Here is a 57,671-nt window from a genome sequence, read left to right on the forward strand (position 1 = left end):
GGTCCTTACCAATAAACGCCTCACCGATAATGAACGCTTGCGCCAAGCCATCTGGGCTGGCCTGAACGGCATAGCTCAGCGAAATACCGAATTGAGAACCGTCGCCAAGCAAGCGCTTGAACCCGTCAACATCCTCAGGCGTAGTAATAATCAATATTTCTCTAATTCCAGCCAGCATCAACACCGAAAGCGGGTAAAAAACCATCGGCTTATCGTAAATAGGCAGCAGTTGCTTTGAAACACCCTTTGTAATCGGGTACAAACGGGTACCAGAACCGCCTGCCAAGATTATACCTTTCATGCTGCTCCTTTGATCGTGCCCCGAAGAATGGGCATATGTACGGCGCATAAACAGCACCCGTTTTCCTACGCTCTCGGGCTAGCGGAGATCTATATTTGGCCCGAATATTGCTAAAACATCACACCTGCGACCAAGGTCGCTCGCCAATTTCAAACACTTGTCAAGTAAAAATTACAAATCTCATCGACTGTCTTGGCCGAAATCTTCTCTTCCATACCTTCGACAGCACACGCTCGCCACCTGAAACCCTGTGCACCCGCCAAATCTTGGCCATGTAATGTCGAATTCTACCAAATCCTGCTGATCCGTGCGGGCTGAGTAATCACTCATTGCGATTACATGAACGAGAATTGAATAATGCTCAGAATCCAGTTCTGACCGGCCCACCTAGCAAATCGCGGCACTGAAAAGCATTAAGACGGCCGTTGGATTCGGCACTCCAAAACCCGTCCAGCTCCCTACAGGTTTTAGATTCGATTATCCGGGAGCGATTTCAAGATGACGGATAACTGAAGCCAACCAATTGTCGATAAGCGGTCGCGATCGATCTTCAATATTTTGCTTCCGATCGTCGCTCGCCTGGGCCGCTCTGCACCGTCTCGCGATGGAGCGTATCTTGGATTTCGGAAAGCCATTCATGGGTTTTGACCAAGGCTGAGTGTCGGAACGTTCCGTTGCTCGCCCCTGTACTGTTAATTACTGCTTGGCGTTTCAATTGGCGCATGCTGCGATCGTCATGCAAATCGCCATGGAAATTTGCCAACACCAGTGCATTTACCCGCTTTGGAGATTTTTGGCTCACCTGGAACGGCGTATCCAAAGATTCCAGATCAACCGAGAGAGTCATGCGCAGGGTAATGCCCTACTCCTGGTAGCCCATGCCACCGTCCATCAACAAGCTGCGTCGCTCACCCAACTGCAACAAGCGCCAAGGCCCCATGGCATCAGCAGTCGCGCCGTCGTTTGCTGGAGAACACCAGTTGGCGGTTGAAGTTCTGGCGGTGATCAATGGCTATCCGGGGATCGCGGTCTGTTGTTGCGCCAGGGCACTATCGTAGATTCCACGCTGATTAACGCGCCGAGTTCGACCAAGAACAAGGATGGCAAGCGCGACCCGGAAATGCACCAGACCAAGAATGGAAACTAGCATTACTTCGGCGCGAAAGCCCACACTGGTGTCGACGATGAGTCGGGACTGGTGCACAGCGTAGTGGCCACGGCGGCCAATGTTACGAACGTTACACAGGTCGACAAACTGCTGCACGACGAGGAGAACGTGGTGTGTGCCAATGCTGGTTACACCGGGATCGAGAAGCGTCCTGAGCATGACGGTCGCCAGATCATCTGGCAGATCGCGACCCGGCGCAGTACCTACAAGAAACATGGAAAACGCAGTGTCTTGTACAAAGCTATCCGCATGATCGAGAAAGCCAAGGCACAGGTACGGGCGAAGGTCGAGCCCCCCGTTCAGAGTGATCAAGCGTCAGCTTGGTTATGTGAAAGTGCGCTTCCGTGACCTGGCCAAGAATACGACGCAGATGATAACTCTGTTCTCTCTGTCGAATCCGTGGATGGCCCGCCGACATTTACTGACGAATGCGGGAGAGGTTCGCCTGTAATGTGGGAAGTGGCTGCCGCGCCGTGCTCGCGGCGGCCAAAAACATAGAAATGAGCGAGTGAATTGATAGTTTTTGATCGATTTGCCGCTTTCAAAATCGGCGGGGCCTGAAGTCAGCCAGAAATACATGACTACTTCAGACCATCTCTAAGCGAGTATAGGCAATATTGCTACGCCTTGACGGCTTTCGCCCTTACGAAATAGCGAGCAAAGGCAATCAATGAACCCAGCAGCACGCCTAAAACAAAACCCAAACCGATGATAATTCCCCTTTTGGGTTTGATAGGACGGTCCGGTTGCTCGACTGCCCCATCGAGGCGGTAAACCGACACGCTATCTGGACTAACCTGCAAATCCTTATAAAAGCTCTGTTTGATTTGCAAGGTCCGTAGAGAATCTATGAAGGGATCATCCGATTTACGCTCCTCAAGGTTTTTGATTTCAGCTTCAAGCGCCTTAGTTCCGCGCATATACGTTAACTGACCGTTCATTGCCGCGGAGAATTCGGCAGACACGTTGCCTGAAATGATTGGGGGATCAACGAGATCGATTGCCCGCGCAACCTTCAGCGCCTCGCGCAACTGGGTGATAGAGTCTTCGCGAATCTTGCCTTCTACTTCCTGTAATGTCGAGATCTGCTGCCCCAGGTTACGGGCTCTTACTTCTGCTTCCCGCGTGACGTTTTTTATCATCTCATCTTCGGCTGCGGCACCCGCCCTAGCTGCAAATGCTTTAACCCAAGCTGTGGCCTGCGCGGGGCTTTCACTATCTACACTAACTGAATAGCGATCCGGTTGATCTTTGCTAGGAACTCCGATCGTCAACTTCTTCAAATACTCGGCATATAGGGCATCTTGCGATCCCGCTCGCTCGGACTCTGACAACGAAGGAAGGTAAATCTCAGCAAAGAAAGCTCGGCGCAGCGATTCGCTTTGAAGGTTGCGGGCAAAAACGTCGTAGACGTCTTTAATCGTATAAGGTGTTAGCTCGGCACCTTTAGTACGGCCATAGTTGAAGTCAGCGATGCCGTTGAGCGTAGGAGGCTGCAGGAAAATCCGCGCTTCATATTCCGGCTTTGTGACAAATGCATAGACCGCTGCCAAGAGGGTGAAAACTAAAGTAACGCTGACTATTAATAGTTTTTGCGACCACAAAATACCAACTAATTCAAATAGATCAATTTCATCCGCTTCCTGCGTATTTTTGGAACTTTCCGCCATATTCAGTACAACCTTTGTTATTTTATAGTGAATGTTCGATAAATAATATTTTCGGCACCCAAGTCAAATACAGCCTATCTGTTGAAACTTCGCTGTCTATTAAATCGCATGTAAAACATACCTTCTCTACTAAGCTTACCACCAAAATAAAATCGATGCCGCTTAAATATCGGCCAAATATCAGAAAACCAAACGCAGCTTTTCTGTTTTTTTCGCAATCGTAAACCAAGCCCGCGGGCCAGCTCAATCAGCGCCACTATCACAGGCATTGCCACAACACGCCGGGGACCGCTGCCCCTTGGAAATAGCATCACCGATGGACGATGGGTTGTTGGCTTTTCATCTCGCCGAAGCACACGCCTGAAATAGCTGGCCATTGGAGTAACCGGTACCAGTAGTCACCGTTAATTGTTCTTGCTGCAGCTGTTCTTTAGCCGCCTTGGCCATCGGTTCCAACTGACGTCGGTCGTCGTCATCCTGAGTGACCTCATGATGCAAGATCAGGCAGTGCTCAGCGTCCACCGCCGTACAAACGCTGTGAGCTGGCTGTAGCCGCCGTCGTAACCCTCGACCTTGATCTACTCAAAGAGTGCTTTGGCGCTTCTGCGACTGTACTTTGCCCGAAAATCGGCCTTGAGCGCCTGCTTCAGCGCGTCGTGAAATGGACTGAGTTTGTTGAAGGCTGCGCACCGTTGGTACGCCGGCTGAGTTGCTTCGGTCGCTCTGACCCATTTTCGGATGGTGTTTCTCGACAGCCCGGTACGCTTGGCTATTTGATGCAGCGACAGCTTGTCGGGGAAATATATGTGCAGAATTGCGCCCATCATTTCCATGCTGATCACCCCGTGTTCTCCTGCTCAAAGATTGAGAAGAAGCAGTTGAACACCTGGGTCCGTTTTCAGTCGGCTGAACAGCCTTTGCTGAGTCAGTTTTCGGTCAGCGGCAATAATCAGATAATTCTGCCAGCCACTCTACAGGTAGTACCAGGATTTCAATTGCAAGCCGTCAAAACAACCTCAAGACCAAATATTGATCAAATCTCAGCGTTCAGGCGTATTCAGAAGTTTTTTCAAGTATTGCCCATAGCCAGTCTTTCCAAGACGATCTGCCTGCGCCGCCAGCTCAGCTGCAGATATCCACCCACTGTTGTAAGCAATCTCTTCCAGACAAGCAACTTTCAACCCCTGACGCTTCTCGATTGTGTGCACGAAGTGGCTAGCCTCAAGCAGCGAATCATGAGTTCCAGTGTCCAGCCATGCGAAACCGCGGCCGAGGATTTCGACGTTCAACTCATCCCTCTCAAGATAGGCACGGTTTACATCGGTGATTTCCAACTCCCCGCGTGCAGACGGCCTGATGCTCTTGGCGATCTCGACGACCTTGTTGTCGTAGAAGTATAGGCCAGTCACCACGTAGTTGGATTTGGGCTTCTCCGGCTTCTCTTCGATGCTAAGCGCCCGACCGGTAGCGTCGAATTCCACCACACCGAAACGCTCAGGATCAGATACGTGATAGCCGAATACAGTCGCGCCATGCTCTTGGTTGTTCGCGGAGCGCAAGTTGTCCGAGAAACACTGGCCATAGAAGATGTTGTCGCCCAGGATCAGACAGCAAGGGTCCTTGCCGATAAACTCTTCACCAATGATGAAGGCTTGCGCCAAACCATCCGGACTAGGTTGTTCGGCATAGGTAAGCTCGATGCCATACAGACTTCCATCCCCCAGCAATTTCCGGAAACAAGGCAAATCCTCCGGGGTGGAGATGATCAGGATTTCTCGCATTCCCGCAAGCATCAGTACCGACAGCGGATAAAAGATCATCGGCTTATCGTAGATCGGCAGCATCTGCTTGGACACACCGAGGGTCAACGGATGCAGGCGCGTACCCGAACCACCAGCGAGGATGATGCCTTTGCGATTGGTTGTGGTCATTTATTCAAAACTTCCCTAAGCATTCGGATTACACCACTTTGCCAATCCGGCAAGTGTAGAGAAAAGGTGTCACGCAGCTTCTGAGTATTCAACCGCGAATTCAGAGGGCGGCGTGCAGGTGCTGGATAAGCGGTCGTATCGATTGGGTTGAGCGTCGAGACGGCTAGTTCTTCGCCAGCAGTCCTGGCGAAACCAATCACATCACGGGCATAGTCGTGCCAGGACACTTCACCGCCGGCTGCCAAGTGATACAGGCCTGACAACTCTGGCTGATCAATGATCCGATGAAGCGCCAAAGCCGTTACATCAGCGATCAGGTCGGCCCCTGTCGGAGCACCGATCTGGTCAGCTATGACGTTCAGGGTTTCACGCTCTTTGGCCAGGCGCAGCATTGTCCTGGCAAAATTTTGACCGCGAACGCTATAGACCCAGCTAGTACGAAAGATCAAGTACTTGCAGCCTGACGCCTGAATCGCCCGCTCGCCGGCCAGTTTACTCACGCCATAGCTATTTAACGGAGCCGGAGCATCAGTTTCCCGCCATGGGGATTGCCCCTGTCCACTAAAGACGTAGTCTGTTGAATAATGAATCAGCCAAGCTCCGAGACCCCGCGCCTCTTCGGCCATTACCTGAATAGCCTCACTATTTAAGAGATGGGCCAACTCGGGTTCGGACTCTGCTTTATCAACGGCGTTGTAAGCAGCAGCATTAACAATGACGTCTGGCTTTATCTGCCGAATCGTTGCGCGCAACGCCTCAAGATCGGAGAGGTCACCGGACAGCCCATTTACCGTATTGCGGTCAAGAGCGATTAACTCGCCAAGTGGCGCAAGAGAGCGTTGCAGCTCCCAGCCTACCTGGCCGTTTTTTCCCAGCAGAAGGATTTTCATACCTTACTCGAGCGATCTGCGTAGTTCTGGTCGATCCACTGCTGATAGCTACCGCTCTTCACATGGGCAACCCATTCAGTGTTGTTGAGGTACCACTCGACAGTCTTGCGGATACCGGTTTCAAAGGTTTCTGCCGGAGTCCAACCCAGTTCCCGCTGGATTTTGCTGGCATCGATTGCGTAACGCTGGTCGTGACCTGGGCGATCCTGAACGTAAGTGATCAGGCTGGCATGTGGACGATGAGCGGAGTCTGGACGCAGTTCGTCGAGCAGCGCGCAAAGGGTATGCACCACTTCAATGTTTTGCTTTTCGTTATGACCACCGATGTTGTACGTCTCGCCGATAACGCCTTCGGTCACGACTTTGTACAGCGCGCGAGCGTGGTCTTCGACGTACAACCAGTCACGCACCTGATTACCCCTGCCATAGACCGGCAGCGGTTTGCCTTCCAGTGCATTGAGAATGATCAGCGGGATCAACTTCTCTGGGAAGTGGCAAGGGCCATAGTTGTTCGAGCAGTTAGTGACGAGCGTCGGCAAACCATAAGTACGAGCCCAGGCGCGAACCAGGTGATCGGAGCTGGCCTTGCTGGCCGAGTATGGCGAACTTGGCTGATATGGCGTGGTTTCGGTGAACAGGTCTTCCGGACCTTCGAGGTCTCCGTAAACTTCGTCAGTCGAAATATGGTGAAAACGGAAGTTGGCTTTGCGCGCATCATCCAGTGCCGCCCAATAGTGGCGGGCGGCTTCCAGCAGGGTGTAAGTGCCAATGATGTTGGTCTGGATGAATTCAGACGGACCGGAGATTGAGCGGTCAACGTGAGACTCTGCAGCCAGGTGCATAATGGCATCCGGTTGGTGTTCACGCAGGACACGATCAACCTGGTCACGGTCGCAGATATCAACACGTTCGAACACATAACGCGAATTCTGGCTAACTTCCGCTAATGATTCAAGGTTACCGGCGTAAGTTAGCTTGTCGACGTTAACGATAGAGTCGGTAGTGAAGGAGATGATATGACGAATGACTGCCGAGCCGATAAATCCTGCGCCGCCGGTTACTAGAATTTTCACGCGAAACCTTACCCCTGAGCTGCTGACAGGGCCGTCAACCGAGCGCTGTCTAATCCATGAATGCAAAAGCCATCGAGTCAATTGAGGCTTCTGACAGAGTCAGTTTATAACTAATGTGGGAATATGCCCCATCGTACAAGCGCAGCATTTTACAGCTTAATGACCGTTTTACTAACGGATATAGACAAACAGTGGCCAAAGCTTAGCCGTCCTTCGCCATCTTTGTCGGCATCAGACAAGGCGCTTGCGCGAAGCTCTGGACGAACGCCCCAGAAACCAGCCGAGAATCGGTCCGATCACCATGCCAATCAACAGCGCGATCACAGTGACCAGTGATACCGGTAGCTGCGGCCCTGCCCAACCCAGGAACAGCAAGGACACCGATTGCTGATTCTCGAGGACAAATGCCAGGATCACCAAAACCAGCAGCAGTACGAACACCGCTAGCAGTATGCGCTTGAAGTTACGCATAAGCGGCTCCTTGAATGGCGACGATCGTCAAAACCCTTCCTCCTCGTCCTCGTTCACACGATCACGCAGTTCTTTGCCTGGCTTGAAATGCGGTACGAACTTGCCGTCGAGGCTGACAGACTGACCGGTTTTTGGATTGCGACCTACGCGCGGCGCGCGGTAGTGCAGTGAGAAGCTGCCGAAACCACGGATTTCGATGCGATCACCGGTGGCCAGACATTGGGACATTTGTTCGAGCATGGTCTTGATGGCCAGCTCCACATCCTTTGATGAGAGCAGCCCTTGATGGGTGACAATTCGTTCGATCAACTCCGACTTCGTCATATTTTTCCCTTCTTTTTCAAGCAGCTAGATCAGCGCTTCAAAGGTTTTAGCACGCCCGGATGAATTTGAACAGCCTGACTTCCGACATATCTTTATCAACCATGAGACGTTCGATATCAGACCAGTGGAACACCGATTCTGCCTTGTGCACTCATCTACAGATAACCAGCATGGTGCGTGTCAGATAGCCCGCCGGATTGAAACCAAAGGGGAATTCATCCTCATCTTTGGCATCATCGGACCTTGCCACGACCTTGTAACCTGCGCCCTTGCACTCCTTGGCGGCCCTCTTTTGACACTTCTCCCATCCGGACCCCAACCCTGAACAATCAATCTCGATGCCGCTGACCCCACGCACCGCGTGAGTCTTGGCGCTGGTGGCACACCCCGCCAATGTCAGTACTGCTATCGCGACAATGAGTTTGTTCATTCACTTCCCTATACCAGGCACCCCGCCCGACTGTCGTTCGCTTCAGGCTAAAGACTAGCTGCAAATAAGCGATTGATCCGATTAAAGAAAGAGACATCGTGTGAGGCCCGTTGGTTTCATAGCCAAACGCCATAGCGGCTGCGTGGCCGTCAGGCTCGCCAAATTCCAGGCACAAAAAAGGGCGACCGAAGTCGCCCTTTTTCATGGTCTGACAGAACTTAGTTCTGTTTTTCCATCTGTGCACGCAACAGGTCGCCCAGAGTGGTAGGACCAGCAGCAGGTTCCGAAGTCGCTGGCTTGTCGCGCAGGCTCTGGATTGCTTCTTTCTCGTCTTCAACGTCTTTCGACTTGATCGAGAGCTGGATTACGCGGCTCTTACGGTCAACGCTGATGATCTTGGCTTCTACTTCTTCGCCTTCTTTCAGCACGTTGCGCGCGTCTTCAACGCGGTCACGGCTGATTTCGGAGGCTTTCAGAGTCGCTTCGATATCGTCGGCCAGAGTGATGATGGCGCCTTTAGCGTCAACTTCTTTCACGATGCCTTTAACGATTGCGCCTTTGTCGTTCTCTTGAACGTACTCGGAGAACGGATCGCTTTCCAGTTGCTTGATACCCAGGGAGATACGCTCGCGCTCTGGGTCAACCGACAGGATAACGGTGTCCAGCTCGTCGCCCTTCTTGAAGCGGCGAACGGCTTCTTCGCCCACTTCGTTCCAGGAGATGTCGGACAGGTGAACCAGACCGTCGATGCCGCCGTCCAGACCAATGAAGATACCGAAATCGGTGATCGACTTGATGGTGCCGGAGATTTTATCGCCCTTGTTGAACTGGCCAGAGAAATCTTCCCATGGGTTAGATTTGCACTGCTTGATGCCGAGGGAGATACGACGACGCTCTTCGTCGATGTCCAGAACCATAACTTCCACTTCGTCGCCGACTTGTACGACTTTCGAAGGGTGGATGTTCTTGTTGGTCCAGTCCATTTCGGAAACGTGTACCAGGCCTTCAACGCCCTCTTCCAGCTCAGCGAAGCAGCCGTAGTCGGTCAGGTTGGTTACACGAGCGGTAACGCGAGTGCTTTCTGGGTAACGGGCTTTGATAGCAACCCATGGATCTTCGCCCAGTTGCTTGAGGCCCAGGGAAACACGATTGCGTTCGCGATCGTACTTCAGAACCTTGACATCGATCTCGTCGCCAACGTTGACGATTTCGGAAGGATGCTTGATACGCTTCCAAGCCATGTCGGTAATGTGCAGCAGGCCATCGACGCCACCCAGATCGACGAATGCGCCGTAATCGGTGAGGTTTTTGACGATACCTTTGACTTGTTGACCTTCCTGCAGGGATTCCAGCAGAGCTTCACGCTCGGCGGAGTTCTCGGCTTCGAGGACACTGCGACGGGAAACGACAACGTTGTTGCGTTTCTGGTCGAGCTTGATGACCTTGAATTCCAGCTCTTTGCCTTCCAGGTGCGTAGTATCGCGCACAGGACGGACGTCAACCAGAGAACCTGGCAGGAACGCACGGATGCCGTTAACGTCGACAGTGAAGCCGCCTTTAACCTTACCGTTGATAACGCCCTTGACCACTTCTTCGGCTGCGAAGGCTGCTTCCAGAACAATCCAGCATTCAGCGCGCTTGGCTTTTTCACGGGACAGCTTGGTTTCACCAAAGCCGTCTTCAACCGAGTCCAGAGCAACGTGAACTTCGTCACCGACGTTGATAGTCAGGTCGCCAGCGTCGTTGTAGAACTGCTCAAGCGGGATGAGTGCTTCAGACTTCAGGCCAGCGTGAACGGTTACCCAGCGAGCTTGGTAATCGATATCAACGATAACACCGGTGATGATGGAGCCTGCCTGAAGGTTCAGGGTTTTTAGGCTTTCTTCAAAGAGTTCCGCAAAGCTTTCGCTCATTTTAATTCCTGTTGATGAGGGCGAAGAATACGCCCATCTCCACACCCCAGACGGTGTGGGTTAGTTTCATTTAAAAGAAGCGCTGCGGGACTATGACTGGTCCCCCGCGGCCTTCTTGGTCACCCGGCGATATCGCGAATGGCGATCTCGCTCATGATGCGTTCCAGCACCTGATCGATGGATAATTCCGTGGAATCCAGCTGTATGGCGTCAGCCGCCGGCTTGAGCGGGGCTACCGCTCGCTGGGTGTCACGCTCATCGCGGACACGTATCTCATCTAGCAGACTCGACAGACTAACACCATCGACTTTGCCCTTCAACTGCAAGTATCGACGGCGCGCACGCTCCTCGGCACTGGCAGTGAGGAATATCTTCAGCGGGGCATCCGGGAAAACCACGGTCCCCATGTCGCGACCATCGGCCACCAGGCCCGGCGCCTCCTGAAATGCCCGCTGGCGCTGTAGCAGTGCATCGCGCACCGCCGGCAAAGCGGCCACTTGCGAGGCCCAGGCACCCACCTGTTCGTTACGCAAATCGTCGGTGACATCGTCACCTTCGAGGATGATTCGCTGCGGATGACCTTCGGTCGCTCCGACGAACTGCACATCCAGATGAGCGGCCAGCAACTTCAACGACTCTTCATTGGTCAGATCGACGCCATGATTGCGCGCGGCGAACGCCAGCAGACGGTACAGCGCACCGGAATCCAGCAGGCACCAGCCCAGGCGCTTGGCCAGAATCCCGGCAATAGTGCCTTTACCCGACCCGCTTGGGCCGTCGATGGTGATAACCGGTGGCTTGCTGATCACGACTGTGCCTCTTGAGCAACGCGAATACCGACCTGCGCGCACAGCGCGAGGAAGTTGGGGAACGACGTCGCGACGTTGGCGCAATCATGGATGCGGATCGGTGCAGTGGCGCGCAGCGAAGCAACGCTGAATGCCATGGCAATCCGGTGGTCGCCGTGACCATGCACTTCGCCGCCGCCGATCAGGCCGCCATCGATAATGATGCCGTCCGGGGTTGGTTCACATTTGACGCCCAGCGCGAGCAAGCCATCGGCCATGACCTGGATGCGGTCCGACTCCTTGACTCGCAACTCTTCGGCACCACGCAGAATGGTGCGCCCTTCGGCACACGCCGCTGCCACGAACAGCACCGGGAATTCGTCGATAGCCAGCGGAACCAACTCTTCCGGAATCTCGATACCTTTGAGTTTAGCTGCGCGTACGCGCAAATCAGCAACCGGCTCGCCGCCGACTTCACGCTGGTTTTCCAGGGTGATATCAGCGCCCATCAGACGCAGAATATCGATCACGCCGGTACGGGTCGGGTTGATGCCGACGTGCTCGAGCACCAGCTCCGAACCTTCGGCAATCGACGCGGCCACCAGGAAAAATGCCGACGACGAGATGTCACCCGGCACTTCAATGTGGGTGGCGGTCAGCTTGTGGCCGGACTCGACCGAAGCCGTAGCACCGTTGACGGTCACCGGGTAGCCGAAGCCACGCAGCATGCGCTCGGTGTGATCGCGAGTCGGCGCGGGCTCGGTGACGGTCGTCTTGCCTTCAGCGTACAGACCCGCCAGCAGCAGGCAGGATTTAACCTGGGCGCTGGCCATCGGCATGGTGTAGGTCAGGCCTTTGAGTTTGTTGCCGCCACGAATGGTCATCGGTGGACGACCTTCCGCCGCAGTCTCGATCACCGCACCCATTTCACGCAGCGGATTGGCCACGCGATTCATCGGACGCTTGGACAGCGAAGCGTCGCCGGTCAGGGTGCTGTCGAAGTCCTGCGCAGCCAACAGGCCAGACAGCAGACGCATCGACGTGCCGGAGTTGCCCAGATAGATCGGGCCCGGCGCAGGTTTCAGGCCATGCAGGCCGACACCGTAAATGGTCACGCGACCGTGGTGCGGACCTTCGATCACCACCCCCATGTCGCGGAAAGCTTGCAGGGTCGCCAGGGCATCTTCGCCCTCAAGGAAACCTTCCACCTCGGTGACACCCTCGGCCAGGGAGCCGAGCATGATCGAACGGTGGGAAATCGATTTATCGCCCGGTACACGAATCCGCCCAGTCAGGCGGCCACCAGGTTGTGCCAGGAAAATCAGGTCGTTGGAGTTCATAGCGTCCACATAGGCCCGGCGGGCCAGGATTTTACTGAAATGCTCGCGGGCAACCCGGGCGCGAGTGAATACGCCCAACAATTGGTGCCCATCCCCTGCATCGACCGCGTCGCGCAAGGCGTCGAGGTCGCTGCGAAATGTATCGAGTGTGCGCAGGACAGCTTCGCGGTTGGCGAGGAAGATGTCGTGCCACATGACCGGGTCGCTCCCGGCGATTCTTGTGAAATCGCGGAAACCGCCCGCAGCGTAACGGAAGATCTCAAGATTTTCATTGCGCTTGGCCAACGAATCGACCAAACCGAACGCCAGCAAATGCGGCAAATGGCTGGTCGCCGCCAGCACTTCGTCGTGACGCTCCACCTGCATGTGCTCGACATCGGCGCCCAATTCGCGCCACAAGCGGTCGACCACTGCCAAGGCGGCCGGATCGGTTTGATCCAGCGGCGTCAGGATCACTTTATGACGACGGAACAGCTCGGCGTTGGAGGCTTCCACCCCGCTCTGCTCGGAACCGGCAATCGGGTGTCCGGGCACGAAACGCGACGGCATGCCGCCAAACGCTTCGGTTGCCGCACGCACCACATTGCCTTTGGCGCTGCCGACGTCAGTAAGAATGGCCTGCCCCAGGTCCATGCTGGACAAGCGGCCGAGCATTTTTTCCATGGCAAGGATCGGTACGGCGAGCTGAATCACATCAGCCCCTTGGCAAGCAACGGCCAGGTCTTCTTCGCAGCGATCCACCACACCCAACTCAACCGCGAGCTTGCGCGACTGTGGATCGAGGTCAACCCCGACCACTTCGCGGCACAGGCCACTTTCACGCAAGCCTTTGGCAAACGAACCGCCGATCAACCCAAGACCGACCACCACGAGGCGCCCGACCATAGGTTCCGCAGAAGGTGCAGTAACATCAACCACGAGCCAGAACCTTGGTCAGCGCCTCAAGGAAGCGGCTGTTTTCAGCCGGCAAACCGATGGTGACGCGCAGGTGGTTCGGCATGCCGTAGTTGGCCACCGGACGCACGATCACGCCTTCGCGCAGCAAGCCCTGGAAGATCGGAGCCGCAACGCGCCCCACATCCACACAGATGAAGTTGCCCTTGGACGGAATCCAGCTCAACCCCAGTTCGCGAAAACCCGCTTCCAGTTGCTGCATGCCGGATTCGTTCAGGCGACGGCTTTCAGCCAGGTACTCGGCGTCTTGCAATGCCGCGCACGCGGCCGCCAGGGCCAGGCTGTTAACGTTGAACGGCTGACGCACACGGTTCAGCACATCCGCGACCACGGCAGTGGACAAGCCATAACCGACCCGCAACGCCGCCAGCCCGTAAGCCTTGGAGAAGGTTCGCGAGACGAGCAGGTTCGGGTACGCCGCCAGGAAATCCAGACCATCGGGCAGGTCACTGCCTTCGGCGTACTCGATGTACGCTTCGTCCAGCACCACCAGCACGTGCTCTGGTACGTCCTGCAGGAACTCATCCAGCGCCTCGGCGCCGAACCAGGTTCCGGTCGGGTTGTTCGGGTTGGCGATGAACACCACACGCGTATCGGCATCGATCGCGGCCAACATGGCCGGCAGGTCATGGCCCCAGTCTTTGGCCGGGATCACTTTGGCCTGGGCGCCAACGGCCTGGGTCGCGATCGGGTAGACCGCGAACGCGTGCTCGCTGAACACGGCGTTCAGACCTGGCGCCAGATAGGCGCGCGCGACCAGCTCCAGAATGTCGTTGGAACCGTTGCCCAACGTCACCTGATTCAGTTCGACACGGCACTGTTCGGCCAGCAAGGTTTTCAGCGCGAAACCGTTGCCGTCTGGATAACGGGTCAATTCGGCCAACGCTTCATGAATGGCCGCCAACGCCTTGGGGCTCGCGCCCAACGGGTTTTCGTTGCTCGCCAGTTTGACGATGCTGGCCGGATCAATGTTCAGCTCGCGAGCCAGTTCGTCCACGGGTTTGCCCGGAACGTAAGGCGAAAGTTGTTGCACGCCCGGCTGTGCCAGAGCGAGGAAGTTGCCACTCATTTGCTACCGCCCTTAGAGAACTGCTTTCGGGTAGGAGCCCAGCACTTTGAGTGCTACCGCTTCCTGACTGATCTTTTCCAACACACCTTTGACCAATGGGTCGCGGTGATGACCGACGAAATCGATGAAGAACACGTAGGTCCATTTGCCGCTGCGTGAAGGACGCGTCTCGATTCGCGTCAGATCGATACCGTTGTCGTGGAACGGCACCAGCAACTCATGCAGCGCGCCGGGCTTGTTGCTCATCGATACGATGATCGACGTCTTATCATCGCCGGTCGGCGGCACTTCCTGGCTGCCGATCATCAGGAATCGCGTGGAGTTATCCGGGCGATCCTCGATTTTCTCGGCCAGACGGGTCAGCCCGTACAAACCTGCCGCCATGTCGCCGGCAATCGCCGCCGAGTTCCACTCACCCTTGACCCGTTTCGCCGCTTCGGCGTTACTGGAAACCGCCACGCGCTCGACATTCGGGTAATGGGCGTCCAGCCACTTGCGGCACTGAGCCAGGGACTGGGCGTGGGAATAGATGCGACTGATGCTGTCGGTCTTGGTGTTTTCGCCCACCAACAAGTGGTGGTGAATCCGCAACTCGACTTCACCACAGATGACCATGTCGTGTTCGAGGAAGCTGTCGAGGGTGTGGTTGACCGCGCCTTCGGTAGAGTTTTCCACCGGGACCACGCCAAAGTTCACCGCACCGGCGGCCACTTCACGGAACACTTCATCGATCGCCGCCATTGGCTTGCTGATCACGGCGTGGCCGAAGTGTTTCATGGCCGCCGCTTGGGTGAAGGTGCCTTCAGGGCCGAGGTAAGCCACTTTCAGCGGTTGCTCGAGGGCCAGGCACGACGACATGATTTCGCGGAACAACCGCGCCATTTCCTCGTTGCCCAGCGGCCCCTGGTTTCGCTCCATCACGCGCTTGAGCACCTGAGCTTCACGCTCAGGACGATAGAACACCGGCACTTCGCCTTCGGCCAGCGAGGCCATCTTTACTCGCGCAACTTCCTGGGCGCAGCGTGCGCGCTCACTGATCAGCTCCAGGACTTTTTCGTCCAGGGCATCAATGCGCAGGCGCAGTGCCTTGAGTTCTTGCTCAGACATTAGCCGTGTTCCTTCTCGAACTCTGCCATGTACGAAATCAGTGCGTTGACCGCAACGATGTCGACGGCGTTATAGATGGAGGCGCGCATGCCGCCCACGGAACGGTGACCCTTGAGATTCAACAGGCCACGCTCGTCGGCACCGGCCAGGAATGGCTTGTCCAGACGATCGTCCGCCAGGCGGAACGGCACGTTCATCCACGAGCGATCCGACTTGTTGATCGGGTTGCTGTAGAGGCCACTGGCGTCGATGAAGTCATACAGCGTGCGCTGTTTCACGTCATTGAGTTTGCCGATGGCTGCAACACCACCCTGCTCTTTCAGCCACTCGAATACCAGACCCGACAGGTACCAGGCCAGGGTTGGCGGTGTGTTGTACATCGAGCCGTTATCGGCCGCGACCTTGTAGTTGAGCATGGTCGGGCACAGCGAACGGGCCTTGCCCAACAAATCTTCGCGAACGATGTTCACAACGATGCCGCTCGGGCCGATGTTTTTCTGGGCACCGGCGTAGATCATGCCGAAACGCGAAACATCGATAGGGCGCGACAGGATGTCCGAAGACATGTCGGCGACCAGCGGAACGTCACCGGTTTCCGGAATCCACTGGAATTCCAGGCCGCCAATGGTTTCGTTCGGCGCGTAGTGGACGTAGGCCGCGTCTTTTGACAGCTTCCATTCGTTCTGGCCGGGAATAGCGAAATAATCATAAGGCTTGGCGGTACCGGCCACATTGACGTGACCGTAGCGCGAAGCTTCTTCGATGGCTTTCTGCGACCAGATACCGGTGTCGATATAGTCGGCAGTGCCGCTTTCCGGCAACAGGTTCAGAGGAATCTGAGCAAATTGCTGGCTGGCGCCACCTTGCAGAAACAGCACTTTATAGTTCGAAGGGATATTCAGCAGATCACGCAGATCCTGCTCGGCCTTGGTGGCAATGGACACGAACTCATCACTGCGATGGCTCATTTCCATGACCGAGAGGCCCTTGCCGTGCCAATCAAGGAGTTCACCCTGGGCGCGCTGCAGGACAGCTTCGGGAAGTGCCGCAGGACCGGCACAGAAGTTATAGGCTCTCTTGCTCACATCCAATCTCGCTCTGATTTGGTGGTATCTGCATTCAATCAATCACTGTAGGAGCGAGCTCGCTCGCGATGTACTTGAGGGCGCCGCGTTTAATCAGAAAACCCGCGTCATCGTTAACATCCTTCGCGAGCAAGCTCGCTCCTACAGGGGTGTCGATATTTTCAACAGGGACAAACAACAAGGGGGCGAATTTTCATCCGCCCCCTGCTTGCCCGCTTATTCCTGTGGTTCTTCGTCTGCGGCGGCGTCGAGTTGCTGATCTTCGGCAGCGTCGTCGATCACGACTTCGCTGTCGAACACTGCACCCTCTTCACCTTCCAGCTCTTCGCCTTCGCCTTCGACTTCCGACGGCTCCTGAACCCGCTCCAGGCCTACCAGCGTTTCGTCACTGGCCAGCTTGATCAGGGTCACGCCTTGGGTGTTACGACCCAGGCTGGAGACTTCGTCGACACGAGTACGAACCAACGTGCCCTGGTCGGAAATCAGCATGATTTCCTCGCCGTCGAGCACCTGGACCGCGCCGACCAGGCGGCCGTTACGGTCGTTGCTGACCATGGCGATAACGCCCTGACCGCCACGCTTGTACTCAGGGAACTCGGTGATCGCCGTGCGCTTGCCGAAACCACGCGCCGAAGCGGTGAGGATCTGGCTGCCTTCTTCCGGGATCAGCATGGAAATCAGCTTCTGGCCTTCCGGCAGACGCATGCCGCGGACACCGCGAGCGGTACGGCCCATAGCGCGAACGTCGGTTTCCTTGAAGCGAGTGACCTTGCCACCGTCGGAGAACAGCATGACTTCACGCTCGCCATCGGTAATGGCGGCAGAAATCAATACGTCGCCTTCATCCAGCTCCAGCGCGATCAGGCCGACGCTGCGTTGACGGCTGAAGGATTCCAGCGGGGTCTTCTTCACGGTGCCTTTGGCAGTGGCCATGAAGATGAAGTGACCTTCGGTGTACTCGTCGACCGGCAGCATGGTGGTGATGTATTCATCACTGTCCAGCGGCAGCAGGTTGACCAGCGGACGACCACGGGCTGCGCGGGACGCCTCCGGGATTTCGTAAGTTTTCAGCCAGTACACTTTGCCTTTGCTGGAGAACAGCAGCAGCGTGGTATGGCTGTTGGCGACCAACAGGTGAGCAATGTAGTCCTCATCCTTGACGCCGGTAGCCGATTTGCCTTTACCGCCACGACGCTGAGCCTGGTACGCAGCCAATGGCTGGGTCTTGGCGTAGCCACCGTGGGAAATGGTCACGACGCGCTCTTCTTCCGGGATCATGTCACCCAGGGTCAGGTCCAGACGGGCATCGAGAATCTCGGTGCGGCGCACGTCGCCGTATTCGGCGCGGATCACTTCCAGTTCTTCGCGGATCACTTCCATCAGGCGCGTGGCGCTGTTGAGGATGCGGATCAGCTCGCCGATCTGGTTGAGGATCTCTTGATACTCGGCCAGCAGTTTTTCGTGTTCCAGACCGGTCAGACGGTGCAGGCGCAGTTCCAGAATGGCTTGCGCCTGTTCCGGCGACAGGAAGTACTTGCCTTCGCGCAGACCGTATTGCGGGTCCAGGGTCTCTGGACGGCAGGAGTCGGCACCGGCACGTTCGACCATCGCGACCACGGCGGAGGATTCCCAGGCCGTACTGATCAGCGCTTCCTTGGCTTCCGACGGCGTTGGCGACGCCTTGATCAAGGCGATGACCGGGTCGATGTTCGACAGGGCAACCGCTTGGCCTTCAAGGATGTGACCACGTTCGCGGGCTTTACGCAGTTCGAACACGGTACGACGGGTTACCACTTCGCGACGGTGACGAACGAACGCTTCCAGCAGATCCTTGAGGTTCAGGATCCGCGGACGGCCATCAATCAGCGCAACGATGTTGATACCGAATACGGCTTGCAGCTGGGTCTGGGCGTAGAGGTTGTTGAGGATCACCTCAGGCACTTCGCCGCGACGCAGCTCGATCACGACGCGCATACCGTCCTTGTCGGACTCGTCGCGCAGTTCGGTGATGCCTTCGAGCTTCTTCTCCTTAACCAGCTCGGCGATCTTTTCGATCAGACGGGCCTTGTTCAGCTGGTAAGGGAGTTCGGTGATGACGATCTGCTGGCGGCCACCGACCTTGTCGATGTCTTCAATCATCGAGCGGGCGCGCATGTAAATGCGGCCGCGACCGGTGCGGTAGGCTTCGATGATGCCGGCACGACCGTTGATGATCGCGGCGGTCGGGAAGTCCGGACCAGGGATGTATTGCATCAGCTCATCGATGGTCAACTCAGGGTTGTCGATGAGCGCCAGGCAACCGTCGATGACTTCACCGAGGTTGTGCGGCGGGATGTTGGTCGCCATGCCCACGGCGATACCGCTGGAGCCGTTGACCAACAGGTTGGGAATACGGGTCGGCATGACCGCCGGGATCATTTCGGTGCCGTCGTAGTTCGGCACCCAGTCCACGGTTTCTTTATGCAGGTCAGCCAGCAGCTCGTGCGCCAGCTTGGTCATGCGCACTTCGGTGTATCGCATGGCCGCGGCGTTGTCGCCGTCCACCGAACCGAAGTTGCCCTGACCGTCTACCAGCAGGTAGCGCAGCGAAAATGGCTGCGCCATCCGAACGATGGTGTCGTACACCGCGGTATCACCGTGCGGGTGATACTTACCGATCACGTCACCGACAACACGGGCAGATTTCTTGTACGGCTTGTTGAAGTCGTTGCCCAGCTCGCTCATCGCGAACAGCACACGCCGGTGCACGGGCTTCAAGCCATCGCGCGCATCCGGCAGTGCCCGCCCGACAATTACGCTCATCGCGTAGTCGAGGTAGGACTGCTTCAGCTCGTCTTCGATATTGACCGGGAGGATTTCTTTGGCCAGTTCGCCCATGAGAAGCCTGATTCCTTTTTCTGGTGAAACTTCGTCACATCCATATGGGACGAACGAAGCTCGCCGCTGCAGGCTGAGTGCCATGCACCGACTTACGACAAATCAACGAGTTATGCCATGGATCTGCGCAGTAAAGGCAGCCACATCGGGCTACCTTGGAAACCGCCGGATGTTATCACAAGAGCCGCCACGCACCTATCCCCCTGATGCGCATGGAGCATAGTTAGTTGACCGGTGACAGGCTGATAGGGGACGAGAGAGGCTTAGAGCCTTTTTTAGCGAAGAATTTCGGGGTGGATGGGGGTTGTTGGGTGGCTGTGAGGGCCTCTTCGCGAGCAAGCCCGCTCCCACAGTTGACCGAGTTCTTCAGTTAGACACGGTCGAGTGTGGGAGCGGGCTTGCTCGCGAAGGCGATTTATCAGGCGCAACAGATCATCAATGCAAACGCTTACGGCACATCAACTGCGTCATTTTCGCCGTATCCGGCCGCTCGACAATCCCTTTTTCGGTGACGATCGCGTCAATCAAGTCAGCCGGGGTCACATCGAACACCGGGTTGAACGCATCAACATCCGCCCCGACCCGCTTGCCGCCCACTTCCAGCAACTCGCGACCATCACGCTCTTCAATGGGAATGTCATCGCCGCTGGCCAGGTTCATGTCGATGGTCGAACTGGGCGCCACCACCATGAAACGCACGCCGTGGTGCATGGCGTTCACCGCCAGTTGATAGGTACCGATCTTGTTGGCCACGTCGCCATTGGCGGTGATCCGGTCGGCGCCGACGATCACCCAGGTAATGCCTTTGGTTTTCATGATATGGGCAGCGGCGGAGTCGGCATTGAGGGTGACGGGAATGCCTTCGTTGGCCAACTCCCACGCCGTCAATCGAGAACCCTGAAGCCATGGACGGGTTTCGTCGGCGTAGACACGCTCGACCATCCCTTCAATGAACGCCCCGCGAATAACACCCAGCGCCGTTCCGAAGCCGCCGGTGGCCAGGGCGCCGGTGTTGCAGTGGGTCAGGATGGCCTGCGCGTTGCCCTGATGCTTGCGGATCAGGTCCACACCCAATTGGGCCATAGTCAGGTTGGCTTCGCGATCACTTTCATGAATGGCGATGGCCTCCGCCTCAAGCGCCGCCAGAGGGTCTGCGTCTTCCTTGAGACGATCCAGGCGGTCACGCATGCGACTCAAGGCCCAGAACAGATTCACCGCTGTAGGACGGGAATCGGCCAGTAACGCGTAATCCTCTTCCCACGCTGCCTGCCAGTCACCGCCTTCGGCAATTCGGGCCCGGGCTGACAGCACCATGGCGTACGCCGCACTGATACCAATGGCCGGCGCGCCACGCACCACCATCGAACGAATGGCCTCGGCCACGCCAGCGGCGCTGGTGTAGGCGATCCACGTTTCCTCGAACGGCAAAATACGCTGATCCAGCAGGTACAGGGCGCCATCACGCCAATCGATGGCCTTCACTTTCTCCGCAGCCAACAGTCGATCGCGCATCATCCACCCCGCACTCATGAACAAAAGCCGCCGATTATAGCGATCCCCCCGCGAAGACGCTCGGGTATACTTCGCCATCCTTTACAAAAGCACTGGAACCGACCCTCGATGCCGAACACTGCCGCTGCGCTCGACCTGTTATTGCTGCCGACCTGGCTGGTACCCGTCGAACCCGCTGGCGTTGTCCTCAAGGAACATGCGCTGGGCATCCGCGACGGGCGCATCGTATTCATCGGCCCACGTTCCGCCGCGCTGAAGCTTAATGTAACCGAAGTTCGTGAACTGCCGGACGTGCTGCTCAGCCCGGGCCTGATCAATGCCCACGGCCATGCCGCGATGACACTGTTCCGCGGTCTTGCCGACGACCTGCCCCTGATGACCTGGCTGGAAAACCATATCTGGCCGGCCGAAGCCAAATGGGTCGACGAGGCCTTTGTACGCGACGGCACCGATCTGGCGATCGCCGAACAGATCAAAGGTGGCATCACCTGCTTCTCAGACATGTATTTCTTCCCGAAGGTTGCCAGCGAGCGCGTCCATAACAGCGGTATTCGCGCCCAAATCGCCATTCCGATCCTTGATTTCCCGATCCCGGGCGCCAGTACGGCGGACGACGCCATTCGTCAGGGCGTCGAATTATTCAACGATCTCAAGCATCACGAACGCATCAAAGTCAGCTTCGGCCCCCACGCCCCCTACACCGTGGGCAACGAAAACCTGGAAAAAATCCGGGTGATTACCGAAGAGCTGGATGCTTCGATTCACATGCACGTCCACGAGACCGCCTTCGAAGTGCAGCAGTCGATCGAGCAGCACGGCGAACGCCCGTTGGCACGACTCGGTCGCCTGGGCCTGCTGGGGCCGCGCTTCCAGGCTGTTCACATGACCCAGATCAGCGATGAAGACCTGGTGTTGCTGGTAGAAAGCAACACCAGCGTGATTCATTGCCCGGAGTCGAACCTGAAGCTGGCCAGCGGTTTCTGCCCGGTCGAGCGTTTGTGGCAGGCCGGCGTCAATGTGGCCGTCGGCACCGATGGTGCGGCCAGCAACAATGACCTGGACCTGCTCGGCGAAACCCGCACCGCCGCGCTACTGGCCAAAGCCGTTGCCGGCTCGGCCACCGCGCTCGACGCCCATCGGGCGCTGCGCATGGCCACGCTCAACGGCGCCCGCGCGCTGGGGATCGAGGCTGAAGTCGGCTCACTGGAAGTGGGCAAAGCCGCGGACATCGTGGCGTTCGATCTCTCGGGATTGGCCCAGCAACCGGTCTATGACCCGGTTTCGCAGCTTATATATGCCACCGGCCGGGACTGCGTGAAACACCTTTGGGTCGCCGGCAAACAATTGCTCGACGACCGCCGCCTGACTGGCCTGGACGAAGCACAGCTGTGCGCCACCGCCAAGGCCTGGGGCCAGCGCATCAGCGGCCATACCGAATCGTAAGCCCCCCCGGACTCATCACCGGGGCGACAGGATTTTTCAAGTTTTAGAGGACTTAACCATGAGCAACGTCGACTACGCCGAAATCGCCAAATTCGAAGCCCTGGCCCATCGCTGGTGGGACCGTGAAAGCGAATTCAAACCGCTGCACGACATCAACCCGCTGCGGGTCAACTGGATTGACGAACGCGTCAATCTGGCCGGCAAAAAAGTCCTCGACGTCGGTTGCGGTGGCGGCATCCTCAGCGAAGCCATGGCCCAACGCGGCGCGACCGTCATGGGCATCGACATGGGCGAGGCGCCGCTGGCGGTCGCTCAACTGCATCAGCTGGAATCGGGCGTGAGCGTCGAGTACCGGCAGATCACCGCCGAAGCCCTGGCAGAAGAAATGCCCGAGCAGTTCGACGTCGTCACCTGCCTGGAAATGCTTGAGCACGTGCCAGACCCATCGTCGGTGATCCGCGCCTGCTTCCGCATGGTCAAGCCCGGCGGCCAGGTGTTCTTCTCCACGATCAACCGCAACCCGAAGGCGTACCTGTTCGCCATCGTCGGCGCCGAATACATCATGAAGCTGCTGCCGCGCGGCACCCACGACTTCAAGAAATTCATCCGCCCTTCCGAGCTGGGTGCCTGGAGCCGCATGGCTGGCCTGACCGTCAAGGACATCATTGGCCTGACGTACAACCCGCTGACCAAGCATTACAAACTGGCGTCCGACGTGGACGTCAACTACATGATCCAGACCCTGCGCGAGGAGTAAGCCGATGCGTATCAGAGCAGTCCTTTTTGACATGGACGGCACGCTGCTCGACACCGCGCCGGACTTCATTGCGATTTGTCAGGCAATGCGCGCCGATCGTGGCTTGCCGCCGATGAATGACAAACACATTCGCGACGAGATTTCCGGTGGCGCCAAGGCGATGGTCGCTGTGACCTTCTCCATGGACCCGGAATCGCCGGGTTTCGAGGAATTGCGCCTGGAGTTCCTCGAGCGTTACGTCAAAGGTTGCGCGGTTCATAGCGCGCTGTTCGACGGCATGGGCGAATTGCTGGCCGACATCGAAAAAGCCAACCTGATCTGGGGGGTGGTCACCAACAAACCGCTGCGCTTCGCCGAGCCGATCATGCAGCAACTGGGGCTGGCCGAGCGCTCGGCCCTGTTGATCTGCCCGGATCATGTGAAGAACAGCAAACCCGACCCGGAACCCTTGATTCTGGCGTGCAAGATGCTCGACCTGGACCCTGCCAGCGTGCTGTTTGTGGGCGATGACTTGCGCGACATCGAGTCCGGTCGCGATGCCGGCACCAAGACTGCCGCCGTGACCTATGGCTATATCCATCCGGAGGATAACCCGCGGAATTGGGGCGCGGATGTGGTGGTGGATCATCCACTGGAGTTGCGCAAGGTGCTTGATAGCGCCCTCTGTAGTTGCTGAGTCTGCCGGCCATTCTAGGAGCGAGCTCGCTCGCGAAAAACCCGAGAACGCCGCGGGGTATCAGGCTTGTCGCGTTATCGTTGACGACCATCGCGAGCAAGCTCGCTCCTACAACAGACCGCGTAACGGCTGCCATGTCTGTGTTCTGATTTGTGAGGTTTTTTATGTTTGATTATTCCGCCCGCCCCGAACTGCTCAAGGACCGGGTCATCCTGGTCACCGGCGCTGGCCGGGGCATCGGGGCTGCCGCTGCGAAAACCTATGCCGCTCACGGTGCGACCGTGCTGTTGCTGGGCAAGACCGAAGCCAACCTGACCCAGGTATATGACGAAATCGAAGCGGCTGGCCATCCACAACCGGCCGTGATTCCGTTCAATCTGGAAACCGCCCTGCCTCATCAATACGATGAGCTGGCAGCGATGATCGAAACCGAGTTCGGCCACCTCGACGGCCTGCTGCACAACGCGTCGATCATTGGTCCACGCACGCCGATCGAGCAACTCTCCGGCGAAAACTTCATGCGTGTGATGCACGTCAACGTCAACGCCATGTTCATGCTCACCAGCACCTTGCTGCCATTGCTCAAGCTGTCTCAGGACGCCTCGGTGGTGTTCACGTCCAGCAGCGTCGGCCGCAAGGGTCGTGCGTATTGGGGCGCTTATGGCGTCTCCAAATTCGCCACTGAAGGCTTGATGCAAACCCTGGCCGACGAAGTCGATAACGTGGCTCCGGTACGTTCCAACAGCATCAACCCCGGCGCCACTCGCACCAGCATGCGCGCCCAGGCCTATCCGGGTGAAAACCCGCTGAACAACCCGACGCCCGAGGAGATCATGCCGGTCTATCTCTACCTGATGGGACCGGACAGCACGGGCATCAACGGCCAGGCGTTCAACGCTCAGTAAGCCGCGCGTCGCATTTGTGCCGCGACGAATTCCCGTCGTGGCACTCAAGGAGCGTCGCAACTGCACCTGCTTGATGTCAAACAAATGCCACCAAACACAGCCACCCCTTTCAAAAAAATCCTCAAAATATTGATTTATAACGCTTTTTAATCAACTGAACCGAATGGCACGACTTTCGCTCTAAATACGCTCAGACACGCTGCGTGAAAGCAGGTGGGGCAGCGCTAGAGTCGAGAGGTTACTAATCTCCGGCAAAGCGGATTAGACTTGTGCGAAATGTCCTACGGGACTGACGGACCAGTACGACGCGCAGCCCCAAAGCCGCTCTCGCCCAGCTTGTAAGACAGCCTTACTGCTCAGGGGCGCATGCCATATGAAATCACCTTCCCAGACCAACGCAATTGACTTCGATAGCGCCAAATTGCAACGCCTGGGCTTTGGTCAGCAGCCGCCCCCTCTGGAGAGGCCGGTCAGCCTTGCGCAATTGCGCCAACAACTGAGCCTGCAACTGCAAACCAGCCTTGAGCCACAGCGCATTCTCGGGCTGTTCTACCGTGAAATTCAGAAATTAATACCGCTGGACGCCTTGAGCTATGAGCACAAGTCCAGTGACTTACGCCTGGAGTTCGGCCTGCGTGGCCATCACTCGATCAGTTACAGCCTCAGCCATGAAGGCGAACACCTGGGTGAACTGGTGTTCCGCCGCAATCAACGCTTCAGCGATCAGGAACAGGGTAACCTCGAGTCTTCGCTGTCCGCGTTACTCTTTCCGATGCGCAATGCCCTGCTATACCGTGCCGCCACCCAAAGTGCGTTGCGCGATCCGCTCACCGGCACCGGCAATCGTATCGCCATGGAACAGACGCTAGACCGGGAAGTCGAGATGTCGCGGCGCCACCTGCAGCCTCTGTCGCTGTTGATGCTGGACATCGATCACTTCAAACACATCAACGACACCTACGGCCACAGTGTCGGCGATGACGTGCTCAAAGCTGTCGCCGCCTCGATCAAAGGGCAGTTGCGCAACGTGGACATGGTGTTCCGGTTTGGTGGCGAAGAGTTCCTGATCCTGCTGTCCAACACCAGCCGGGAAGCCGCCGCCATGGTTGGCGAACGCGTGCGGTTTGCAGCGCAGGCCCATGACTATTTGGTCGATGGCAACAACATCGAGCTGACAGTCAGTCTTGGCTGCTCGACCTTGTTGCCCGGCGAGTCTGTCGAAAGCCTGTTGCGACGCGCCGACAGCGCCCTGTATGTGGCCAAGCGCGAGGGACGTAACCGGTTAACGATGGCAGGTTGAACCCCATTGTTGTAGGTGTAGGAGCGAGCTTGCTCGCGATGGACTCAAGAGCGCCGCGTTTAGCCAGTACACACGCGTTATCGTTAACGACCATCGCGAGCAAGCTCGCTCCTACAGGTTGGGGTCAGCGAACTGTACCGCGCAACTCCCCAACCATACCTTGCAATCTGCCCGGCTCTGCCGCCTCGACGGCCACTGCAGGTCCCGCCACCAGCGTCACCCGAGACCATAGGCGACGGAACAATCCCTTGCCCGGATCACGGCTGAAAAAACTCCCCCACAACCCCTGCAATGCCAACGGAATCACCGGCACTGGCGTCTCTTCGAGAATCCGCGTCAGCCCGCCCTTGAACTCGTTGATCTCGCCATCGGCGGTCAACTTGCCTTCAGGGAAGATGCACACCAGCTCACCCTCCTTCAGATACCGGGCAATCCGGGTGAAGGCCTTTTCGTAAATCTGAATATCTTCCTGACGCCCCGCGATCGGAATCGTCCCGGCTGTGCGAAAGATGAAGTTCAGCACGGGCAGGTTGTAGATTTTGTAGTACATCACAAAGCGAATCGGCCGACGCACCGCACCGCCAATCAGCAACGCATCAACAAACGACACATGGTTGCAGACCAGCAACGCCGCGCCTTCATCGGGAATCAGCTCCAGGTTGCGATGCTGCACACGGTACATGGAATGGCTGAGCAGCCAGATCATGAAGCGCATGCTGAACTCGGGGACAATTTTAAAGATGTAGGCGTTAACACCGATGTTCAACAGCGAAACCACCAGGAACAACTGCGGGATCGACAGTTTGACGATGCTCAGCAAAACGATGGAAACAATCGCCGACACCACCATGAACAACGCATTAAGAATGTTGTTGGCGGCGATCACCCGCGCCCGCTCCTTCTCCGGAGTACGCGACTGGATCAGTGCGTACAGCGGCACAATGTAGAAGCCACCGAAAATCCCCAACCCAAGCACGTCCATCAACACCAGCCAGGCGTGGCCAAAACCGAGAACGGCCACCCAGCCATGACCCTCGACGCTGTCCGGAATTCCGCCGGAATGCCACCACAACAGCAAACCAAACACCGTCAGACCGAAAGAACCGAACGGCACCAGACCGATCTCGACTTTGCGCCCGGAGAGTTTCTCGCAGAGCATCGAACCGAGGGCGATACCGACCGAGAACACGGTCAGAATCAGCGTCACCACGGTTTCGTCACCGTGCATCCACTCCTTGGCATACGCCGGGATCTGCGTCAGATAAATCGCCCCGACAAACCAGAACCACGAGTTGCCGACAATCGAGCGCGACACGGCCGGAGTCTGGCCCAGGCCCAGTTTCAACGTGGCCCAGGACTGGCTGAAAATATTCCAGTTCAGGCGCATTTCCGGCGATGCCGCTGCGGCGCGAGGAATGCTGCGACTGGCCAGATAGCCAAGCACCGCGACACCAATGATGGCTGTGGAGACGATGGGCGCGTAATGAGCGGACGACATCATGATCCCGGCGCCGATGGTCCCGGCGAGAATCGCCAGGAAGGTGCCCATTTCCACCAGCCCATTGCCGCCCACCAGCTCGTCTTCATGCAGGGCCTGGGGCAGGATTGAGTATTTCACCGGCCCGAACAGCGCCGAGTGCGTGCCCATGGCGAACAACGCCACCAGCATCAGCGACAGGTGATCGAACAGGAAACCGACCGCGCCCACCGCCATGATGGCGATCTCCCCGAGCTTGATCAGACGGATCAGCGCGTCCTTGGCGAACTTCTCGCCGAACTGCCCGGCCAGTGCCGAGAACAGAAAGAACGGCAGGATAAACAGCAGCGCACACAGGTTGACCCAAATAGAGCGGTCACCCTCGATAGTCAATTTGTACAGAATGGCGAGGATCAACGACTGCTTGAAAATGTTGTCGTTGAACGCCCCAAGAGACTGTGTAACGAAAAACGGCAAGAAGCGCCGGGTGCGAAGCAAGGTGAACTGTGAGGGGTGACTCATCTTCCGTGTGTCCCTGATTGGCATAGAGTGGCGTGGATTCTGTTATTGGAATGTAGAACGTCGATCCAGGCCACACATTACCTAATCTTTGCGGGTTATTTCTTTAATCCTGCAATGCACGGTGAGACAAACAATTCGCCCCTCCATGCGCCTTGCACGGTACGTCTAGCGACGATCAGCCACATCACTGCCAGCAACGCCACGAGCACGCAGCCAAAGGCACTGAAAAAGGTGAGGTTCAAGGTGCTGGCCAGTTTCAACGTCGCCAAAGAATAGACCCCCAGCGGAAAGGTGAAGCCCCACCAGCCGAGGTTGAACGGGATGCCGGAGCGCAGGTATCGCACCGTGATCAGCACCGCCACCAGCATCCACCACAAACCAAAACCCCACAGGGTAATACCCGCCACCAGCCCCAGTCCGGCGGCGATTTCACCGATGCCCGGAAGGCCGTTGGCGGCAAAGATGGCCGGCGCGTCGGCACCCAGCAGCAACATACCGAGCGCCCCGGTGCCAATCGGACCGAGCGCCAGCCAACTCGACGCCGCCATGTTTTCGTGAGGCAATTTATGCAGCGCCATGCGCAGCAACAGGATGGTCAGAATGCTGAACGCTACCGGCAGGGAAAAGGCCCACAGCACGTAGCTGGTCACCAGTACAACAAGTTGCGAATGGGCATCGACCAGATGCGGCGCCAACAGACCACCGCTTGCAGCCGCCACTTCCGCTGCCACCACCGGCAACAGCCAAACGGCGGTCATCTGGTCGATGCTGTGTTCCTGACGGGTAAACATCAGGTAGGGAATCAGAACACCGCAGGCCAGCGACATCGCCACATCCAGCCACCACAACACCTCGGCGACATGAATCACGCCGTCGCCCCAGCGCGGCAGACCGAACACCAGGAAGCCGTTGATGATCGTCGCCAGGCCCATGGGGATGGTGCCGAAAAACATCGACACCGTGGAGTGGCCGAAGATCCGCCGTGCCTCGTCGAAAAACAGCGTCCAACGTGCGGCGTAGACCGCCGTGAACGAAACGAACAGAACGATATTGAACAGCCATAGGGCTTCGGCAACCAACCGCAAGCCGGGTATCGCGACGGGCAATTGCGCCAGCGCCAACGCCAACACGCCAGTGCCCATGGTGGCCGCAAACCAGTTGGGGGTGAACTGGCGAATGACTTCGCGCGGGTGCTGCAAGTGACTGAACGGTTTGATACCGGGCTTGGCGCTATTGAGGCATGTCATGGCGATCTCCTGTCCCCTGGTGGGGTGGAGCTCATGGTAGATCCAAATAGAATATCGATATAACGGGTAATATCTCTAACTGTTATCTGTTTTGTAGATAATAAAAGAAGCGTCGACTGTAACGACGCCTTCGCGAGCAGGCTCGCGCCCACAGGTGATCGCATTCCATTGTGGGAGCGAGCCTGCTCGCGAAAGACGTTAACGATAACGCGTTCGTCCTGAATGAACGCGTTGCTTTCAAGTCCTTCGCGAGCAAGCTCGCTCCTACAGGTGATCGCGGCCCAATGTGGGAGCGAGCCTGCTCGCGAAATACGTTAACGATAACGCGTTCGTCCTGAATGAACGCGTTGCTTTCAAGTCCTTCGCGAGCAAGCTCGCTCCTACAGGTGATCGCGTTCCTGTGTGGGAGCGAGCTTGCTCGCGAAGGGGCCAGTAAACTCACCCCACAGACACCCGATGCACACCCTGCGACACCCCGCCGCCCCGCGACCTTGGTCGACACTGACGAACCCCTGCCATCGTGCGAGACTGTCTGACCGGGCGGGAGTCCCGGGTGCCTTTTGTCTGGAGTTCTCATGTCGCTGTCCAGCGGGCTGATCGCAGCCGTCGCCCTTGCCTATATGGCCATCATGTTCGCCATCGCCTTCTACGGCGATCGTCGCAGCGCGCCGTTGCCGCCGCGGGTGCGTGCCTGGGTGTACAGCCTGTCACTGGCGGTCTACTGCACCAGTTGGACGTTTTTTGGCGCGGTGGGCCAGGCGGCCGAACAACTCTGGTCATTCCTGCCGATTTACCTCGGGCCGATCTTGCTGCTGGTCTGTGCGCCGTGGGTTTTGCAAAAAATGGTGATGATCAGCAAGCAGGAGAACATCACCTCCATTGCCGACTTCATCGCCGCGCGCTACGGCAAATCACAATCGCTGGCGGTGGTGGTGGCGCTGATCTGCCTGGTCGGCGTGTTGCCCTACATCGCGTTGCAACTCAAAGGCATCGTGCTCGGGGTGAACCTGTTGATCGGCGCCGGCGCCGATGCCATGGGGGTTCGCGCGCAGGACACCGCGCTGATCGTGTCACTGGTGTTGGCGTTGTTCACCATCGTCTTCGGCACTCGCAACCTCGACGCCACGGAACACCACCGCGGCATGGTGCTGGCGATTGCGTTCGAATCGCTGGTCAAGCTGTTCGCCTTTCTGGCGGTCGGCGCGTTCGTGACCTACGGCCTGTATGACGGTTTCGACGACCTGTTCGACCAGGCCATGCTCGCCCCTCGCCTGGAAGCGTACTGGAAGGAAACCGTCAACTGGCCGTCGATGGTGGTGCAGACCGGCGTGGCGATGATGGCAATCATCTGCCTGCCCCGGCAGTTCCATGTAACGGTGGTGGAGAATATCGACCCCCAGGATCTGCGTCTGGCCAAGTGGGTGTTCCCGGCCTACCTCGCGTTGGCTGCATTGTTTGTAGTACCCATCGCGCTTGCGGGTCAGATGATGCTGCCGAGCTCGGTGCTGCCGGATTCTTTCGTCATCAGCCTGCCACTGGCTCAGGCGCACCCTGCCTTGGCGTTGCTGGCATTTATCGGCGGTGCCTCGGCGGCGACCGGCATGGTGATCGTGGCCAGCGTGGCGCTGTCGACCATGGTCTCTAACGACATGCTGTTGCCGTGGTTGCTGCGCCGCAACAACGCCGAGCGTCCATTTGAAGTGTTCCGCCAGTGGATGCTCTCGGTGCGCCGCGTCAGCATCGTGGTGATTCTGCTGCTGGCCTACGTCAGCTATCGCCTGCTGGGGTCGACCGCGAGCCTGGCCACCATCGGCCAGATCGCCTTCGCCGCCGTGACTCAACTCGCGCCGGCCATGCTCGGCGCGCTGTACTGGAAACAGGCCAATCGCCGCGGTGTCTTCGCCGGCCTCGCCGCCGGGACATTCCTCTGGTTCTACACCCTGATCCTGCCAATTGCCGCCCGTAGCCTGGGTTGGTCGCTGAGCAGTTTCCCTGGCTTGGCCTGGCTGCATGGCAACCCGCTGAACCTGCCCCTCACCCCGCTGACCCAAGGCGTGGTGTTGTCGCTGGCGGCTAACTTCACCCTGTTCGCCTGGGTGTCGGTGCTGTCACGCACACGGGTGTCGGAACACTGGCAGGCCGGTCGTTTCATTGGTCAGGAAATCAGCGCCCGTCCCAGCGCGCGCTCGATGCTGTCCGTACAAATCGACGATTTGCTGCAACTGGCCGCCCGCTTCGTCGGTGAAGAACGCGCCCGTCAGAGTTTCATCCGTTTCGCCTACCGTCAGGGCAAAGGCTTCAACCCGAACCAGAATGCCGACGGCGAATGGATCGCCCACACCGAACGCTTGCTGGCCGGTGTGCTTGGCGCGTCTTCGACCCGGGCCGTGGTAAAAGCCGCCATCGAAGGTCGGGAGATGCAACTGGAAGATGTCGTGCGTATCGCCGACGAAGCCTCGGAAGTGCTGCAATTCAACCGCGCCTTGCTGCAAGGGGCGATCGAGAACATCACCCAGGGCATCAGCGTGGTCGACCAGTCGCTGAAACTGGTGGCCTGGAACCGCCGTTACCTGGAGCTGTTCAATTACCCGGATGGTTTGATCAGCGTCGGCCGACCGATTGCCGACATCATTCGCTACAACGCCGAACGCGGCTTGTGCGGTCCCGGGGAAGCCGAAGTGCACGTCGCCCGCCGTTTGCACTGGATGCGCCAGGGCCGCGCCCACACGTCCGAGCGCCTGTTCCCCAATGGGCGGGTGATCGAACTGATCGGCAATCCGATGCCGGGCGGCGGGTTCGTCATGAGCTTCACTGACATCACCGCGTTCCGTGAAGCCGAGCAAGCGCTGACCGAAGCCAACGAAGGCCTGGAACAGCGCGTCACCGAGCGAACCCACGAACTCTCGCAACTCAACGTCGCCCTGACCGAAGCCAAGGGCACTGCCGAATCGGCGAACCAGTCGAAAACCCGTTTCCTGGCCGCTGTCAGCCATGACTTGATGCAACCGCTGAACGCTGCGCGGTTGTTCTCCGCAGCCTTGTCCCATCAAGACGACGGCTTGTCCAGCGAGGCGCAAAAACTGGTCCACCACCTGGACTCCTCACTGCGCTCGGCCGAGGATCTGATCAGCGACCTGCTGGACATTTCCCGCCTGGAGAACGGCAAGATCAACCCCGATTCCAAACCGTTCGTGCTCAATGAGTTGTTCGACATTCTGGGTGCCGAATTCAAGGCACTGGCCCGAGACCAGGGACTGAAATTCCGTGTGCGGGGCAGCACGTTGCGGGTCGACAGTGACATCAAGCTGCTGCGCCGGATCTTGCAGAACTTCCTGACCAACGCCTTCCGTTACGCCAAAGGGCCGGTGTTGTTGGGGGTTCGGCGGCGCAAGGGCGAGCTGTGCCTGGAGGTCTGGGACCGTGGACCGGGCATTCCGGAAGATAAACAGCAGGTGATTTTCGAGGAATTCAAACGCCTCGACAGCCACCAGACCCGAGCCGAGAAAGGGCTGGGGTTGGGCTTGGCGATTGCTGATGGCCTGTGTCGCGTCCTCGGTCACTCATTGCAGGTTCGCTCCTGGCCGGGGCGCGGCAGCGTGTTCAGCGTCAGCGTGCCGTTGGCCCGGGCGCAAACCGCGATGCCGGCCAAGGTCGCGGAACTCAACGGCAAACTGCTGAGCGGCGCGCAGGTGCTGTGTATCGACAACGAAGACAGCATCCTGATCGGCATGAACAGCCTGCTCACCCGTTGGGGCTGCCAGGTCTGGACGGCGCGCAATCGCGATGAATGTGCCGCGCTGCTGAGCGATGGGGTCCGTCCGCAATTGGCGCTGGTGGATTACCACCTCGACCATGGCGAGACGGGAACTGAACTGATGGCGTGGTTGCGCACGCGCTTGGGTGAGCCGGTGCCGGGGGTGGTGATCAGCGCCGACGGACGACCGGAGACAGTGGCCCAGGTGCATGCAGCGGGACTGGATTATCTGGCTAAACCAGTGAAACCGGCGGCGTTGCGAGCGTTGTTGAGTCGGCATTTGCCGTTGTAGGCGCTAAAAGATCGCAGCCTGCGGCAGCTCCTACCTTGACCGTGTGCAAACCCGATCCTGTAGGAGCGAGCTTGCTCGCGAAGGACTTGAGAACAACGCGTTTATTCCGGAAGAACGCGTTATCGTTAACGCCCTTCGCGAGCAAGCTCGCTCCTACAAGATCGGTTTGCACCTGGCGAAGCCTGCGATCTTTTGATCTTTATTCCGGCAATTCCACCAGCCCATCGACATCGGTCATTGCCCGCTCCAGCAGATCCGCCGGCAAACTCTTGCTCGCCCGCGCGCCGAGTAACTTTAGTTGCTCACTGCGGCTGACCAGGTTGCCACGCCCTTCTGTCAGCTTGTTGCGCGCCGAGCTGTAGGCCTTGTCCAGTTGCTGCAAGCGATTGCCAACTTCATCCAGGTCCTGAATGAACAACACGAATTTGTCGTACAGCCACCCGGCGCGCTCGGCGATTTCCCGGGCGTTCTGGCTCTGCCGTTCTTGTTTCCACAGGCTGTCGATGACCCGAAGTGTGGCCAGCAACGTGGTCGGGCTGACGATCACGATGTTGCGGTCGAAAGCCTCCTGGAACAGCGTCGGCTCAGCCTGCAACGCGGCGGAAAACGCCGCTTCGATCGGTACGAAAAGCAAGACGAAATCCAGGCTGTGCAAGCCGTCGAGACGTTTGTAATCCTTGCCGGACAAGCCTTTTACATGATTGCGCAGTGACAGCACGTGCTGCTTGATGGCGATTTGGCCGATGGCATCGTCTTCCGCCGCCACGTATTGCTGATAGGCCGTGAGGCTGACCTTGGAATCGACCACGACCTGCTTGTCGCCCGGCAGATAAATGATCACGTCCGGCTGAAACCGTTCACCGTCAGGGCCCTTCAGATTGACCTGGGTCTGGTACTCGCGGCCCTTCTCCAGCCCGGCGTGCTCAAGCACTCGCTCTAGAATCAGCTCGCCCCAGTTGCCTTGGGTTTTCTGACCTTTCAGGGCGCGGGTCAAGTTGGTGGCTTCGTCGCTCAGGCGCAGGTTGAGCTGTTGCAGGCGCTCCAGTTCCTTGGCCAGGGAAAAACGCTCACGGGCTTCAGCCTGATAACTTTCTTCGACGCGCTTTTCGAAAGACTGGATGCGCTCCTTCAATGGATCGAGCAATTGCCCCAGCCGCTGCTGGCTGGTTTCGGCAAAGCGCTGCTCACGCTCGTCGAAGATTTTCCCGGCAAGCTCGGAAAACTGCGCGCGCAACTCGTCTCGCGAGCCTTGCAGGTCGTTGAGACGCTGCTGATGGCTTTCCTGCTGCTCGCGCAACTCGGCATTGAGCGAGGCGGCCTGAGCGTCCAGACGGCGCAACTCGGCGTCTTTACCGGCGCGCTCGAGGTTCCAGGCGTGGGCAGCGTCGCGGGCATCATCGCGTTCGATTTGCAGCAGCTCGACTTCACGGCGCGCGGCGGCCAGGTCAGCCTGTTTAGCGGCGTTGGCCTGACCCAGATCGGCGATTTCGTCGCGACACGTTTCGAGTTGAGCGTTCAAGCCGTCCTGCGCCAGATGGGCCATGGCCAGACGCTCTTCCAGCAGCGCTACCGCTGACTGCGTGGTGCTTGCACGGCGCTGAAGTTGCCAGGCCAGTACCAGTAACGGCAGTGCAGCGCCCGCCAGACCGAGCAAAATGCTGGTCAAGTCCATAGCCATAGCGACTCCTGCCGATGAGATAAAGCTTGAAGGTTAACCAAGGCGTCAGGTCTTGGACAGCTCAGTCTTCGATCAGGCCTAGTTCCTGCTGGGCGCGCCGATCCCCTGCCCGCGCGGCCTGACGCAAAAGATCCTGACCAATCCGGCGGTCCCGGGCATTGCCGCATTCACGGCACATCAACTGGCCCAGGCGACTTTGCGCAGCCACAACCCCTTCGCGAGCCGGGTGCTTGAGCAAACGTCCGGCGAAATGCTTTACGTTGGGGTTATCACCCAGTCGCGGGCTATCCAGAAGCCACTCGGCCACACGCATCGAAAAGCGCTTGGGTGGGATAACACCGGGGGGTGTAGCGGTTGCGGAGATTGATACTGAGCGAAACTTCATAAAGCTCTGTGGGGCAGATCGGAAGGCGCGCCACTCTACTCTTTTTTTCTTACAGGTAAAGGTCTAAAAAACCCTGCACGCCCGTCCTAGAGCAAGCGCTCGGGACAATCCACAGAAGCTGTGGATAACTCAGTGGACAACCGCCCTTGAACTCTCGCAAAGCCCTATGGAATGGGGCTCGCAGTCAAACTGACGATTTTTTCACCAGTAAAAAAAAGCGATGTTTTTCATTGACTTAAATTTTGGTTACAGGCACCCACTGCAGTTGAAGGGAAGATGACAGCGCGGTGACAGGCTGCGCGCCTAATGTGCACAAGTCCCTTCGAGGCGGTTATATCGATGCACTTTTTCGGCGCATTTTGCCGCCAACCCTCTGGATATACCTTGGCAAACCCGTGATTCAGGCGGGTCTTGGCAGGACAAAGGTCGACGACCAGCCGTCGGATTTTGTGCTATTACAGGGCGGGTTAAACAAATTCAGCTGCACCGCATACTTCGTAGCAGCTGGCGAAGCCTGCGTTCGGCTGCGCAGCAGTCGTAAAGTCAAGCAATGCGGTGCGTCAGGTCTACCGTGCACTCCGGGTTTACGACTGCTGCGCAGCCGAACGCAGGCTTCGCCAGCTGCTACGGATTGCGTTATCGCTTGGCTGCACTTCAGGGATCTTTTTTTGCTGACACACTTCCCTTTTGCAATTCAATCCGTTAGTATCCGCGGCGTTAGTACCAAGCTGAAAGTCAATTCTGGTCGAACAAATCCCCCCGGACAGCCTTCCCAAAAGAAGCCTCAACCGAAAAAGCGGGATCGACCACCTCGATGGTTTCCAGGTAAACCTTGCACCAACACAGCCTTTGAATCGAAAGCAAAGGGTGTTGCCAAGCTCACTTACTCTGACCGAACCAACCTGCAAATTGATCAGGATCTTCACCCCGGGCCCAGAACCTTTGCCCTTGATGTGTTGCCTGCCCTCCTAAGTACCTACCTGCCAGCCCAAGCGCGCCAAACTCATTAGCGCTTCAAACTGGCTGCTTTGTTCCAGTCGGGTTCTTCGTTCGACCAATGGTGGTCGTCGTCACTGGAACGTTTTAACTTTGCACGGTTCTTATCCGTGTCGCTTGCAGGAACACCCAATTATGTCTACTCAAATCCATACCCAGGATGCCATTCGCACCCTAACCAACGCTTTTGCACCAATGAACTGCCTGATCATGGCCGCTCGCAAAGGCTGCTTCAGCTTCACTCTGGTCAACGAACACGGCATCGCTCGTCACAGCGAACGCCTGTACCCCGATCAGTACTCCAGCGCCGAACCGCTGCAGGCTGTGATCGAGCGTACCCGTCAGGCACTGGTTGCCTGATACGCCACGAAGACTGAAAAACCCAAAAGCCCTGCTCAAAAAGCGGGGCTTTTTATTGCCCGAAGTTTCTCTTTTGCCCGACAAAGCCTAAGCACCAACCGATATAAGGGTTATAACTCGAAGCCGGAAATATTTTAAAAACAGACCTTTATAGCGCGAATATGACACTACACTTCAACTCAAGCGGCTCGTTCCGCTTTCGGCGAACCTGAACCGATCCACTGCTGCCAAGGCCCTTCAGGTGTCGCCGCCCATTTGATGTATCGAGGGTTTTATGGGTATCGCTGCCAGCGAACTGTGCCGCTATGTGATCCGTCCGACATTGATCTATCTGGGACGCCATAGCGCAACTGCCGAATCCCTGCTGCTGGGCATTGCCGCCAGCCAGTCTGCCCTTGGTACCGCCCTGCATGACCGCCGTGGACACGGCCTGTACCGAATCGCCGAAATCCGCCACCAGGCACTCTGGGACCACTACCTGGCACTTGACCCGGAACGCGCAAGCCTGGTTCGCGGCCTGGCCAGCCAGCATGCCTTCCTGATAGGGCCGCACCTCGAATTGACCGTCAACCTGCGTTACGCCACCGCCATCGCCTGGCTGCTGGTAGAAGAACAGAACACCCCGCTCCCCGAAGCAGACGACCTGCTGGGAATGGCCCGAATCTGGCGCCAGACCTTCCAGCCCCAAGGACGCCTGAGAGACTTCACTTACGCTTGGCAAACCTGTGTTTCATCGATGAATCAGGTTGCCTGCTGATCGGCCATTTCCACAAGATCGCATAACAGGTCGCGAATCTGGTCTGATTGTCCTACAAAACCGCTCTAAATCAAGTAATACAGCCTATGGCGCTGGGACGAAAATGTTGGTAATTTTCGCCCCGGTGATCATCAGGAGTTCTAATAATGAAAAAAGTAATGCTCAAAACCACCATTAGCCTCGCCGTTGCCTTGGCATCCACCCAGATCTTCGCAAGTGGCTTCGCCCTCAACGAACAAAGCATCAGCGGAATGGGGACTGGTTTTGCGGGGCGCTCTTCATCTGCCGATGATGCAAGTACAGTTTCTGGCAACCCTGCCGGTATGGCCCGCCTCAAAGGCCAGCAAATCACTGGCGGTATCGCATCGATCGACGCCTCGACCGATATCAGCGATACCAGCGGCCGTTCAAGCGGAACCAACAAAGGCGATATGGTTCCGTTCACTACAGTACCGATGGGTTTCTATACAAATAAACTCAACGATGAATGGGCTGTTGGTTTTGGTGTCTACGCTCCGTTCGGGCTGATCACCAACTACGAAAACGGCTTTCAGGGCCGCGCTTTCGGCAGCAAGAGCGAAGTCAAAGTCGTCACTCTGCAGCCAACCGTCAGCTACGCTTTCAACGATAAAGTTTCGATCGGTTTTGGCCCTACCATCAACCGGATTTCCGGCACCCTGGAATCGGACATTGCTCTCCCTATCCCCCGGACTGGCGACAACAATGTGGAGGTCAAGGGCGACGATACGGCCTTGGGCTTTAACGCCGGCGTCCTGGTGCAAGCCACCGACACCACTCGCGTGGGCCTGACCTATCACTCGAAAGTGAATTACAAGCTCGACGGCCACACCGATGTGACTGCCGGCGCTGGCGTGCCACCTCAGCTGCTCAAATCCAACCGTTACGATGCCTCGCTGAAGATCGAAACACCTGAGTCCTATGACCTTTCCGTGACTCAAGAGATGAATGAAGCCTGGAAGCTCTATGCCGGTGCTACCTGGACTCGCTGGAGCCGCCTGAAAGACATCACGGTCAACAACGAAGGCGTAACGGCACAAAGCGGTGGTGCCCTCGCCCCACAAATCGTTGGTAACATCACGGAAGAACAGAACTGGCATGACACCTGGGCCTACGCCGTGGGTACTTCCTACCAGTTGAACAAGCAGTGGGTACTGCGTACAGGTCTCTCCTTTGACCAGTCGCCCACCAACAACACTGATCGTTCACCACGCATTCCTACCGGCGACCGGACCATCTTCAGTGTCGGTGCGGGCTTCAGCCCAACCGACGACTGGACCATTGATGTGGCTTACTCTTACCTCAAGGAAGAATCTGTCACTGTCAACGACTCTAACGCTTTGGGTCAGTCCTACAACGCCAAGTACGAAAACAGTGCGAACGGTTTCGGTGTTGGCGCGACCTACCGCTTCTGATGATTCACGGCGAACCTGAACCCCTCGCCGCCTGAATTGAAAAAGCCCCGCTCTCTTGTACAGAGGCGGGGCTTTTTAGTGGGCGTCGTTATTCGTCCTTACATCCCGCTAGCAAACACCCATGCCCAGTTGCATCAATGCCAGCCCGCCCTGATGCCACCCCCACCACGCAAGGGCCAGCAGCAAGGCGCAGACGGCGATTACAGCGAGTCGCGGCCAGAGACTGTTCATGCCACACTCATTCGGGTTTGCAGACGCGCCACCGGCCGCTCACGCACCGGCCAGTTCAGGCCAGCGGCCACCAGGCTCAAGAGAATCGCCACCTGCCAGATCAAGTCGTAACTTCCGGTTCGGTCATACACCACCCCGCCCAGCCACCCGCCAAGGAACGATCCAATTTGGTGGAACAGGAAAACAATCCCACCGAGCATGGACAGATTTCGCACACCGAACAACGTCGCCACAGTGCCGTTGGTCAAGGGCACCGTCGAAAGCCACAAGAAGCCCATCGCCATGCCAAACAGGTACGCGGTGGTGGTCGTGACCGGCGCCCACAGGAATAACCCGATCACCACCGCCCGCAGCACATACAGGCCGGTGAGCAAACGCGGCTTGGACATCCGCCCGCCGAGCCAGCCAGCCGTGTAAGTACCGAAGACATTAAACAGCCCGATCAGCGCCAGCACCGTGGTGCCCACGGAGGCCGGAAGATGCTGATCCACCAGATACGCCGGCAAATGCACGCCAATGAATACCACCTGGAAACCGCAGACAAAAAAGCCGAACGCCAGCAGCCAGAAACCCGAATGCGAGCACGCCTCGCGCAGGGCTTCGGACAAGGTTTGTTCGTGGCCCAGCAGCGGCAATGGCGTGTCCTTGAGCATGCTCACCAGCGGCACGATCAAGGCCACCAACAGGCCCAGCACCAGCAATGCCGCAGACCAGCCGAGCCAGCCGATCAGCCCCAGCGTCCCCGGCAACATGGCGAACTGGCCGAAAGAGCCGGCGGCACTGGCGATGCCCATACCCATGCTACGTTTCTCCGGCGGTACCGCGCGTCCGACCACGCCAAGAATCACCGAAAACGAGGTGCCCGACAGGCCGATACCGATCAACAGACCCGCACTCAGGGACAAAGTCACCGCCGAGTCGGACAGGCCCATGAACACCAGGCCCAACGCATAAAACACACCGCCAACCAGCACGACTTTCGCGGCGCCGAAACGGTCGGCCAACGCGCCGGTGAATGGCTGCGCCAAGCCCCAGATCAGGTTTTGCAGGGCGATGGCAAAAGCAAACGTCTCACGCCCCCAGCCAAACTCCGCACTCATCGGCGCCAGAAACAACCCGAAGCCGTGTCGCACACCCAGCGACAACGCGAGAATCAGCGCACTCCCCAACAAAACCCAACCGCACGTACGCCACATCGATGCCATTGTTATTCTCCGGTAGCGGGTATATACCCGCTTAAGATCGTACAAACTGGCCTCAAGCCAGTTCGTCCAGCAGTTTCAGCAAGGTTTCACGCTTCTCGGCGCCCAGGCGATCAATCAATCGCTGCTGCGCCGCTTCCCACGCAGGCAACGCGGCTGCCAGCCGTTCAACACCGGCCTCGGTGAGCTTCACAATGCGGTTGCGCATGTCCTCGCCTTCGACCAGCGTGAGCAACCCTTCGCCTTCCAGTACGCGCAAATTGCGCCCGAGGGTGCTGCGATCCAGCCCCATGGCTTCGGCCAGGGTGGAAATACTCGGTTGGTCGAGACGCTGCAGATTGCACAACAGAGAATACTGGGCAACGTTGATTCCGAAGCCGTCGAGAGCGCCGTCGTAATGCCTGCTGACGCCACGGGCAGCGCGGCGCAGGTTGATGCATAAACATTGAGAGTCGAGCATGGTGCGTGTATATACCCGGGAGTGTGTTAAATCAAGTTACAGATGGGGTTGTCCAGAGTATTGAAGTGTCTGGCAGACCGCTTTCGCGAGCAAGCCCGCTCCCACATTGAAATGCATTCCAATGTGGGAGCGGGCTTGCTCGCGAAGGGGCCAGAACATACACCACAACGCGATCAGACCAACGCCAAGCCGACCACCACCGCCATTTCCAGCAACTCCAGCATCGCCCCCGCCGTGTCGCCCGTCGCGCCACCCAATCGCCGCAGCATCACGTGCCGCAGCCAGACAAACACCACCGCCGACAACGCAAGCGCCCACGCAGCGCTGAAGCCCGCAATAAGAACACAGGCTACCGCGCTGACCGCCAGCACCTGCTTGCCAGCCGAACGCGGAAGATGATCCGCCAGCGCCTGCCCCAAACCACCCGCACGCACATAAGGCGTGGTCAGAAACAATCCCAGCAAAGCGCTGCGGCCAATCAACGGAACGATGATCAGCACGGTGGCATGCTGCTGCTCGATCAACGCCAGCAACGCGGCGAATTTGAGCAACAACACCAGCACCAGCGTCACGACCGCGATCGGCCCGCTGCGCGGGTCTTTCATGATCGTCAGCGTGCGCTCACGGTCGCCGAACCCACCGAGCCACGCATCGGCACTGTCGGCCAGGCCGTCCAGGTGCAGCGCACCGCTGAGCAACACCCACACCGTCAGCAGCAACGCGGCGTGGAGCAATAACGGCGCGCCCTGCAAAACCCAGTTCAGCGCCCACAAGATCACGCCAAACAGCAGACCGACCAGCGGATAGAACAGCAGCGACCGCCCCATCGCCTGCGGTGTCGGCATGCCCTGCAGGCGAATCGGCAGGCTGCTCAAGAATTGCAGGGCGATCCAGAATGGCAACATGATCAGAGCGCTTCCTTGAGCTGGCCAGCCGACTCGACCAACAGCGAGAACAACGCACCATGACCGACTTCAACGTTGAGCAACTGCTCACGGGGCAGTCCCCGAGCCCGCGCCAGCAACAAACGCATGACGCCGCCGTGACTGATCAGCAACACACGCTCGCCGGCACAGGTCGCGTGCAACCGATCAATCGCCGCCGACACTCGCGTTGAAAAATCCGCGACGGGCTCACCCTGAGGTGGGGTGAACGAATAGGGGTCGGCCCAGAACAACCCCAACGCCTCGGCATCGGTTTCCATCAGCGCTGCAGCACTCTGCCCTTCCCATGCACCGAAGTGCAGTTCTTGCAGGTCTTTCTCCAGCTGCACCGGCAAACCCAGTTGCGCCCCGAGTTCTTCGGCGAACCGCGCACAACGCTGCAACGGCGAGCTGACCAGGCGATCCCAAGGTCCCTGCTCAACCACTGCCGCGCGCATCTGCGCCCAGCCCTTGTCGGTCAACGCGTCGTCGAGGCTGCCGCGCAAGCCGCCGCCGAGTTCGGTTTCGCCATGGCGCAACAGATCGAGGCGCAAGGTCATGCCGGGCGATCCGCCACCGCGGCTTCGGCGAAGGTCGCCATTTGCCCGTGCAGGTCGCAGGCCAGACGCAGCAGCGGCACGGCCAATGCAGCGCCGCTGCCCTCGCCCAAACGCAGGCCGAGGTCCAGCAAGGGTTCGGCGTTCAGGGTTTCCAGCACATGGCGATGACCCGGCTCGGCGCCGCGATGACCGAACAACAGCCACTGACGGCACGCAGGATTCAATCGCACCGCCACCAACGCGGCGACGCTGCAAATAAACCCGTCTACCAACACCGCAACGCCTTCCTGAGCGCAGGCCAGGTACGCACCGACCAGTGCGGAAATTTCAAAACCGCCGAGGTTAAACAGGGTTTGCAACGGATCGCCGCGCTGAGCCTGGTGCACTGCCAACGCGCGCTCGATGACCTGGGCTTTATGGCTGACACCCGCCGCGTTCAGCCCGGTGCCCGGCCCGGTCAGATGCACCACGGGACAATCCAGCAACGCACAGGCCAACGCGCTGGCCGCGGTGGTGTTGCCGATGCCCATCTCGCCGCCGATAAACAACTGCGCACCCGCTGCAATGGCGCGTAGCACGCTGTCGCGACCCGCCTGCAAGGCGAGTTCGCCCTGGGCCGCCGTCATGGCCGGGCCGTCGACGAAATTCGCCGTACCCGGACCGAGATTCAGGTGACGCACGCCCGGCAGGTTCAAGGACGGCGTAACGGTCCCGAGATCAACCACTTCCAGGGATGCACCGAGCTGTCGGGCCAATACGCTGATCGCCGCACCACCGCTGACGAAGTTGTGCAGCATCTGCCCCGTGACCTCCTGGGGAAACGCCGACACGCCTTCGGCCACCACGCCATGGTCACCGGCAAAAATGGCGATCCAGAGCTGATCCAGGCGCGGTTTGACCCGTCCCTGCAACCCCGCCAGTTGCACGGCCACCGCCTCCAGTTGACCGAGGGAACCGGCCGGTTTGGTCAGCTGCTGTTGACGGGCCTCTGCCTGTTCGACCGCTTGGGCATCGATCGGCTTGCACGGGTTCAGCCACCAGGATTGAGTCATAACGCGGTTCCTTTCAAAGTCAGGGGCAGGCCGGCGACGGTCAAGACGACTCGCTGACAGCGCTCGGCCAAAGCTTGATGCAGCCAACCGGCTTCATCGACGTAGCGGCGAGTCAATTCGCCCAGCGGTACGACACCCATTCCGGTCTCGTTGCTGACAAAAATGATTTCACCCGGCAATGACGCCAGGCAGTCCAGCAAGGCCTCCCGCTCGGCCGTCAGGCGCTCGGCATTGTCGAGCATCAGCAGATTGGTCATCCACAGCGTCAGGCAGTCCACCAGCAAGCAACGCTCTTCGCTGGCGGTTTCGCGCAGCACGCGGGCCAGTTCCAGTGGTTCTTCGATCAACGCCCATTCGGCCGGACGACGGGCGCGGTGATGGGCCACCCGTTCGTTCATTTCGCCGTCGAGGGCTTGGCTGGTGGCGATGTAGGTCACCGCCAGAGCGCTGTCGGACGCGAGTTTTTCGGCCAGGCGACTTTTACCGGAACGGGCGCCGCCGAGGATCAGTTGCAGCATGGTTCATTCCTTCAAATGTGCGGTGTGACTAAGTCAGTCTTCGCTAGCAAGCCCGCTCCCACAGGGGCTCTGTGAACGCCAAAAATCCAATGTGGGAGCGGGCTTGCTCGCGAAGAGGCCGGAACAGTCACCTCATAAACCACAGAGCTCACGCAATAGCCGAGTATCCAGATGCTTCTCCACCAAATCCGCCAGCCGCTCGATATCGCGCTCGCGCAATGCGTGGTAATCGACTTCCTGCACCTCCTGCAAACCCGCCCAGCGCAACAGCGCACTGCACGCCGCCGGAGATTCGAAGAGCCCATGCAGATACGTACCGAAAATCTGCCCGTCGACGCTTTGTGCACCGTCGCAGCGACCATCGTCCAACTGTACGGCTGCGTTTTCCAAGGCCGGCCCAGTCGTCACGCCGGCATGAATTTCGTAACCGCTGACGGCTGCATTTTCCAACGCCAGATGCCCGCGCACGTTGCGCAATTGCTTCTCGGCTTCGAGCTGCGTGTCGAACGCCAGCAAGCCCAAACCGGCACTGGAACCCGGTGCGCCTTCGAGCCCCAGCGGGTCGTGCACCTGTTCACCGAGCATTTGCAGACCGCCGCAGATCCCCAACACTTTGCCGCCGTAGCGCAAGTGTCGGGTAATAGCGCGGTCCCAGCCGTTGGCCCGCAGATACGCGAGGTCGCTGCGCACGCTTTTCGAGCCGGGTAGAATAATCAGATCAGCGGGCGGAATCGTTTGGCCCGGGCCTATGAATTGCAGATCCACTTGTGGATGCAGGCGCAGCGGATCGAAATCAGTGTGGTTGCTGATGCGCGGCAGTACCGGCACCAGTACTTTCAGCACCTGATCAGCCTTGTCGGTCTGGCGCTGATCGATGCCGTCTTCGGCTTCCAGGTGCAGATCCATCACGTAAGGCAACACGCCGATCACCGGCTTGCCGGTGCGCGCCTCCAGCCAATCGAGGCCCGATTGCAGCAAGGCGATATCGCCGCGAAAGCGGTTGATGATGAAACCTTTGACCCGTGCCTGTTCGCTGGGCGACAGCAGTTCCAGAGTCCCCACCAGATGGGCGAAAACACCGCCGCGATTGATGTCGGCAATCAGCACGACCGGACAATCCACCGCCTCGGCGAAGCCCATGTTGGCGATGTCACCGGCGCGAAGATTGATCTCGGCCGGCGAGCCGGCGCCTTCGACCATCACCACCGGATACGCTGCGCTTAACCGTGCATGGGAAGCCAGCACCGCTTGCATCGCGATGGCTTTGTAATCGTGATAGGCGACGGCGTTCATCGTCGTGACGGCGCGGCCATGAATAATCACCTGGGCGCCGGTGTCGCTGTTGGGTTTGAGCAGCACCGGGTTCATGTCGGTGTGCGGCTCAAGGTTGGCCGCCTGGGCCTGCACCGCTTGCGCGCGACCGATCTCGCCACCGTCGGCCGTCACTGCGCTGTTGAGCGCCATGTTTTGCGGTTTGAATGGCACGACGCGCACGCCTTGACGCGTGACCCAGCGACACAGCGCCGTCACCAGCGTGCTTTTGCCGGCGTCCGACGTAGTGCCCTGCACCATCAAAGTGGCGCCCTGCACCATCGAAGTGGCGCCCTGCACCATCGAAGTGGCGCTCGGAACCATCGACGTGGCGCTCGGAGCTATCAACCCAGTCATTGGATTTCCTCAGCGTAGGCATTGAACGCTTGCGCGAGACGTGTCCAGTCGGCGTCATTGCCGGGCAAACCAAAACGCAGGCTGCTGTTGTGGGTGAACAACCGCAGCAGGATGCCGTGCCGGGCCATGAATTCATGCAGCTGTTCGGCGCGTTCGGTGATCAGCCATTGGAACAGCGCGCAGCCACCCTGGGGCTTGAAGCCGTGCTGCTCAAGCAGCAGCGCCAGACGCTCGCTTGCCGCTTCGGTGCGCGCCCGTTGCCTGACGTGCCCTGCGGTATCCAGCAGGCAGGCCTGGCCGACCACACGGGTAGGCCCGCTGACCGCCCACGGCCCCACTTGCTCGGCCAGCAACTTGAGCAATTTGCGCTCGGCCAGGACAAAACCCAACCGCACACCGGCCAGGCCGAAAAACTTGCCGAAGGAACGCAACACGATCAAACCGACCAGATGGGCAAAAGGCGCCAGGCTCAACGACGGCGTGTTGTCCATGAACGCCTCGTCGACCACCAGCCAGCCACCGCGCTGAGCCAGTCGTGCGTGCCAGTCGAGCAGCCGGCTCGGGGTCAGGCTCAGGCCAGTGGGGTTGTTCGGATTGACCACCACCAACACGTCGAGGCTGTCGAGATAGAAGTCGACTTCCTGCTCCACCACTTCACGGACAATGTAGCCATTGCGTCGCCACGCTTCGGCGTGTTCGGCGTAACAGGGTGATAGCACGCCGACCTTGCCGGCCCGACGCAAACGCGGCAGCAGCTGGATCGCCATTTGCGAACCGGCAACCGGCAACACCTGGGCGGCACCGTAATAATCACAAGCGGCCTGCTCCAGACCATCCTCGGTTTCCGGCAAACGCGCCCAAGCCTGCGGCGCAATCTCCGGAACCGGAAACGGCCAGGGCGCGAGGCCACTGGACAGGTCGAGCCAATCCGTTTCGGCAATGCCGTAGTCGAGCGCCGCTTTACGTAACCGACCACCGTGTTCAAGCATAAAATTCAGCCCCCACGCAGAGAATCAGCAGCCATAACCCTACGCCGCGCTGGACCAATTGCCAGCCACGGTCAATGGCGTCGGCATCCGCCGGCACGCCTTCGCCCAGTGGTGGACGCTGATGCAGTTCACCGTGATAAATCGCCGCCCCGCCCAACTCGACGCCGAGTGCTCCGGCACCAGCGGCCATTACCGGACCGGCATTCGGGCTGTCCCAGGTCGGACCTTGGGTGCGCCAGCATTTCAGCGCCAGTCGGGTTTTGCCCAGCAGCGCGTAGGTCAACGCCACCAGTCGCGCAGGAATGTAGTTGAGGATGTCGTCGATTTTTGCCGCGGCCCAACCGAAACGCTCGAAGCGTTCATTGCGGTAGCCCCACATCGCATCCAGCGTATTGCTCAAACGGTAGAGCACCACGCCCGGCGCGCCGGCCACGGCAAACCAGAACAGCGCGGCAAACACCGCGTCGCTGCCGTTCTCCAATACGGATTCGGTGGCTGCGCGGGCGACTTCGGTTTTATCCAGTTCACTGGTCTGACGGCTGACCAGGTAACTCACGCGTTTGCGCGCCTCGTTCAGGTCTTCGCTGCGCAACGCCCTGGCCACCGGCTCGACGTGTTCGCCAAGGCTGCACAGGCCGAGGGCGCAATAGAGCGCGAGAATCTCAACGAGCCAGCCGACATAAGGCGCCCAGGACAACGCCGTGACCAGCAACGTCAGCGGCACTACCGCGATCACCCAAGCGGTGACGCCGTGACTGCGCCAGCCGCGACCGCCACCATTGAATCGTTGCTCGATGCGGTCGGCAAAACGACCGAACGCCACCAGCGGATGCCAGCGCTTGGGTTCACCCAGCAGCGCATCCAGCGCCACAGCGGCGACACTCAACAACGCCACACTCATTGACTCACTCCCCAATAATTCTCATACAGCAATTCGCTGAGCGGACGCGCCTGCGCCCAGCCTTCGAGCACCAGCATCGGCGCCGGATAAAATTCTTTGACCGGCCCGAGGCAAAGCACCGCCATCGGCTTTGCTCCGATTGGCAAACCCAGCAGGTCCGCCAGCGCTTGCGGTTCGAACAGCGAGACCCAGCCCATGCCCAGCCCTTCGGCGCGTGAGGCCAGCCAGAGGTTCTGGATCGCACAGGATAACGAGGCCATGTCCATTTCCGGCAAAGTGCGACGGCCGAAAATATGCCGCTCGCGATCATCCATTAACGCGGCGACCAATACTTCGGCGCAGTCGTTGATGCCTTCGACCTTGAGCTTCATGAACTCGTCAGTGCGCTCGCCGAGGGCTTCGGCGGTGCGGATGCGCTCTTCTTCCACCAGCACCTGAATCTTGCCGCGCAGGACCCGATCGCTGATGCGGATGAAACGCCAAGGCTGCATCAGGCCTACACTCGGCGCCTGATGCGCGGCTTCGAGCAAGCGCCGGAGCAACTCGGGCTCGACGGTGCCGCCGCTGAAGTGACGCATGTCGCGGCGTTCGCCGATGGCTCGGTAGACCGCTGCGCGTTCGGCTTCGGAGAATGCGTTGTCGGTCATGGCCTCTTCGCGAGCAAGCTCGCTCCCACATTTGATAGTGGTGCCGCTGAGGTCTTTTGTACGACGCAGTCCCCTGTGGGAGCGAGCCTGCTCGCGAAGGCGTCCTCACAGTCAGGCGCAAACAGCGCGGCAACTGCCGATGGATTGGACGGAAAATAGAAGTGAACGTAGGAAGCCGTCATCCGCCCCTCACGATAAACCGCCTCTGCCCCACGCCCGCCGTTAGGACTTAAACCACGAGCAATCGGCTCAAGCTCAGTGCTGGTCAACGAGTGATGATAGGTATGCCCACGCAGCGAACCTTCCGGCAGCTCGACCGCTTGCAACGCTAACGCGGCCAAACGCTTCTGCATCACCGCATCACCGTTCAACAGGCCAACCAGCTCAGCACGAGTGCCTTCGACATCGGTCAACGAATCGAGCAGATAAAGCATGCCGCCACACTCGGCCAACAACGGTTTGCCCGCCATGTGGTGCGCACGGATCGCGGCCAGCATCGTGGTGTTCTGTGACAGCGCCACATGGTGCAATTCAGGATAACCGCCCGGCAGGTAAAGGCTGTCTGCCTCCGGTAACTGGGCGTCACGGATTGGCGAGAAAAACAGCAGCTCGGCGCCCATGGCTCGCAGTAAATCCAGGCTCGCGCCATACGTGAAAGCAAATGCTTCGTCGCGGGCGACCGCAATCCGCACACCCGCCAGTAAAGGCTGCGCACCGATTACATCCGGGGCGGCGAATTGCACCGCCGGTGGCAGCGCGACTTCACAACTGCTGGCCAAGGCATCCGCCGCCGCATCGAGGCGCACATCGAGATCGTTCAACTCACTGGCCTGAACCAGCCCCAAGTGCCGACTCGGCAATTCGATCCCGGTTTCCCGGGACAAGGCGCCGTACCAGCGCAGACCTTCGGTCAGGCTGCCTTCGAGCAATTGCGCGTGACGCAGCGTGCCGACGCGGTTGGCCAACACACCGGCAAACGGCAAGTCCGGCTGATAACGCGCGAGCCCCAGGGCCAGCGCGCCAAACGTCTGCGCCATGGCCGTGCCGTCGATCACACCGAGCACCGGCACACCGAAGTGCCGCGCCAGGTCAGCGCTTGACGGCGTACCGTCGAACAACCCCATGACGCCTTCGATCAGGATCAAGTCGGCTTCGCCGGCGGCTTCCCACAACAGCCGGCGACTCTCCTGCTCGCCGACCATCCACATGTCCAGTTGGTACACCGGCGCACCGCTGGCGCGCTCGAGAATCATCGGGTCGAGAAAGTCCGGGCCGCATTTGAACACGCGAACCTTGCGCCCCTGATTGCGATGCAAACGGGCCAGCGCAGCGGTGACGGTGGTCTTGCCCTGACCGGAAGCCGGCGCGGCAATCAGTACCGCCGGGCAATGACGTGGTTGACTCACAGTTCGACGCCTTTTTGCGCTTTGATCCCGGCCTGGAACGCGTGCTTGATCACGCCCATTTCGGTGACGGTATCGGCCAGTTCGATCATCTCCGGCTTGGCGCCGCGACCGGTGACGACCACGTGCTGCATCGGTGGACGAGCCTGCAAATCGCTGAGCACTTGATCGAGATCCAGATAACCGTGCTTCAGCGCGATGTTCAACTCATCGAGTACCACCAGACCAATCGACGGATCGCGCAGCAATTGCTGCGACACGGCCCAGGCAGCTTCGGCGGCGGCGATATCGCGCTGGCGATCCTGGGTTTCCCAGGTGAAGCCTTCGCCCATCACATGAAAACGCACCTGCTCCGGGAAGCGCCGGAAGAACAACTCTTCGCCGGTGCTGTTGCGACCTTTGATGAACTGCACCACGCCGCATTGCATGCCATGGCCCATGGACCGGGCCAGCATGCCGAAGGCCGAACTGCTTTTACCTTTGCCGTTGCCGGTCAGCACCAACAGCAGGCCGCACTCATTCGGGGAGTTGGCGATGCGTTCGTCGATCACGGCTTTTTTGCGCTGCATGCGCGCCAGATGGCGTTCGTCACGATCAGGGGAATCAGTCATGGGGGAGCTCTCCGTTGAGGCTGGATAACGGCGGGCAGGCACAAGAATAGGCGGAAAAAAGCCTGGCATCGCCCACCGTGATGCCGCTGGATGAATCAGGCCGGTCTCCGGGCTCATGAGCGGCGATGCGCCGGACTGCGCGCCTTCCCATGTCGACAGTCGACACAGTGGCTCAAGGCACAGTCTTCACTCATTTACCGTTGCGGGGGCAGCGCCGGGATCGTGATCCCCTTCGTTTAAGGGATGACTCACCGGCTTCCCTGTTTCACTCTGTCGACCTGGGTCACAGAGCACCTGAAACAAGCCGCGAAGGTTAGAGGGTTGGGGATGGAGCGTCAATTGAAGACAGAACGCCAGTGAACGATATACTGCCGTCGGTCAATCGGCTGACGCCATAGTTGTGTCACAGTGTCAGCAGTGATATCAAAGAGCCACAACCACAATCAAAATAACAAGGGTGAGCAACATGCAAGGCATGATCATCAGCAATCCGAAGCTGGAATTCCTGCGCCCGGTACTGGAACGCTGGTTTGACTGTATCGACCGCTACAACGCCGTGCGCGGCGATAACGACACCCCGTACTGGTTCGATGAAAAAGCCAACCTCGGGCTGCTTTCCGCTGCGGCCTGGATGGCGGAAATGGTCACGTTGCAACAAACGCCGACCCGTAAACAGACCGAAGAAGGCGAACGCAATGCGCGCGCCGATCTGTTTATTGCCACCCCCGAAGAACGCGCTTACCTCCAGGTCACGCAGCGCTGGCCTCGGGTCAATAGCCTGAACCTGGCTCAAGCCCTGATCGATATCACCAGCGACGCGAAGAAAATCAGCTACGCCAGCGACCTGAAACTCGGCTGCCTGTTTGTCGCGCCGCAAAAGGCTCAGCATGGCGCCACGCCGGAAGAACTCCAGGACATGGTCGACGACCTGCAGAAGGAACACAGCTGCGCGGTTGCCTGGTATTTCCCCTATGCCTACCGAAAATTGCGCAATGAAGCGGGCAACTATCACCCGGGCATCGCCGTGCTATTCAAGGAAGCACGCGGCTGACCTGTTGAACCTTCAAACCTCTGCGCGTCTCTATGAATAGACAGGGCATTCATAGGGAAGACCAGCATGCGCAAGCCCCAGCTCGTACTCGTCATCATGCTCGCCGGAGGGCTCGCCGCCTGTGGTGAAACCTCCAGCCTGCAAGTCTCCGACGGCACGGGTCCGTCGCCAGTACTGCCAGAACCCAACAAGACCCTGATCCCGACGGTGAACATCGCCCCGGCGATTGGCTGGCCGGCCGGCGCAAAACCCACTGCCGCCGCCGGGACGCAGGTGGCGGCCTTTGCGGAAGGCCTCGACCATCCGCGCTGGCTCTACGTGCTGCCCAACGGCGACGTGCTGGTGGCCGAAACCAACGCTCCCCCGAAACCCGATGACGGCAAAGGCATTCGCGGCTGGGTCATGGGCAAAGTCATGGGTCGCGCCGGCGCGACCGTACCGAGTCCGAACCGCATCACGTTGCTGCGAGACAAGGACCACGACGGCATCGCCGAAACCCGCACGGTGTTCCTCGAACACCTGAACTCCCCCTTCGGCATGACGCTGGTCGGCAATGACCTCTACGTTGCCGACACCGACCGCTTGTTACGTTTCCACTATGAAAACGGCGATACGGCGATCACCTCGCAGCCGATCAAAGTGGTCGACTTGCCGGGCGGCCCGCTGAATCACCACTGGACCAAAAACGTCATTGCCAGCAAGGACGGCAGCAAGCTGTACGTCACGGTGGGCTCCAACAGTAACGTCGCCGAAAACGGTCTGGACAAGGAAGAAGGTCGCGCGGCGATCTGGGAAGTCGACCGCGCCACCGGTAACCATCGGATCTTCGCCTCAGGCCTGCGCAACCCCAACGGCATGGCGTGGGAACCGCACAGCGGCGCCTTGTGGACGGCGGTCAACGAGCGAGACGAAATCGGTAGCGACCTGGTGCCGGACTACATCACCTCGGTCAAGGACGGCGCGTTCTATGGCTGGCCGTTCAGCTATTACGGTCAGCACGTCGACATTCGCGTCGATCCGCAAAACCCGGACCTGGTCGCCAAGGCGATCCCGCCGGACTACGCAGTCGGCCCGCATACCGCGTCGCTGGGCCTGACATTTGCTGAAGGCAACACACTTCCGGCGCCGTTCAAAGAAGGGGCATTCATCGGCCAGCACGGCTCGTGGAACCGCAATCCGCATAGTGGTTATAAAGTGATTTTCGTGCCGTTCAGCGCAGGCAAACCGGTCGGGCAGCCGGTGGACGTACTCACCGGTTTCCTCAATGCCGAAGACGATGCCATGGGTCGCCCGGTGGGCGTGGTAATAGATAAGCAAGGTGATTTGCTGGTGGCGGATGATGTGGGGAACAAGGTGTGGCGCGTTTCGGCGGTTAAGTAAGACATTGACGGCCGAACACATCCCCCCCTGTAGGAGCGAGCTTGCTCGCGAAGGTGTGTCAGGCGACATCGATGTAGCTGACCCACCATCGCGAGCAAGCTCGCTCCTACAAGGGGATCGGCGTTTAGCGCTTACGGCACAACGTCAATCCATCTCCCAACGGCAACAACGACAGATCCACACGCGAGTCATCCTTCAAGGCGCGATTGAGCGCCTGGATGGCTCGGGTGTCTGCGCTCTCGGAATGCTGCTCAAGCACCCGCCCGCTCCACAACGTGTTATCGAACACCGCCAGACCACCCACACGCAGCAAACGCAGGGCGTGCTCCAGATAGGCTGGATAGTTAGCCTTGTCGGCATCAATGAAAATCAAATCGAAGTGGCCTGGCTGATTGAGCTGGCTGAGCGTTTCCAACGCGGGCGCCAAACGCAGATCTATCCGCTCGGTGAGCCCTGCCTCCTGCCAGTAGCGGCGCGCGGTGGCGTTGTAATCGCCGGGAATATCACAGCAGATCAGCGAACCGTCATCCGGCAATGCAGCCGCCATGCACAAGGCGCTGTAACCGGTGAAGGTGCCCACTTCAAGCAAATGCCTGGCACCGGTGATCTTCACCAGTAACGCGAGGAATTGCCCCTGCTCCGGCGCCACCTGCCAACGCGCCATGGGCAGCGCCTGGGTTTCGTCGCGCAAGCGCTTGAGCACCGACGTCTCCCTTAAGGAAACGTCGAGCAGGTATTGATACAGGGAATCGTCGAGATTGAGCGTGCGAGCGGTCATGACAACCTCTGCGAACTAGGGGTTACGCGCCAGATGCTCAGGTTGCAGGACACGTTTGGCGCTCAGGTAGGCTCTCTGCCAATACGCTTTGGACAAGCTGTCGAGCTTCACCGTGCCGCCGGTGGCTGGCGCATGGACGAATCGACCTTCGCCGACATAGATGCCGGCGTGGCTGACCTGGGAGCCGCCATTGGTGGCAAAGAAAATCAGGTCACCGGTTTGCAGGCCTTCCTTGCCCACATTGGCCGCCTGCATGCTGATCAGCTCGCGCGTGGTGCGCGGCAGGGAAATGCCGGCAACGTCACGGTAGACATAGCCGATCAAGCCGCTGCAATCAAATCCGGAGTCTGGCGTGTTGCCGCCCCAGCGATAAGGTGTGCCCACCAGGCCCAACGCGCGGAACAGCACCTCTTCTGCTTCGGGAGAGAATGCCTGGGAGGAGCCGAAAACGATCGGAGCGCGAACCACTGGTGCAGGAGGCGGTGGGCGGCTGGCGCAGGCGCTGAGCAGCGCTGCGAAGCACATGATTGCGAGGCGGGCCGACGTCGTCATGGCAGAACATCCTGATCTGGCTGCGGCTTTTTCTGCAGGGGACGCAGAAAAGAAAACCGCCTGCGCAGGACGCAGGCGGTTTGCCATCAATAATAGATCTGGATTCTAGCGGCTACACGGCAAACTTCAAGTAAGACTTTAAGTTAACCTTACAAATTGTCCGCTTACTGGCGCGCCGTGACGATTGTCGGGGCTGCGGTCGGGGCCATCGCGAGTGCGCGCTTGGCTTCGATGAAGGTTTTGTTCCAGTAACTGTCGCCCAGGCTATCGATCCGGACACCACCGCTGCGGCGGCTGCTGGAATGGATGAACTGGTTGTCACCCAGGTAAATCCCGGCGTGACTGACGCGACCGCGTCGGCCATTGGTGGCGAAAAACAGCAAGTCACCCGGCTCCAGCTTGCTGCGAGAAACCAGTGGCGCGTCGACGTTGATCATTTCGCGAGTGGAACGCGGCAGATTCATGCCGGCCTCTTCGCGGAACAGGTAACCGATGAAACCGCTGCAATCGAAGCCGGCTTCAGAGGTACCGCCGAAACGGTAACGAGTACCGATCAGGGACATGCCGCGTTCGAGGATGCTGTCGGCCAAAACCGGAAGCTTGTACGACTTGCCGCCAGCAAAGTCGGCCAGTTCTTTTTCGGTGGCCATCTCTTCCTGGTAAAGAGCGGAAGACTGGGCAGTAACAGAATTTTGAACCTGCTGTTGTTGCTCTTGCTGGGACACTGGAGAGTGAGCAGCGCAACCGAACAACAGGGTGACGAGTGCGAGGGGCACGAGGGGTGCAAAGCGATTTAGCATGGGCACGACCGTGGCTGATAGTTGTAAAGAAGGCGAGACTATGCCCGCTATCAACCTCATTTGCAAATTCAATCGATCTTTATGTGACTTTTCGGTTTCGCGTTTTCATCTAAGCGCTAAAGCCCCATTTAGACACTTGCGCGTCCTACGCCCTGTAGGAAAGCGGGCTTTTTGGCGCCTGAAATCTGCCAAAAACCTTGTAGGCCCTAGGTTTTACCAGCCCAGCGTCTCTTTTAGAAACGGGATGGTGAGCTTGCGCTGGGCTTGAAGAGAGGCCTGATCGAGACGCTCAAGCAACTCGAAAAGTGCACTCATGCTGCGGGTGCCGCGAGTCAAAATAAAATGCCCGACTTCATCGGTCAGGTGCAGGCCACGACGCGATGCGCGCAGTTGCAATGCCCGCAACTTGTCTTCGTCGGAAAGCGGCCGCATCTGAAAGATCAGCGCCAGGGTCAAACGAGACTTGAGGTCCGCCAACTTCACCGGCAATTCACGCGGGGAGGTCGAAGCGGCAATCAGCAGACGCCGACCGCTGTCACGCAGACGATTGAACAGATGGAACAGCGCCTCTTCCCAATCCGCCCGCCCGGCGACTGCCTGCAAATCATCCAGGCAGACCAGTTCGTATTGTTCGAGGTTATCGAGGATTTCGGTGCCGCGATCCAGCAGCTCAGCCAGCGGCAGATACACCGCCGGCTCCCCGAGTTGCTCGAAGCGCAGGCAAGCCGCCTGCAACAAGTGGGTACGCCCTACCCCGTCCTTGCCCCAGAGATAAATCAGGCTTTCGGTCCAGCCGGCGTCGGCTTCGCATAGCCGCTCGACATAGCCGAGTGCTGCGGCATTGGCGCCTGGGTAGTAATTGATAAAGGTAGCGTCATCACGCAGACGCACACCTAGGGGCAGCTGAATCGGTTTCATGCTGACTGAACAGTTCCAACGGAACCGTTAGTGGCCTCTGTGTAAAGTTTGCGAAGTTTATACCCGTGACGCGGGTCGCACAATGCGACAGACCACAAGCAAAATCAAAGGTTTGCGTTAACACACTGGTTTTATGACAGTTTCTTTGCCGGCGCATGTGACAGCTGCACGCAAGAGGCGGGCCCACCTGCTGTCGAACCGGGCTGCCCGCCACGCATTGTCAACGCACGTTAGAGCTGCGGCTCGTCGACGCCACTGTACATATCAGAATCTTTATACAAATCATGCACATGGCGCACCAGCACCATGATCACCGCCGCTACCGGCAGCGCCAGCAGGATTCCGGTAAAACCGAATAGCTCGCCACCCGCCAGAATCGCGAAAATCACTGCCACCGGGTGCAAACCGATCCGGTCACCCACCAGCAATGGGGTCAGCACCATGCCTTCCAGCGCCTGGCCGACCATGAACACCGCGATGATGCCGATCATGGGATACAGGTCCCCGCCAAACTGGAACAGACCGGCAATCAATGCCGCGCCGATGCCGATGACGAACCCCATGTACGGCACGATCGCCGCCAGACCGGCAATGAGACCGATCAACAGCCCCAACTCCAACCCAACCAGCATCAGGCCCGCCGCGTAAATCACACCCAACGCCAGCATCACCAGCAACTGTCCGCGTACGAACGCTCCCAGCACCTCATGGCATTCACCCGCCAGGGAGACCGCACGCTTTTCGCGATCCCGGGGCAGCAGGCTGCGGATCTTGGCCATCATCACGTCCCAGTCCCGCAGCAGATAGAAACTGACCACGGGAATCAGCACCAGATTCGCCAGCCAACCAATCAACGCAAGACCGGAAGCCGTCGCCTGGCTCAGCACCACACCGACAATGTCCGAAGTCTGACCCATGTGCTCGCTGATCGCCGCCTTGAGCTTGTCGAATTTCCAGAAGTTATCCGATAACCCAAACTTCGATTGCGCCCACGGCAACGCGGTGTGTTGCAACCAGTCAAGCATCTGCGGCGCCAGCTCATACAACCGAAAGAGCTGCCTGGCGAGCATCGGCACCAACACCAGCAGCAGCGTCGTCAAGATCAGGGTGAACAGCGCAAACACTGCGATGACGCCCCAGGTCCGTGACAACCCGGCCCTTTCCAGCCGATCCACCAGTGGATCGAACAGATAGGCCAACAGCAGGGCGACCAGAAACGGTGTCAGGATCGGATGCAACAGCCAGACAAACGCGCAGAGCAGGACGACCCCACCCAACCAGAACCAACGCCGCGTATCGGCCATGAACCACTCCTGCTTCTGCACTTATATAAAAGGAAGGAAAAAAAGAATCTACCAGTGGAAACGCAACTGTGGCGTCGGCGCAGTGGCTGGCGCTACAGCCGGGGCCGTCGCGGCCGGCGCCTGACCGGCCGGCACCTCTTGCAACTTCGCCAGCGACAACTGCGACCGCAATTGCTCGGCACTGCCATTGACCCGATACAGAATGCGGTCGCCATCAACACTTTGCAGACGCGCACCAAACGGCTCCAGCAAACGCCCGAGCGCGGCATAGTGCTCCAGGTTCATGCCCTGCACCTCCAGCAATTGCTCGCCCGTAGCGCCTGCCTTGACCACAAACCGCGGCGCCAGACGCTGACTGACCGCCAGCATCACCGCATCGGCCACAGCGGCCTGATCCGCGCCCTGCACGCTCCCCGCTTCCTTCTGATCGCCCAGCCACAAATGCCATTTAGCCTGCCACTGACCACCCTCTTCGCGGGCATGCACCGCCAACAAGGCATCAGCGTTGTAACGTTCCGAGGCGCCGCGCAGTGGCGCCGCGTCCGTCCCTTCAAGGTTCGGCGCGGTGGCGACCAGTTGCTCACTCAAGTCCGCCAGTGGCAGACGCAATGGCAAACCACGGTGTTGCGCCGCTCGGCGCAGCGGCGCAGCGCTGGCCTGGCCATCGCCTACCAGGCTCGAGCCCTCGGTGGAATCGTTCAGCCACCAACCGAGTATCGACGGCCGATTAGCGCCCCACAGCGACAGCCCGGCACGCCGCAACGCTTGTTCGGTGGTCGCCGGATCGAAATCGACTTTCAGCACTTCCGGCGGGCCGGCGTCAAAGCCGTACTGACTG

51 protein-coding genes, 3 pseudogenes and 1 riboswitch (2 of these 55 only partly in view) are annotated in these 57,671 nt (G+C 58.8%); of the genes and pseudogenes, 12 read left to right on the forward strand and 42 right to left on the reverse strand.

Going from position 1 to position 57,671, the window contains the following annotated elements; genetic code table 11:
• Positions 1-301, reverse strand: partial view of a glucose-1-phosphate thymidylyltransferase RfbA gene (rfbA, locus tag JFU37_RS21610; protein WP_201118473.1) — the 5' end (the start) only. 581 nt of this gene lie to the left of the window's left edge; the window shows 301 of its 882 coding nt (coding positions 1-301); it begins with the start codon at positions 299-301; the stop codon falls past the left edge of the window.
• Between the two features lie 550 nt (positions 302-851).
• The gene (locus JFU37_RS21615) at positions 852-1,148 is read right to left on the reverse strand and encodes a hypothetical protein (RefSeq protein ID WP_201118476.1); all 297 of its coding nucleotides are present in this window, start codon (positions 1,146-1,148) and stop codon (positions 852-854) included.
• 124 nt (positions 1,149-1,272) lie between these two features.
• On the opposite strand from JFU37_RS21615, the pseudogene JFU37_RS21620 reads away from it, so the two are divergent.
• Positions 1,273-1,920: pseudogene (locus JFU37_RS21620) on the forward strand (IS5 family transposase); the annotation flags it as partial.
• A gap of 169 nt (positions 1,921-2,089) precedes the next feature.
• Here the strand turns inward: JFU37_RS21620 and JFU37_RS21625 are convergent.
• The 17 genes and pseudogenes from JFU37_RS21625 to mtnA form a co-directional block, all read right to left on the reverse strand.
• Positions 2,090-3,139, reverse strand: coding sequence for an LPS O-antigen chain length determinant protein WzzB (locus JFU37_RS21625; RefSeq protein ID WP_201118479.1), 1,050 nt, complete (start codon positions 3,137-3,139; stop codon positions 2,090-2,092).
• A 345-nt stretch (positions 3,140-3,484) separates the two neighbouring features.
• A pseudogene (locus JFU37_RS21630) lies at positions 3,485-3,682 on the reverse strand (IS5/IS1182 family transposase); the annotation flags it as partial.
• Positions 3,658-3,963 (reverse strand): annotated as a pseudogene (locus JFU37_RS21635) (helix-turn-helix domain-containing protein); the annotation flags it as partial. The pseudogenes JFU37_RS21630 and JFU37_RS21635, both read right to left, overlap by 25 nt.
• A 216-nt stretch (positions 3,964-4,179) precedes the next feature.
• Positions 4,180-5,070 (reverse strand): glucose-1-phosphate thymidylyltransferase RfbA, encoded by an 891-nt coding sequence (rfbA, locus tag JFU37_RS21640; RefSeq protein WP_201118483.1) that lies wholly within the window; start codon positions 5,068-5,070, stop codon positions 4,180-4,182.
• Positions 5,067-5,960, reverse strand: coding sequence for a dTDP-4-dehydrorhamnose reductase (rfbD, locus tag JFU37_RS21645; RefSeq protein WP_201118486.1), 894 nt, complete (start codon positions 5,958-5,960; stop codon positions 5,067-5,069). Before rfbD ends, rfbA (JFU37_RS21640) begins: the two co-directional genes overlap by 4 nt.
• Complete coding sequence (rfbB, locus tag JFU37_RS21650) at positions 5,957-7,033, reverse strand: dTDP-glucose 4,6-dehydratase (RefSeq protein ID WP_201118489.1); 1,077 nt, start codon at positions 7,031-7,033, stop codon at positions 5,957-5,959. Before rfbB ends, rfbD begins: the two co-directional genes overlap by 4 nt.
• Positions 7,034-7,264: 231 nt before the next feature.
• Positions 7,265-7,504, reverse strand: coding sequence for a LapA family protein (locus JFU37_RS21655; RefSeq protein WP_201118492.1), 240 nt, complete (start codon positions 7,502-7,504; stop codon positions 7,265-7,267).
• A 27-nt stretch (positions 7,505-7,531) separates the two neighbouring features.
• Positions 7,532-7,828: an integration host factor subunit beta gene (gene ihfB, locus JFU37_RS21660; RefSeq protein ID WP_002554561.1), complete on the reverse strand. Its 297-nt coding sequence runs from the start codon at positions 7,826-7,828 to the stop codon at positions 7,532-7,534.
• A gap of 151 nt (positions 7,829-7,979) precedes the next feature.
• A complete protein-coding gene (locus JFU37_RS21665) occupies positions 7,980-8,258 on the reverse strand; it encodes a hypothetical protein (RefSeq protein WP_201118495.1) in 279 nt (92 codons plus the stop codon).
• A gap of 218 nt (positions 8,259-8,476) precedes the next feature.
• The gene (gene rpsA, locus JFU37_RS21670) at positions 8,477-10,171 is read right to left on the reverse strand and encodes a 30S ribosomal protein S1 (RefSeq protein ID WP_201118498.1); all 1,695 of its coding nucleotides are present in this window, start codon (positions 10,169-10,171) and stop codon (positions 8,477-8,479) included.
• Between the two features lie 119 nt (positions 10,172-10,290).
• Positions 10,291-10,980, reverse strand: coding sequence for a (d)CMP kinase (gene cmk, locus JFU37_RS21675; protein WP_201118500.1), 690 nt, complete (start codon positions 10,978-10,980; stop codon positions 10,291-10,293).
• Positions 10,977-13,184, reverse strand: coding sequence for a bifunctional prephenate dehydrogenase/3-phosphoshikimate 1-carboxyvinyltransferase (locus tag JFU37_RS21680; protein WP_201119498.1), 2,208 nt, complete (start codon positions 13,182-13,184; stop codon positions 10,977-10,979). The genes cmk and JFU37_RS21680 overlap by 4 nt, the downstream gene beginning before the upstream one ends.
• A gap of 25 nt (positions 13,185-13,209) precedes the next feature.
• A complete protein-coding gene (hisC, locus tag JFU37_RS21685; RefSeq protein ID WP_201118502.1) occupies positions 13,210-14,322 on the reverse strand; it encodes a histidinol-phosphate transaminase in 1,113 nt (370 codons plus the stop codon).
• Between the two features lie 12 nt (positions 14,323-14,334).
• On the reverse strand, positions 14,335-15,429 hold the full coding sequence (pheA, locus tag JFU37_RS21690) for a prephenate dehydratase (protein ID WP_007899727.1): 1,095 nt from the start codon (positions 15,427-15,429) through the stop codon (positions 14,335-14,337).
• The gene (gene serC / locus JFU37_RS21695; protein WP_201118504.1) at positions 15,429-16,514 is read right to left on the reverse strand and encodes a 3-phosphoserine/phosphohydroxythreonine transaminase; all 1,086 of its coding nucleotides are present in this window, start codon (positions 16,512-16,514) and stop codon (positions 15,429-15,431) included. Before serC ends, pheA begins: the two co-directional genes overlap by 1 nt.
• 216 nt (positions 16,515-16,730) lie before the next feature.
• Positions 16,731-19,391 (reverse strand): DNA gyrase subunit A, encoded by a 2,661-nt coding sequence (gyrA, locus tag JFU37_RS21700; RefSeq protein ID WP_201118506.1) that lies wholly within the window; start codon positions 19,389-19,391, stop codon positions 16,731-16,733.
• Between the two features lie 435 nt (positions 19,392-19,826).
• Positions 19,827-20,903, reverse strand: coding sequence for an S-methyl-5-thioribose-1-phosphate isomerase (mtnA, locus tag JFU37_RS21705; protein ID WP_201118508.1), 1,077 nt, complete (start codon positions 20,901-20,903; stop codon positions 19,827-19,829).
• A 108-nt stretch (positions 20,904-21,011) separates the two neighbouring features.
• On the opposite strand from mtnA, the gene JFU37_RS21710 reads away from it, so the two are divergent.
• The 5 genes from JFU37_RS21710 to JFU37_RS21730 all read left to right on the forward strand — a co-directional run bounded on the left by JFU37_RS21710 (position 21,012) and on the right by JFU37_RS21730 (position 25,984).
• Positions 21,012-22,346 carry a TRZ/ATZ family hydrolase gene (locus JFU37_RS21710; RefSeq protein WP_201118510.1) on the forward strand — a complete coding sequence of 445 codons (1,335 nt, stop codon included), beginning with the start codon at positions 21,012-21,014 and terminating at the stop codon, positions 22,344-22,346.
• A 58-nt stretch (positions 22,347-22,404) separates the two neighbouring features.
• Entirely contained in the window at positions 22,405-23,103 is a 699-nt protein-coding gene (gene ubiG / locus JFU37_RS21715; protein ID WP_033055822.1) for a bifunctional 2-polyprenyl-6-hydroxyphenol methylase/3-demethylubiquinol 3-O-methyltransferase UbiG, read from the forward strand.
• 4 nt (positions 23,104-23,107) lie between these two features.
• On the forward strand, positions 23,108-23,779 hold the full coding sequence (mupP, locus tag JFU37_RS21720; protein WP_201118524.1) for an N-acetylmuramic acid 6-phosphate phosphatase MupP: 672 nt from the start codon (positions 23,108-23,110) through the stop codon (positions 23,777-23,779).
• 164 nt (positions 23,780-23,943) lie between these two features.
• Positions 23,944-24,684, forward strand: coding sequence for a YciK family oxidoreductase (locus tag JFU37_RS21725; protein ID WP_201118527.1), 741 nt, complete (start codon positions 23,944-23,946; stop codon positions 24,682-24,684).
• Positions 24,685-25,057: 373 nt separating this feature from the next.
• Entirely contained in the window at positions 25,058-25,984 is a 927-nt protein-coding gene (locus JFU37_RS21730) for a GGDEF domain-containing protein (RefSeq protein WP_201118530.1), read from the forward strand.
• Positions 25,985-26,108: 124 nt separating this feature from the next.
• Here the strand turns inward: JFU37_RS21730 and JFU37_RS21735 are convergent, their stop codons facing one another.
• Together JFU37_RS21735 and JFU37_RS21740 are read right to left on the reverse strand one after the other, a co-directional pair.
• Entirely contained in the window at positions 26,109-27,983 is a 1,875-nt protein-coding gene (locus JFU37_RS21735) for an MFS transporter (protein WP_201118533.1), read from the reverse strand.
• Positions 27,984-28,078: 95 nt separating this feature from the next.
• Positions 28,079-29,230: a TDT family transporter gene (locus JFU37_RS21740; RefSeq protein ID WP_201118537.1), complete on the reverse strand. Its 1,152-nt coding sequence runs from the start codon at positions 29,228-29,230 to the stop codon at positions 28,079-28,081.
• 575 nt (positions 29,231-29,805) lie between these two features.
• On the opposite strand from JFU37_RS21740, the gene JFU37_RS21745 reads away from it, so the two are divergent.
• The gene (locus tag JFU37_RS21745) at positions 29,806-33,276 is read left to right on the forward strand and encodes a hybrid sensor histidine kinase/response regulator (RefSeq protein WP_201118551.1); all 3,471 of its coding nucleotides are present in this window, start codon (positions 29,806-29,808) and stop codon (positions 33,274-33,276) included.
• 199 nt (positions 33,277-33,475) lie between these two features.
• Here the strand turns inward: JFU37_RS21745 and rmuC are convergent, their stop codons facing one another.
• The gene (gene rmuC, locus JFU37_RS21750; RefSeq protein WP_201119499.1) at positions 33,476-34,840 is read right to left on the reverse strand and encodes a DNA recombination protein RmuC; all 1,365 of its coding nucleotides are present in this window, start codon (positions 34,838-34,840) and stop codon (positions 33,476-33,478) included.
• A 175-nt stretch (positions 34,841-35,015) separates the two neighbouring features.
• Positions 35,016-35,339: a sel1 repeat family protein gene (locus JFU37_RS21755; protein ID WP_201118553.1), complete on the reverse strand. Its 324-nt coding sequence runs from the start codon at positions 35,337-35,339 to the stop codon at positions 35,016-35,018.
• 1,131 nt (positions 35,340-36,470) lie between these two features.
• Between JFU37_RS21755 and JFU37_RS21760 the strand changes: the two genes are divergently transcribed.
• From JFU37_RS21760 to JFU37_RS21770, 3 genes are all read left to right on the forward strand, one after another.
• Positions 36,471-36,695 (forward strand): hypothetical protein, encoded by a 225-nt coding sequence (locus JFU37_RS21760; protein WP_007898912.1) that lies wholly within the window; start codon positions 36,471-36,473, stop codon positions 36,693-36,695.
• A gap of 274 nt (positions 36,696-36,969) precedes the next feature.
• Entirely contained in the window at positions 36,970-37,452 is a 483-nt protein-coding gene (locus JFU37_RS21765; RefSeq protein WP_201118556.1) for a hypothetical protein, read from the forward strand.
• A gap of 146 nt (positions 37,453-37,598) precedes the next feature.
• Positions 37,599-38,885 (forward strand): OmpP1/FadL family transporter, encoded by a 1,287-nt coding sequence (locus tag JFU37_RS21770; protein WP_201118571.1) that lies wholly within the window; start codon positions 37,599-37,601, stop codon positions 38,883-38,885.
• Between the two features lie 108 nt (positions 38,886-38,993).
• On the opposite strand, the gene JFU37_RS31040 is transcribed toward JFU37_RS21770, so the two are convergent.
• The 13 genes from JFU37_RS31040 to cobO form a co-directional block, all read right to left on the reverse strand.
• Entirely contained in the window at positions 38,994-39,116 is a 123-nt protein-coding gene (locus JFU37_RS31040; RefSeq protein WP_274609952.1) for a hypothetical protein, read from the reverse strand.
• On the reverse strand, positions 39,113-40,321 hold the full coding sequence (locus JFU37_RS21775) for an MFS transporter (RefSeq protein WP_201118574.1): 1,209 nt from the start codon (positions 40,319-40,321) through the stop codon (positions 39,113-39,115). Before JFU37_RS21775 ends, JFU37_RS31040 begins: the two co-directional genes overlap by 4 nt.
• Before the next feature lie 52 nt (positions 40,322-40,373).
• Positions 40,374-40,778, reverse strand: a complete 405-nt coding sequence (locus JFU37_RS21780) for a MarR family winged helix-turn-helix transcriptional regulator (protein ID WP_201118585.1) — start codon at positions 40,776-40,778, stop codon at positions 40,374-40,376.
• Between the two features lie 173 nt (positions 40,779-40,951).
• Positions 40,952-41,683 (reverse strand): adenosylcobinamide-GDP ribazoletransferase, encoded by a 732-nt coding sequence (locus JFU37_RS21785; RefSeq protein ID WP_201118588.1) that lies wholly within the window; start codon positions 41,681-41,683, stop codon positions 40,952-40,954.
• Between the two features lie 2 nt (positions 41,684-41,685).
• Positions 41,686-42,261: an alpha-ribazole phosphatase family protein gene (gene cobC / locus JFU37_RS21790; RefSeq protein ID WP_201118591.1), complete on the reverse strand. Its 576-nt coding sequence runs from the start codon at positions 42,259-42,261 to the stop codon at positions 41,686-41,688.
• Positions 42,258-43,313 carry a nicotinate-nucleotide--dimethylbenzimidazole phosphoribosyltransferase gene (gene cobT / locus JFU37_RS21795; protein WP_201118594.1) on the reverse strand — a complete coding sequence of 352 codons (1,056 nt, stop codon included), beginning with the start codon at positions 43,311-43,313 and terminating at the stop codon, positions 42,258-42,260. Before cobT ends, cobC begins: the two co-directional genes overlap by 4 nt.
• The gene (gene cobU / locus JFU37_RS21800) at positions 43,310-43,831 is read right to left on the reverse strand and encodes a bifunctional adenosylcobinamide kinase/adenosylcobinamide-phosphate guanylyltransferase (protein ID WP_201118597.1); all 522 of its coding nucleotides are present in this window, start codon (positions 43,829-43,831) and stop codon (positions 43,310-43,312) included. The genes cobT and cobU overlap by 4 nt, the downstream gene beginning before the upstream one ends.
• A 132-nt stretch (positions 43,832-43,963) precedes the next feature.
• Positions 43,964-45,424 carry a cobyric acid synthase gene (locus JFU37_RS21805; RefSeq protein ID WP_201119500.1) on the reverse strand — a complete coding sequence of 487 codons (1,461 nt, stop codon included), beginning with the start codon at positions 45,422-45,424 and terminating at the stop codon, positions 43,964-43,966.
• A gap of 71 nt (positions 45,425-45,495) precedes the next feature.
• On the reverse strand, positions 45,496-46,488 hold the full coding sequence (cobD, locus tag JFU37_RS21810) for a threonine-phosphate decarboxylase CobD (protein ID WP_201118600.1): 993 nt from the start codon (positions 46,486-46,488) through the stop codon (positions 45,496-45,498).
• Positions 46,481-47,389 carry an adenosylcobinamide-phosphate synthase CbiB gene (gene cbiB / locus JFU37_RS21815; RefSeq protein ID WP_201118602.1) on the reverse strand — a complete coding sequence of 303 codons (909 nt, stop codon included), beginning with the start codon at positions 47,387-47,389 and terminating at the stop codon, positions 46,481-46,483. Before cbiB ends, cobD begins: the two co-directional genes overlap by 8 nt.
• On the reverse strand, positions 47,386-48,036 hold the full coding sequence (gene bluB / locus JFU37_RS21820) for a 5,6-dimethylbenzimidazole synthase (RefSeq protein WP_201118623.1): 651 nt from the start codon (positions 48,034-48,036) through the stop codon (positions 47,386-47,388). The genes cbiB and bluB overlap by 4 nt, the downstream gene beginning before the upstream one ends.
• On the reverse strand, positions 48,033-49,442 hold the full coding sequence (locus JFU37_RS21825; RefSeq protein WP_201118626.1) for a cobyrinate a,c-diamide synthase: 1,410 nt from the start codon (positions 49,440-49,442) through the stop codon (positions 48,033-48,035). The genes bluB and JFU37_RS21825 overlap by 4 nt, the downstream gene beginning before the upstream one ends.
• Complete coding sequence (gene cobO, locus JFU37_RS21830; protein WP_201118629.1) at positions 49,439-50,050, reverse strand: cob(I)yrinic acid a,c-diamide adenosyltransferase; 612 nt, start codon at positions 50,048-50,050, stop codon at positions 49,439-49,441. Before cobO ends, JFU37_RS21825 begins: the two co-directional genes overlap by 4 nt.
• A gap of 81 nt (positions 50,051-50,131) precedes the next feature.
• Positions 50,132-50,363, reverse strand: a riboswitch (cobalamin riboswitch).
• Positions 50,364-50,516: 153 nt separating this feature from the next.
• On the opposite strand from cobO, the gene JFU37_RS21835 reads away from it, so the two are divergent.
• Both JFU37_RS21835 and JFU37_RS21840 read left to right on the forward strand, forming a co-directional pair.
• Positions 50,517-51,101 carry a hypothetical protein gene (locus JFU37_RS21835; RefSeq protein WP_201118632.1) on the forward strand — a complete coding sequence of 195 codons (585 nt, stop codon included), beginning with the start codon at positions 50,517-50,519 and terminating at the stop codon, positions 51,099-51,101.
• Between the two features lie 66 nt (positions 51,102-51,167).
• Positions 51,168-52,481, forward strand: a complete 1,314-nt coding sequence (locus JFU37_RS21840) for a PQQ-dependent sugar dehydrogenase (protein ID WP_201118636.1) — start codon at positions 51,168-51,170, stop codon at positions 52,479-52,481.
• A 124-nt stretch (positions 52,482-52,605) separates the two neighbouring features.
• Here the strand turns inward: JFU37_RS21840 and JFU37_RS21845 are convergent, their stop codons facing one another.
• The 6 genes from JFU37_RS21845 to JFU37_RS21870 all read right to left on the reverse strand — a co-directional run.
• The gene (locus JFU37_RS21845; protein ID WP_201118639.1) at positions 52,606-53,259 is read right to left on the reverse strand and encodes an O-methyltransferase; all 654 of its coding nucleotides are present in this window, start codon (positions 53,257-53,259) and stop codon (positions 52,606-52,608) included.
• A 15-nt stretch (positions 53,260-53,274) separates the two neighbouring features.
• Positions 53,275-53,811, reverse strand: coding sequence for a C40 family peptidase (locus tag JFU37_RS21850; RefSeq protein ID WP_201118642.1), 537 nt, complete (start codon positions 53,809-53,811; stop codon positions 53,275-53,277).
• Positions 53,812-53,975: 164 nt separating this feature from the next.
• The gene (locus JFU37_RS21855; RefSeq protein ID WP_201118644.1) at positions 53,976-54,611 is read right to left on the reverse strand and encodes a C40 family peptidase; all 636 of its coding nucleotides are present in this window, start codon (positions 54,609-54,611) and stop codon (positions 53,976-53,978) included.
• 213 nt (positions 54,612-54,824) lie between these two features.
• On the reverse strand, positions 54,825-55,529 hold the full coding sequence (gene hda / locus JFU37_RS21860; protein ID WP_157713295.1) for a DnaA regulatory inactivator Hda: 705 nt from the start codon (positions 55,527-55,529) through the stop codon (positions 54,825-54,827).
• Between the two features lie 230 nt (positions 55,530-55,759).
• Positions 55,760-56,833 (reverse strand): AI-2E family transporter, encoded by a 1,074-nt coding sequence (locus JFU37_RS21865; protein ID WP_201118647.1) that lies wholly within the window; start codon positions 56,831-56,833, stop codon positions 55,760-55,762.
• A 48-nt stretch (positions 56,834-56,881) separates the two neighbouring features.
• Positions 56,882-57,671: the 3' portion of a DUF2066 domain-containing protein gene (locus JFU37_RS21870; protein WP_201118650.1), read on the reverse strand. The gene runs 239 nt beyond the window's last position; only the last 790 of its 1,029 coding nucleotides appear in the window; its start codon lies off the right edge, out of view; the stop codon is at positions 56,882-56,884.

The organism is Pseudomonas sp. TH41, from assembly GCF_016650695.1.
Classification (GTDB): domain Bacteria; phylum Pseudomonadota; class Gammaproteobacteria; order Pseudomonadales; family Pseudomonadaceae; genus Aquipseudomonas.

What these genes read in the sequence shown, in the direction of transcription:
- JFU37_RS21615 (WP_201118476.1), bottom strand. Translation starts at nt 1,148, where the DNA reads ATGACTCTCTCGGTTGATCTGGAATCTTTGGATACGCCGTTCCAGGTG.
- JFU37_RS21625 (WP_201118479.1), bottom strand. Translation starts at nt 3,139, where the DNA reads ATGGCGGAAAGTTCCAAAAATACGCAGGAAGCGGATGAAATTGATCTA.
- rfbA (WP_201118483.1), bottom strand. Translation starts at nt 5,070, where the DNA reads ATGACCACAACCAATCGCAAAGGCATCATCCTCGCTGGTGGTTCGGGT.
- rfbD (WP_201118486.1), bottom strand. Translation starts at nt 5,960, where the DNA reads ATGAAAATCCTTCTGCTGGGAAAAAACGGCCAGGTAGGCTGGGAGCTG.
- JFU37_RS21655 (WP_201118492.1), bottom strand. Translation starts at nt 7,504, where the DNA reads ATGCGTAACTTCAAGCGCATACTGCTAGCGGTGTTCGTACTGCTGCTG.
- ihfB (WP_002554561.1), bottom strand. Translation starts at nt 7,828, where the DNA reads ATGACGAAGTCGGAGTTGATCGAACGAATTGTCACCCATCAAGGGCTG.
- JFU37_RS21665 (WP_201118495.1), bottom strand. Translation starts at nt 8,258, where the DNA reads ATGAACAAACTCATTGTCGCGATAGCAGTACTGACATTGGCGGGGTGT.
- rpsA (WP_201118498.1), bottom strand. Translation starts at nt 10,171, where the DNA reads ATGAGCGAAAGCTTTGCGGAACTCTTTGAAGAAAGCCTAAAAACCCTG.
- JFU37_RS21680 (WP_201119498.1), bottom strand. Translation starts at nt 13,184, where the DNA reads ATGGTCGGGCGCCTCGTGGTGGTCGGTCTTGGGTTGATCGGCGGTTCG.
- hisC (WP_201118502.1), bottom strand. Translation starts at nt 14,322, where the DNA reads ATGAGTGGCAACTTCCTCGCTCTGGCACAGCCGGGCGTGCAACAACTT.
- pheA (WP_007899727.1), bottom strand. Translation starts at nt 15,429, where the DNA reads ATGTCTGAGCAAGAACTCAAGGCACTGCGCCTGCGCATTGATGCCCTG.
- gyrA (WP_201118506.1), bottom strand. Translation starts at nt 19,391, where the DNA reads ATGGGCGAACTGGCCAAAGAAATCCTCCCGGTCAATATCGAAGACGAG.
- mtnA (WP_201118508.1), bottom strand. Translation starts at nt 20,903, where the DNA reads ATGCGCGATCGACTGTTGGCTGCGGAGAAAGTGAAGGCCATCGATTGG.
- JFU37_RS21710 (WP_201118510.1), top strand. Translation starts at nt 21,012, where the DNA reads ATGCCGAACACTGCCGCTGCGCTCGACCTGTTATTGCTGCCGACCTGG.
- ubiG (WP_033055822.1), top strand. Translation starts at nt 22,405, where the DNA reads ATGAGCAACGTCGACTACGCCGAAATCGCCAAATTCGAAGCCCTGGCC.
- mupP (WP_201118524.1), top strand. Translation starts at nt 23,108, where the DNA reads ATGCGTATCAGAGCAGTCCTTTTTGACATGGACGGCACGCTGCTCGAC.
- JFU37_RS21725 (WP_201118527.1), top strand. Translation starts at nt 23,944, where the DNA reads ATGTTTGATTATTCCGCCCGCCCCGAACTGCTCAAGGACCGGGTCATC.
- JFU37_RS21730 (WP_201118530.1), top strand. Translation starts at nt 25,058, where the DNA reads ATGAAATCACCTTCCCAGACCAACGCAATTGACTTCGATAGCGCCAAA.
- JFU37_RS21735 (WP_201118533.1), bottom strand. Translation starts at nt 27,983, where the DNA reads ATGAGTCACCCCTCACAGTTCACCTTGCTTCGCACCCGGCGCTTCTTG.
- JFU37_RS21740 (WP_201118537.1), bottom strand. Translation starts at nt 29,230, where the DNA reads ATGACATGCCTCAATAGCGCCAAGCCCGGTATCAAACCGTTCAGTCAC.
- JFU37_RS21745 (WP_201118551.1), top strand. Translation starts at nt 29,806, where the DNA reads ATGTCGCTGTCCAGCGGGCTGATCGCAGCCGTCGCCCTTGCCTATATG.
- JFU37_RS21755 (WP_201118553.1), bottom strand. Translation starts at nt 35,339, where the DNA reads ATGAAGTTTCGCTCAGTATCAATCTCCGCAACCGCTACACCCCCCGGT.
- JFU37_RS21760 (WP_007898912.1), top strand. Translation starts at nt 36,471, where the DNA reads ATGTCTACTCAAATCCATACCCAGGATGCCATTCGCACCCTAACCAAC.
- JFU37_RS21765 (WP_201118556.1), top strand. Translation starts at nt 36,970, where the DNA reads ATGGGTATCGCTGCCAGCGAACTGTGCCGCTATGTGATCCGTCCGACA.
- JFU37_RS21770 (WP_201118571.1), top strand. Translation starts at nt 37,599, where the DNA reads ATGAAAAAAGTAATGCTCAAAACCACCATTAGCCTCGCCGTTGCCTTG.
- JFU37_RS31040 (WP_274609952.1), bottom strand. Translation starts at nt 39,116, where the DNA reads ATGAACAGTCTCTGGCCGCGACTCGCTGTAATCGCCGTCTGCGCCTTG.
- JFU37_RS21775 (WP_201118574.1), bottom strand. Translation starts at nt 40,321, where the DNA reads ATGGCATCGATGTGGCGTACGTGCGGTTGGGTTTTGTTGGGGAGTGCG.
- JFU37_RS21780 (WP_201118585.1), bottom strand. Translation starts at nt 40,778, where the DNA reads ATGCTCGACTCTCAATGTTTATGCATCAACCTGCGCCGCGCTGCCCGT.
- JFU37_RS21785 (WP_201118588.1), bottom strand. Translation starts at nt 41,683, where the DNA reads ATGTTGCCATTCTGGATCGCCCTGCAATTCTTGAGCAGCCTGCCGATT.
- cobC (WP_201118591.1), bottom strand. Translation starts at nt 42,261, where the DNA reads ATGACCTTGCGCCTCGATCTGTTGCGCCATGGCGAAACCGAACTCGGC.
- cobT (WP_201118594.1), bottom strand. Translation starts at nt 43,313, where the DNA reads ATGACTCAATCCTGGTGGCTGAACCCGTGCAAGCCGATCGATGCCCAA.
- cobU (WP_201118597.1), bottom strand. Translation starts at nt 43,831, where the DNA reads ATGCTGCAACTGATCCTCGGCGGCGCCCGTTCCGGTAAAAGTCGCCTG.
- JFU37_RS21805 (WP_201119500.1), bottom strand. Translation starts at nt 45,424, where the DNA reads ATGGTGCAGGGCGCCACTTTGATGGTGCAGGGCACTACGTCGGACGCC.
- cobD (WP_201118600.1), bottom strand. Translation starts at nt 46,488, where the DNA reads ATGCTTGAACACGGTGGTCGGTTACGTAAAGCGGCGCTCGACTACGGC.
- cbiB (WP_201118602.1), bottom strand. Translation starts at nt 47,389, where the DNA reads ATGAGTGTGGCGTTGTTGAGTGTCGCCGCTGTGGCGCTGGATGCGCTG.
- bluB (WP_201118623.1), bottom strand. Translation starts at nt 48,036, where the DNA reads ATGACCGACAACGCATTCTCCGAAGCCGAACGCGCAGCGGTCTACCGA.
- cobO (WP_201118629.1), bottom strand. Translation starts at nt 50,050, where the DNA reads ATGACTGATTCCCCTGATCGTGACGAACGCCATCTGGCGCGCATGCAG.
- JFU37_RS21835 (WP_201118632.1), top strand. Translation starts at nt 50,517, where the DNA reads ATGCAAGGCATGATCATCAGCAATCCGAAGCTGGAATTCCTGCGCCCG.
- JFU37_RS21840 (WP_201118636.1), top strand. Translation starts at nt 51,168, where the DNA reads ATGCGCAAGCCCCAGCTCGTACTCGTCATCATGCTCGCCGGAGGGCTC.
- JFU37_RS21845 (WP_201118639.1), bottom strand. Translation starts at nt 53,259, where the DNA reads ATGACCGCTCGCACGCTCAATCTCGACGATTCCCTGTATCAATACCTG.
- JFU37_RS21850 (WP_201118642.1), bottom strand. Translation starts at nt 53,811, where the DNA reads ATGACGACGTCGGCCCGCCTCGCAATCATGTGCTTCGCAGCGCTGCTC.
- JFU37_RS21855 (WP_201118644.1), bottom strand. Translation starts at nt 54,611, where the DNA reads ATGCTAAATCGCTTTGCACCCCTCGTGCCCCTCGCACTCGTCACCCTG.
- hda (WP_157713295.1), bottom strand. Translation starts at nt 55,529, where the DNA reads ATGAAACCGATTCAGCTGCCCCTAGGTGTGCGTCTGCGTGATGACGCT.
- JFU37_RS21865 (WP_201118647.1), bottom strand. Translation starts at nt 56,833, where the DNA reads ATGGCCGATACGCGGCGTTGGTTCTGGTTGGGTGGGGTCGTCCTGCTC.